Source organism: Rhodanobacter sp. FW101-FHT13A11 (genome assembly GCF_058790335.1).
On record NZ_JBYTCN010000007.1, the window covers coordinates 103259 to 159491 of the forward strand.

Below are 56233 nucleotides of genomic sequence, written 5' to 3' on the forward strand. Positions count from 1 at the left end.
GGTGACGTGCAGGCCCTGGTCATCGAAACGTTCGTAGCCGACCTTGCCCAGCATGGCCACCCGCTTGGCCTTGAGCGTGGCCCGGTGCACCCAGCCGGTGGTCTTGTTGAGACGTGCGCCGGGGCGACCCTCGCTGCGCTGGAGCAGCCAGACCTGCCGCGCCGGCGCTTCCGGCTGTGCCGGCTGCAGGCCGCTGCGTTGCCGCAGCTGCATGTCCACGCCCCATTCGCGGGTCCAGCGGGCAACGTCGGTGGTGGGCGAGGGAGCATGTTCGACCAGGAACTCGGCCACGTCGAAACCGATACCGCCGGCGCCGATGATCGCCACCCTGGCGCCCACCGGCCGTTGCCGGGCCAGCACGTCGAGATAGCCCAGCACGCGTGGATCGTCGCTGCCGGGGAAGCTCACCTGGCGCGGCGTGATGCCGGTGGCGATCACTACCTCGTCGTAGCCGCCGGCGCGCAGCGAGGCCGCGTCCGCCGCGTGGCCGAGCCGGACGTCGACGCCCGTATCCGCCAGCCGATGGCGGAAGTAGCGCAGCGTCTCGTGGAACTCTTCCTTGCCCGGGATCCGCTTGGCGTAGTTGAACTGGCCGCCGATCTCGCCGGCCTGGTCGATCAGGGTCACCGCATGGCCGCGCTCGCCCAGCGTGCTGGCACAGGCCATGCCGGCCGGCCCCGCGCCGACCACGGCGATCCGCTTGCGCACGCCGGCCGGTTCGACCTCCAGCTCGGTTTCGTGGCAGGCGCGCGGGTTGACCAGGCAGCTGGCGCGCTTGTTCTGGAACACGTGGTCGAGGCAGGCCTGGTTGCAGGCGATGCAGGTGTTGATGCGCTCGCTGCGCCCGGCCTTCGCCTTGTTGGCCCAGGCGGGATCGGCCAGCAGCGGACGCGCCATCGAGACCATGTCGGCTTCGCCGCCGGCGAGGATGCGTTCGGCCACGTCCGGCATGTTGATCCGGTTGGTCGCCACCAGCGGGATCGTTACCTCGCCCTTGAGCTTCTGCGTCACCCAGGCGAAGCCGGCGCGCGGCACGCTGGTGACGATGGTCGGTATGCGCGCCTCATGCCAGCCGATGCCGGTGTTGATGATGCTGGCGCCGGCCGCCTCGATCGCCCTGGCCAGGGTTGCGATCTCGTTCCAGTCCTGGCCGTCCTCGACCAGGTCGAGCATCGACAGCCGGTAGATGATGATGAAGTCGCGGCCCACCGCTTCGCGCGTGCGACGCACGATCTCGACCGGGAAACGCATGCGCCGGGCCGCGTCGCCGCCCCAGGCATCGCTGCGCCGGTTGGTGCGCGCGGCGATGAATTCGTTGATCAGGTAGCCTTCCGAACCCATCACCTCGATGCCGTCGTAACCGGCGTCCTGCGCCAGCCGCGCGCAACGCACGAAGTCGCCGATGGTGCGCTCCACGCCGCGCGCGGACAGCGCCCGCGGCGTGAACGGGGTGATCGGCGACTTGATCCTCGATGGCGCCACCGACAGCGGGTGATAGCCGTAGCGGCCGGCGTGCAGGATCTGCAGGCAGATGCGCCCGCCCTCGGCGTGCACGGCGCCGGTGAGCTTGCGGTGGCGCGGCTTGTGCCAGGGCATCGTGAGCCGGCCGCCGAATGGCTTCAGCCAGCCCTCGATACTGGGCGAAATGCCGCCGGTGACCATCAGGCCCACGCCGCCGCGGGCGCGTTCGGCGAAATAGGCGGCCAGCTTGTCGTAATCGCTGGCCTTGTCCTCCAGCCCGGTATGCATCGAGCCCATCAGGATGCGGTTGGGCAGGGTGACGTGACCGAGGTCCAGCGGGGCGAACAGGTTCGGGTAATTCATGCGATCCACGCGAGACTCAAACGATCGTATGAATGTGCCGGTGTTCAGTGTTTGAAAGCAAGCGCCGCGTGCGCACGCGGCCGGGATCAGGCCAGCAACTGGTGGACCAACGCGATGTAGCGGCGCATGGCTTCTTCCTCGGGTACGCCGCACAACTGCACCCAGGCCTCGTGCTTGGCCGTGCCGATGAAGTCGAAGAAGCCGGGCTGGGCGGCACGCTTGAGATCACCCTCCGAACCCTGCTTGTAGAGGGCGTAGAGCTTCAGCAGGGTGTCGTTGTCGGGGCGCTTGGACAGGCGCTGGATGTTCCCGGCGGCTTGTTCGAACTCGCGGCGGAGATCGGTCATAAGGCAGATCGGGCACGGCCGGATAACGGGAAGATCGGCTAGATAGCACGCGTTCCGGGTGGGGTCAACGCGTTAAACTGCCGTTTCTCCCAGCCAGTCCAGGACTCCGCCATGAGCCATGCTCCCGCCGTTCCCGTACTCACCATCGACGGGCCGTCGGGATCGGGCAAGGGCACCGTCAGTGCCTTGGTGGCCGAGCGGCTGGGCTGGCGGTTGCTGGATTCCGGTGCACTGTACCGTGCCGTGGGCTACGCCGCCGGCGCGGCCGGGCTGGATCTGTCGGACGTGGAGGCGGTGACCCGCTGCGCGCAGGGCACGAAGATTCATTTCCGCGCGGCCAGCGACGGTGGCACGCCCCGGGTGATCGTCAACGGGCATGACGCCACCGACGAGTTGCGCACCGAGACCGCCGGTGCGGCGGCCTCGGCGATCGCCTCGATGCCGCCGGTGCGCGAGGCCCTGGTGGCGCTGCAACTGGGTTTCCGCAAGGCACCTGGCCTGGTCGCCGACGGGCGCGACATGGGCACGGTGATCTTCCCGGATGCCGCACACAAGGTTTTCCTCACCGCGAGCGCCGCCGAGCGGGCGAAAAGGCGCTATAAGCAGTTGAAGGAAAAGGGGCTCAGCGTTACACTTGCCGGCCTTCAGCGAGAAATTGAGGCGCGTGACAGCCGCGATGCATCACGTGCGGTTGCGCCGCTCAAGCCTGCCGAAGATGCCGTGTTGGTGGACACCACCGGGATGGGCATCGACGAGGTCGTCGCGGAAGTACTTGCCGTCGTGCAGTCCTGAGCGGATGGCGCGGCGGTTTCTGTGCCCCTGCCGCGGCAGGGGTTTTGACCAATGGTGACGACGGCCGGTTCTGCGGAACCGCCTGAAGGCACCCTCAACCGGTGGACCGGGAAGTTCGTGCGCAACCACCAACCCAGCGCAACGGACCCAAGGTCTTTTCCCACTATGGAATCAACATGACTGAAAGTTTTGCCGAACTGTTTGAACAGAGCCAGCAGGCCATCTCCAAGCTGAAGCCCGGCGCCATCGTCACCGGCATCGTCGTGGAAATCCGCAACGACGTCGTCGTGATCAATGCCGGCCTGAAGAGCGAAGGCATCGTCCCGATCGAGCAGTTCAAGAGCGAGGACGGCGTGCTGGAGGTGCAGGTGGGCGACGAGGTGAAGGTTGCCCTCGAAGCCCTGGAAGACGGTTTCGGCGAGACCAAGCTGTCGCGCGAGAAGGCCAAGCGCTCGATGGTGTGGGACGACCTGGAGCAGGCGTTCGACAAGGAAGAAACGATCAAGGGCATGATCTCCGGCAAGGTCAAGGGCGGCTTCACCGTCGATATCAAGGACGTCCGCGCGTTCCTGCCGGGCTCGCTGGTCGACGTGCGCCCGGTGCGCGAGCCGACCTACCTCGAGGGCAAGGAACTCGAGTTCAAGATCATCAAGCTGGACCGCAAGCGCAACAACGTGGTGGTCAGCCGCCGCGCCGTCGTCGAGACCGAGTTCTCCGAGGAGCGCGAGAAGCTGCTGGAGCGCCTGACCGAGGGCGCGGTGGTCAAGGGCACGGTCAAGAACCTCACCGACTACGGCGCATTCGTGGACCTGGGCGGCATCGACGGCCTGCTGCACATTACCGACATGGCGTGGAAGCGCGTGCGCCATCCGTCCGAAGTGGTCAACGTCGGCGACGAGCTGGACGTGCGCGTGCTGAAGTACGACAAGGAGCGCAACCGCGTTTCGCTGGGCCTGAAGCAGCTGGGCGACGACCCGTGGGTCGCCATCGCCCGCCGCTACCCGGTCGGCAGCCGCCTGTTCGGCAAGGTCTCCAACGTCACCGATTACGGCTGCTTCGTCGAGATCGAGCCGGGCGTGGAAGGCCTAGTGCACGTGTCCGAGATGGACTGGACCAACAAGAACGTCAACCCGGCCAAGGTGGTGCAGGTCGGCGACGAGACCGAAGTGATGGTGCTTGACGTGGATGAAGAGCGTCGCCGCATCTCGCTGGGCATCAAGCAGACGCGTTCCAACCCGTGGGAAGCGTTCGCCGCCATGCACAAGAAGGGCGACAAGGTCTCCGGCCAGATCAAGTCGATCACCGACTTCGGCGTGTTCATCGGCCTGGACGGCGGCATCGACGGCCTGGTGCACCTGTCCGACATCTCCTGGCAGATGTCCGGCGAAGACCTCGTGCGCAACTTCAAGAAGGGCGACGAGATCGAGGCCGTGGTGCTGGCGGTGGATCCGGAGCGCGAGCGCATCAGCCTCGGCATCAAGCAGATGGAGCAGGATCCGTTCGGCCAGTTCATGGCGGCAAATCCGCGCGGCAGCATCGTCAACGGCACCGTCAAGGAAGTCGATGCGAAGGGCGCCGTGATCGACCTGGGTGAGGGCGTGGAGGGTTACCTGCGCGCCAACGACATCGCCAAGGAGCGCATCGACGACGCCACCCAGCACCTGAAGGTGGGCGACAAGGTCGAGGCCAAGTTCACCGGCATGGATCGCAAGGGGCGCCAGCTGGCGCTCTCGATCCGCGCCAAGGACGAGGAAGACGCTCCCGACACGTCGGCGGATTACTCGTCCGCGGCCAGCGGCACGACCAAGCTTGGCGCGCTGCTCAAGGAGCAGTTCAACAAGGCCGACTGATCGTCGATACCAGCCTGACGCGGGGCGGCGGCCCACCGCCGCCCCGTCGTTCCATGTCACGGACATTGGGGCCCATGACTAAATCCGAATTGATCGAAGCGCTCGCCAGGCGCCAGACCCATCTCGCGTTCGCCGATGTCGAGATGGCGGTCAAGAGTGTCATCGAGCAGATGAGCCATGCCCTGGCTCACGGCGAACGCATCGAGGTGCGCGGGTTCGGCAGCTTCGCGCTGCATTACCGGCCGCCGCGCATGGGGCGCAACCCCAAGACGGGCGAGGCCGTGGCGCTGCCCGGCAAGCATGTGCCGCACTTCAAGCCGGGCAAGGAACTGCGCGAACGGGTCAACCTGGATCTGGAGCAGGAGGTCGGCTGACCGACCGCTCAGGCCAGACCGAAGGCAGGCGATGCGAGTCGGTCCTGCCTTCTTTTTGCCCGGAATCCGCGGTCGCCTGCGGCGGCATGAATCATTGCCGCATGGACGGATTGCGCCGCCTGTGCCTGTCACCATCAATCGGGTAAAGTCGCGCCATGCGCCCGCTCGCCATCGTCATCCTCGTGATCTTCGTCGCCGCCGGCCTCGTGCTCGGGGCGCTCAATGCCGATCTCGTCGACTACGACCTCGCGTTCGCCCGGATGCAATTGCCCAAGGGGGCTGCCCTGCTGGGTGCCATGGTGATCGGCTGGCTGCTGGGCGGGCTTACCGCCTGGGTGGGCGTCAGCATGCGTCAACGCCGCCAGCGCCGGCAGCTGCGCGCAGACCAGAAGTCGCCGCTCGCGCCATGAATCACCTGTATGTCCTGGCCGCACTGATTCCGGTCGCGTTCGTCCTGGGTTGGTGGGCCTCCCGCCAGATCGGCGTGCGCCGCTCCGGCGCCGAAGTCAGCGAGCTGTCCTCGGACTATTTCCGCGGCCTGAACTACCTGCTCAACGAGGAGCAGGACAAGGCGATCGAGGTTTTCCTCAAGCTGGCCGAGTACAACCGCGACACCGTCGAGACGCACCTGGCGCTGGGCAACCTGTTCCGCCGCCGCGGCGAGGTGGACAGGGCGATCCGGCTGCACCAGCACCTGGTCTCGCGGCCGGGCCTGACCGACGCGATGAAGACGGTGGCCCTGCTGGAGCTGGGTGAGGATTACATGCGCGCCGGCTTGCTGGATCGCGCCGAGGCGCTGTTCTCCGACCTGGTGGCGATGGACGCGCATGCACCGTCGGCGCTGCGCCACCTGATCGCGATCTACCAGCACGAGCGTGACTGGCACAAGGCGATCGAGCACGCGCGCCGGCTCGAGGTGATGACCGGCGAGGACGAGGCGCCGATGATCGCCCAGTTCTACTGCGAGCTGGCCGACCGCTCGCGCCAGCATGGTGCGCGTGCCGAGGCCCGCGACTACCTGCGCCAGGCGTTCGAATGCCAGCCGGATTGCGTACGTGCGTTCATGCTGACCGGCCGCCTTCTGTCCGAAGACGGCCAGCATGCCGAGGCGGTGACCGCGTACGAAGCCGCGATCAATGCCGATATCGCGTTCACCCCGGACATCCTGCCGCCGCTGCTCAACAGCTACGCCCGGTCGCAGCAGATGGAGCGCGCCGAGGGTTTCCTGCGCGACATGCTCGGCCGCTACCACGGCGTCTCGCCGGTGCTGGCGTTGACCCATCTCTACCGGCAGCGCGACGGCGAGCGCGCGGCCGTCGATTTCCTCACCGCGCAGTTGCGGCTGCGGCCGTCGGTGCGCGGCCTGATGGCGTTGATCGACGCCACCATGGACAAGATCGAGGGCGAGGCGCGCGAGAATTTCCTGATCCTGCGCGACCTGACCCGCAAGCTGCTGGAGGGCCAGGCGATGTACCGCTGCAGCCGTTGCGGCTTCGGCGCCAAGGCGCATCACTGGCAATGCCCGAGCTGCAAGAACTGGAGCACGATCCGCCCGATCCACGGCGTCGCCAGCGAGTGACATGAGCATGTACACGACCATCGGATGGTTGCTGGCCGGCTTCTCGATCACCGTGCTGCTGGTGCGCGGCGCGGTCGTCTACGCGCGCCGGCGCGGCATGCTCGACCAGCCCGGACAGCGGCGCTCGCACCGCCTGCCGACTCCCCGCGGCGGCGGCATCGGCATCGTCGTGGCGATGCTGATCTGCCTGCCGGGCGTGCTGTGGAGTCTGCCGGCGGCGTGGCCGGGAAACGTGATCGCGGGCCTGTGCGGCGCACTTCTGCTGGTGGCGCTGGCCGGTTGGTGGGACGACCACCGCTCGCTGCCGGCGTTGCCGCGGCTGGCTGCCCAGTTGCTGGGCGTCGGCCTGTTTTCGTCGACCCTGCTGGCAACCGGCCTGACGTGGTGGTGGTTGCCGCTGCTGCTGCTCGGTGGCGCCTGGAGCGTCAACCTGCACAACTTCATGGACGGCATCGACGGCCTGCTGGCGCAGCAGGCGATCTTCGTCGGCGCCGGCCTTGGCCTGCTGGCATGGTCCGCGGCCCAGCCGGCGCTGGCGCTGGCGGCGGCGCTGCTGGCGGCTGCCGCGCTGGGCTTCTGGTGCTTCAACCGGCCGCCGGCGCGGATCTTCATGGGCGACGTCGGCAGCGGCAGCCTCGGCTTGCTGGTCTTCGCCTTCAGCGCGATGTTGTGGCGGGTGGAGCATGCCTTGCTGTGGCCGGCGCTGATCCTGTCCTCGGCCTTCGTGGCGGACGCCAGCCTGACCTTGCTGACACGCATCCGCCACGGGCGGCGCTGGTACACTGCACACCGCGAACACCTGTACCAGTGGCTGGTGCGTCGCGGGGGAACGCATGCCGGCGCAGGGACGGCCTATCTGGGCTGGAACCTGCTGATCGCCGCACCACTGGCGTGGTTGGCACGGAGTCATCTGCACATGGCGCTGCCGATTACCATAGCGGTCTATCTCGGCGCGACGGCCGCATGGCTGTCGCTGAAACGTCGCTGCCTGCGACGCCACCAGCCCAAGGGGCGTCATGTCGCTGCGTAGATTCGTCGGTTTCATCCATCCGCGCATCGCCGTCGTGTTGCACGACCTGGTGATGACGGCGCTTGCCTGGTGGATCGCCAAGATGCTGCGCTATGCGCTGAAGCCGGACGAGGTCGTCCACTTCAGCGCGCTCGGATTCCCCATCGTGTTGCTGGTGCAGGGCATGGTCTTCCGCTGGACCGGGCTGTACCGCAGCGTCTGGCGCTTCGCCAGCCTGCCGGACCTCTGGAACATCGTGCGTGCCGTGGCGATCGGTACGCTGCTCATCGGGGTGGCGTTGTTCCTGTACAACCGCCTCGAAGGCGTGCCGCGTTCGGTGCTGGTGCTTTATCCGGTGCTGCTCGCGACCCTGCTCGGTGTCCCCCGGCTGGCTTATCGCTATTGGAAGGACAGCCGCAACGACCTGCTGCACAACCAGTCCGCGAAGCGGGTGTTGATCGTGGGGGCGGATCGGGCCGGCGAAGTGCTTTCGCGCGACCTGCGCCGCGACAGCCGCTACGCCGTGGTCGGTTTCGTCGACGACGAGCCCGGGTTGCGTGGCGCCATCATCAATGGGCACCCGGTACTGGGACGTTTCGACCAGTTGCCCGAAGTGGCCCGCGAGGCCGCCGTCGACATGTTGCTGATCGCCTTGCCCGGGGCCACGACGGCCGAGATGCGCCGCGTGGTTGCGCTGTGCGATACCACCGATTTGCCGTACCGTACCGTGCCCCGGCTGGAGGACGTGGTTGCCGGCCGCGCCCAGTTCAACCAGATCAAGGAGGTGGCGATCGAGGACCTGCTCGGCCGCGACACGGTGGAACTGGACTGGACGGCGATCCGCGATACCCTGAGCGGGCGCCGCGTGCTGGTCACCGGCGGCGGCGGCTCGATCGGCTCGGAGCTGTGCCGCCAGGTTGCCCGCCTGGGCGCGCAATCGCTCGCTGTGGTGGAGCAGAGCGAATACAACCTGTACCGGATCGGCCAGGAACTGCGCGCGGATTTTCCCGAGATGGTCTTCGACGGCATCCTGGCCAACTGCGGCGACCAGACCGCGATGGAAAAGGCGTTCGCGGACGTGCGGCCGCAGGTGGTGTTCCATGCCGCCGCCTACAAGCACGTGCCGATGCTGCAGGGGCAACTGCGCGCGGCGTTCCGCAACAACGTGCTGGGCACTCGCACGGTGGCCGATGCGGCATGCGCGAGCGGGGTCGAATGCTTCGTGCTGATCTCCACCGACAAGGCGGTCAACCCGACCAGCGTGATGGGCGCTTGCAAGCGCGTTGCCGAGATCTATTGCCAGAATCTCGATGCACACACCGATACGCGCTTCATGACGGTACGTTTCGGCAACGTGCTGGATTCGGCCGGCTCGGTGGTGCCGCTGTTCCGCCGGCAGATCCGCGAGGGCGGCCCGGTCACCGTGACCCACCCGGAGATCTCGCGTTACTTCATGACGATCCCCGAGGCGTGCCAGCTGATCCTGCAGACCGCCAGCATCGGCAAGGGTGGCGAGATCTACGCGCTGGACATGGGCGAACCGGTGAAGATCCGCGACCTTGCCGAGCAGATGATCCGCCTCGCCGGCAAGAAGCCGGGCAGCGAGATCCCGATCGTCTACACCGGCCTGCGCTCCGGCGAGAAGCTGTTCGAGGAGCTGTTCCATCCGCTGGAAAACTACAGCGCCACCGTCCACGCCAAGATCTTCCTGGCGCAGCACCGCGAGGTGTCGTGGGAGCTGCTGCGGGCACTGCTGTCCAAGGCCGCCGAGGCGGTCGACGATTTCAACGAAGAAGAGCTTCGCCGCTGCGTGTCCAGTCTGCTGCCGTCGTTCCGCTGGAGCGAGTCGGCGCAACCGGACAACGTGGTGTCGATCCGCCGCGCCAATCCGGAGATCAATGAGTGAGCAAGCCCCTGCGCAAAGTGGTGTTTCCCGTGGCCGGGCTCGGCACGCGCTTCCTGCCGGCGACCAAGGTGGTCGCCAAGGAAATGCTGCCGGTCCTCGACAAGCCGCTGATCCAGTATGCCGTCGACGAGGCGGTCGATGCCGGTGCCGATACCCTGGTCTTCGTCACCAACCGCTACAAGCACGCGATCGCCGACTATTTCGACAAGGCCTACGAGCTGGAATCGAAGCTGCACGAGAAGGGCAAGGATGAACTGCTGGCGCTGGTGCAAGGCACCCTGCCGCGTCACGTGCGGGCGATCTTCGTGACCCAGCCGGAGGCGCTCGGCCTGGGCCATGCCGTGCTGTGCGCCAAGCCGGTGGTCGGCGACGAGCCGTTTGGCGTGGTGCTACCCGATGACCTGATCTGGAACGGCCAGATGGGAGCAGGTGCCGGCAAGGGCGCGCTGCGGCAGATGGCCGAACTGGCCGATGCGCAGCAGGCCGGCGTGATCGCCGTCGAGGAAGTGCCGCACAACGAGACCGACAAGTACGGCATCGTCGACGCCACGCCGGTCGACGACCGCAGCGCGCTGATCCGCAGCATGGTGGAAAAGCCCAGGCCGGCCGACGCACCGTCGAACCTGGCCGTGGTGGGCCGCTACGTGCTGCCGGGGCGCATCTTCCAGCTGCTGGAGCGGACCACGCCGGGCGCCGGCGGCGAGATCCAGCTCACCGATGCGATCGACGCGTTGCTGAAGGAACGGGGCAAGGTGCTGGCCTACCGCTTCGAAGGCATCCGTTTCGACTGTGGCAACAAGGCCGGCCTGGTGCGCGCCACCATGCACATGGCGCTGCAGGACCCGAAGCTCGCGCCCACCGTGCGCGCATTCCTCGGGCAGCTTTGAATCCGCCGCGGCTCATGCCGGCCCGCCGCATGAGCCGCGTGCCGCCGGCGTTCCCGTTCGAGGCCCGTGCCTGCCCGACCCGGGGCATCGAACTGGCCACCGTCGTCACATGAAACCGTCCATCTCCTACTACCGCGCCACGGCCACGCCATATGCCGCCTACGCCCCGCTGCAGGGCGACGCGCACGCACGCGTCGCGGTGATCGGCGGCGGCTTTGCCGGGTTGAACACGGCCCTGGGGCTGGCCGAGCGCGGCGTGCGCGAGGTGGTGCTGCTGGAGCGCGAACAGGTCGGCTTCGGTGCGTCCGGCCGCAACGGCGGCTTCGTCTTTGCCGGCTATTCGCTGGGCGAGCAGTCGTTGCTCGACCAGTTGGGCGAGGCACGCGCACGGGCATTGTTCAAGCTCACCACCGAGGCGGTCGGGCGGATCCGCCGGCGCATTGCCGATTACGCGATCGCCTGCGACATGGTCGACGAAGGCGTGATCTGGGCCAACTGGTTCCGCGACCCCGCCGTGCTGCGCCAGCGCCAGCAGTTGCTGGCCGAGCATTACGGCGCTTCCTGGCAGTGGCTGCCGGAGACCGAGCTGCGCGCACTCGTCCGCAGCGAGCGTTACCACGATGGCCTGTACGAACGCGACGCGCTGCACCTGCATCCGCTCAACTACGCGATCGGCCTGGCCGCGGCGGCGGCGGGGCAGGGCGTGCGCATCCATGAGCAAAGCGGCGTGCGCAGCCTCTCCCGCGAGGGCCTGCAGTGGCGCGTGCGCACCGCGCAGGGCGAACTGCTGGCCGACCAGGTGGTGCTGGCCTGCGGCGGCTACCTGGCCGGCCTGCGCAAGCCGGTCGACCGGGCGATCCTGCCGATCGCCACCTACGTGATGGTCACCGAGCCGCTCGGCCGGCGCCTGGACGAGTGCCTGCATACGCGCGCGGCGATCTACGACAGCCGCTTCGCGTTCGACTACTATCGCGCGCTGCCAGATACGCGACTGCTGTGGGGTGGGCGCATCTCGGTGCTCAACCGATCGCCGCGCGCGGTGCGGCAGCTGCTGATGAAGGACCTGCGGCGGGTGTTTCCGCAGCTGGCCGGCGTGCAGGTCGACCATGCCTGGTCAGGGCTGATGAGCTATGCGCGCCACCAGATGCCGCAGATCGGCGGCGACGGCAACGGCCTGTGGTGGGCCCAGGCCTTCGGCGGGCACGGCCTGGCGCCGACCTGCGCCGCCGGCGAGCTGCTGGCGGCCGCCATCGCGCAGGGCGATGACGGCTGGAAACAGTTTGCCGGTTACGGTCTGGACAATACCCACCGGCCTTTCGGTTATCTTGCCGCGCAGGCCACGTACTGGTGGCAGCAGGGTCGCGATTGTCTGAAGACGAGGCTGGAAGGATGAGCGAGGCGAACCACCCCGAGATCAGCTGGGCCGATTTCGAAAAGGTATGGATCGTCGCCGGCACGGTGACGAAGGTCGAGGCATTCCCCGAGGCGCGCAAGCCGGCCTGGAAGGTATGGGTGGACTTCGGCCCCTACGGCGAGAAGAAGACCAGCGCGCAGATCGCCGCGCTGTACCGCGCGGAGGATCTCGTCGGGCGGCAGATCGTGGGCGTGATCAATTTCCCGGAAAAGCAGATCGGCCCGTTCCGCTCGCAGTTCCTGCTCACCGGCTTTCCCACCGACGAGGGCGTGGTGGTCACCGCGATCGAGCGCCCGGTGCCGAACGGTACCCGGCTGGCCTGAGCCGGTCGCATGTTGCCCGCGGTTCGCCTGCAACGCGCCAGCGCGGATCCGCTTTCGCCGGCCACCATGCGGGCTTCGTCCCCGCCGTGGAGCCCCGCATGAACCTGACCGTCCGTACGCTGTGGATCGGCACCGGCCTGTTGCTGGCCGGTTGGGCGCACGCGCACGAGGCGAGCTGGAGCCGGCCGCGGCAGCCCTTCCGCATCTACGGCAACAGCTGGTACGTGGGCACGCAGGGATTGAGCGCGATCCTGATCACTTCGCCGCAAGGCCACGTGCTGATCGACGGCACGCTGGAAGGCAATGCGGCGCAGATCGAGGCGAACATCCGCGCGCTCGGTTTTCGCCTGCGCGACATCAAGTGGATTCTCAACTCGCATGCCCATGCCGACCATGCTGGAGCGATCGCCAGGCTGGCGCGCGACAGCGGCGCCACCGTGGCGGCGAGCGCGGCGGGGGCGAAGGCGCTGCGCCTGGGCGGCAACGACCCGGACGATCCGCAATTCGGCATGGCGCCGCGCTATCCGGCGGTCACGCCGGTCGAGGTGGTCGCCGACGACGCTGCCGTGCAGGTGGGGTCGATCGCGGTAGTGGCGCACTACACGCCCGGCCATACCCCGGGCAGCACCTCGTGGACCTGGCGCTCCTGCGAAGGAGGGCGTTGCCTGACGCTCGCCTACGTCGACAGCCTCACCGCGCTCGGCCGCGACGGCTTCCGTTACCGCGACGAGCCGGCCCGGGTCGCCGGCTTCCGCCAGTCCTTTGCAACGGTTGCCGGCTTGCCCTGCGACATCCTGATCACGCCGCATCCGGAAGCCAGCGGCTTCATGCAGAAGATCGCCACGCGCGATCGCGAGCGTGCGCCCGATGCCCTGATCGACGCCGGTGCCTGTCGTGCCTATGCCGCGGCGGCGGAGCCGCGCTTCGAGGAACGCCTGGCGAAGGAACTGCAGGGCGCGCGGCACGCCGGCAAGTGAGGCAGAACCGGCCCGCCTGGTGGATCAGCGGTCCAGCCACACCTCCAGCCCCTGCGCATTCAGCTCGATGTCCATGCCCAGCAGCTGGCGCAGCGCGTCGCGACCCTGGCGCCAGCCATGGGCTTCGGCGCGCGCGGCATAGAGATCGGTGAGCGACTCCATCAGCGTGACGTGCCGGTCCGGCTTGCCGTGGGCGGCGTGGGCCAGCACGACCATCGCGTCGATCTGCGCGTGCAGGTCGGCGGCCAGCCGTTCCACCTGCTCGACCCGGCCATAGTGGGTGAGGTACATCGCGGCGGGCTTCAGGGCGACCAGCCGCTCGATGGACGCATGCAACGCATCCGGATCGAACTGCACCGGTGACGTGGTCGGCAGGATGAACGGGCCGTTCGCGGTGTCGAAATCCCGATACGACAGGCCGAACACGTCGCCGGTGAAACACGCGTTGGCGCGTTCGTCGTACACGGTGAGGTGGTGCTTCGCGTGGCCAGGCGTATCGATACAGTGCAGCGGCCGGCCGGCCAGCTCCACCGCGTGCCCGTCCGGTGCCTCGACGACGCGGTCGGCGGGGATCGGGCGCAGCCGGCCGTAGGTCTGCTCCATCACCGCCTCGCCGTACACCGCGCTGGCGCCGGCCCACAGCACGGACGGATCGATCATGTGGCGCGCACCGCGCGGATGCACCACCAGCTTCGCGTTCGGCAACCGCGCGATCAGTTCGCCGGCACCGCCGGCGTGGTCCAGGTGCACGTGGGTGAGGATCAGCCAGTCCACCGCGGCGGCGGAAATTCCGGCTTCGTCCAGTGCCGCCAGCATGCGCGGCACGGCGAAGTTCGTGCCGCAGTCGATGAAGGCGCCGCGGCCGCTCTCGACCACCAGGTAGGCCGCGTCGAACTGCGGCCGCACGAAGCCAGTGTCGATGGTGTGGATGCCGTGGGTTGCCATGGTCAGCTTCTCGATCGGTTGATCCGTCGAGGTTAGCAAGCCGGTCCGACCGAGGCACTTGCACCTTGGTCGGGCGTCAGCCTTTCATCCTGGCGGCCTTCGGCGGCCGCGGCACGCGCCACAGGTACCAGGCGGCGGCGGTGCGATGCGGGCTCCAGGCGACGCCGATCGCCGCCAGCGCCTTCGGCGTGGGCGCCGTTTCCAGCGACTTCAGCAAGCGGTAGCCCTCGCGCACGCCGAAGTCGTCCACGGGCAGGATGTCGGGCCGGTCGAGGCTGTAGATCAGGAACATTTCCACGGTCCAGCGGCCGATGCCTTTCAATGCAACGAGCCGGGCGATCATTTCCTCATCGGGCAAGGTCAGGGCCGTGGCCAGGTCCGGTACCACGCCACCCAGCGTGGCTGTGGCGATGCCGCGGATCGTCTCGGTCTTGCGCGCCGAAAACCCGCATCCGCGCATCGCGTCGATCGCGGTATCGAGCAATTGCTCCGGTGAAGGAAACGCCTGCCGCGGGTACAGCGTCAGCAGCCGCGCCAGGATCGCGTCGCCGGCCTTCACGTGCAGCTGCTGGTAGGCCACCGCGCGTACCAGTGCCTCGTACGGCTCGCGTGCCGGTTTCGGTTCGTGCCCGCAGGGGCCGACCTGCGCGACCAGGCGCGCCCAGTCGGCGTCGATCGCGGCCAGGAAGGTGGATGCATCGACGCTGCGCTTCATCTAGCCGGCCCGGCGGAAGGTGAGGTTGATGCGGCAGTCGCCCAGCATGGCGTGATGGTTCGGCTTCAGCGGCAGCACGCCGTGGTAGCGCAGCCGCGCCGGGCCGCCCCATACCGCCACGTCGCCATGCGCCAGCGGCACGCGCTGCGGGCGATCGGAACGCTGCAAGCCGCCAAACAGGAACACCGCCGGAATGCCCAGCGAGACCGACACGATCGGCTGGCCCAGGTCGCGTTCGTCGCGATCCTGGTGCAGGCTCAGCCGGGTGCCCGCTTCGTAGCGGTTGACCAGGCAGGCATCCGGCACGAAGCCGGCGAAACCGGCGTGCGCCGCGGCAGTAGCCGCCAGGTGCAGGAAGACCCGTGGCATCGGTGGCCATGGTCTGCCGCTGTCCGGATCGATCGGGTCGTAGCGGTAACCGCGGCGGTCGCTGACCCAGCCCAGCGATCCCGCATTGGTCATCGCCACCGACATGCGGAAACCGCCGGGCGTGGCCAGGTGGCGGAACGGCGCCTGCGCCACGATCGCGTCGAGCGCCTGCAGCAACGCCGCCTCATCCGTCAGCGCAAACCCGCGCAGCACCATCGCGCCCTCGCCCAGGGGTTCATCCCGGCGGACAGGAGCGGCAGCGAACAGGTCGGTGGTGATCATGTGGCGTCGTGGAAGATGATGCCAAGCGTGTGGCGATGGCCGCTGCGCACGCGGCTGACGCCGTGGCGCATGGTCACCCGGTAGCTGCCGCGCGCGCCCTGCACCGGCCGCTGGTGCACCGCGAACACCGCTGCGTCGCCCTGGTGCAGCGGCACCACTTCGGCGCGCGACTGCATGCGCGGGCGCTGCTCGGTCAGCACGAATTCGCCGCCGCCGAAATCGCGTCCCGGCTCGGACAGCAGGATCGCCAACTGCAACGGAAACACGTGCTCGCCGTACAGGTCCTGGTGCAGGCAGTTGTAGTCGCCTGCGCCGTACTGCAGCAGCAACGGGGTAGGGCGCCGCTGGCCGGCGGCGTGACAGCGGTCGATGAATTCGGCGTGGGTGGTGGGGTAGCGCGCGGGCAGCCCCATCGACGCGTTCCAGCGGTTGGCGACGGGCGCCAGCCGCGGGTAGACCGCACTGCGCAGCGCGGCCACCAGCTCCGGCAGCGGATAGCTGAAATAGCGGTATTCGCCGCGGCCGAAGCCATGGCGGCTCATCACCACGCGGCTGCGGAAGCCCTTGTCGTCGGCGTACATGGCGGCCAGCGCCGCGCACTCCTGCGGCGACAGCAGGGCCTCCAGCACCGCGCAACCGTGTGCGTCGAGTTCATCGGCGATGCCGGCCCAGTCGTACACCGGCAGCCGTGCATCGGCTTCGGGGGCAGGGCGCAGCTGCGCATTCATGCTTGCGCCTCGCGGTCCAGCAGCGCGCGCTTGCGCTGCACGCCCCAGCGGTAGCCGGACAAACCGCCATCGTTGCGCACCACGCGGTGACAAGGGATCGCCACCGCCAGCAGGTTGCTGGCACAAGCCTGCGCCACCGCCCGCGTCGCCGTGGGCGAGCCGATGCGCCGCGCGATCTCGCTGTAGCTGGCGGTGCTGCCGGCCGGAATCTCGCGCAGCGCCTGCCACACGCGCTGCTGGAAGGCGGTGCCGCGTACGTCCAGCGGCAGGTCCAGGCCGATTGCGGGAGCCTCGATGAAACCGACCACCTGCGCCACCAACTGCTCGTAGTCGCGGTCGCCACCGATCAGCCTGGCCTTCGGGAAGCGATCCTGCAGCTCGCGAGCCAGCGCATCCGGGTCGTCGCCGAGCAGGATAGCGCACACGCCGCGTTCGCTCTGCGCGACCAGAATCGCGCCCAGCGAGCATTCGCCGATGGCGAAGCGGATCTCGCTGTCGGCGCCGCCGGCGCGATAGCTGGAGGGCGTCATGCCCAGCACCTGGTTGGCGGTTTCGTAGAAGCGGCTGCTGGCGTTGTAGCCGGCGTCGAAGATCGCTGCGGTCACCGAAGCGCCGCGCTCCAGCTCGTTGCGCACGCGACGGCTGCGATGCGCCGTAGCGTACTGCTTCGGGGTCACGCCGGTGACGGCCTTGAACACGCGGTGGAAGTGGAACGGGCTGAGCCCAGTCGGTCGTGCCAGCTGCTCCAGCGTGGGCGTCGTCTCGGCCTGCGCGATCGCGCGGCAGGCGGTGGTGACCAGCGCCGCATGCTGCTCCGCCAGCGACGGCTGGTCAGGCTTGCAGCGCTTGCACGGGCGAAAGCCGGCGCGTTCCGCCTCGGCGGCGGTGGCGTGGAACGCCACGTTCTCGGGCCGGGCCGGGCGCGCCACGCAGGATGGGCGGCAGTACACGCCGGTGGTTTTCACCGAATAGAAGAAGCTGCCGTCAGCACGCATGTCGCGCGCCTGCACCGCGGCCCAGCGCGGGTCGGCAACGGTGGTGGCAGCAAGCACGGTCTGTTTGTCGGAGGTTTTCATGACTGTTCCTTCCCGAAGATTATCTCGTGCAGCCAATCTACGGATCGGTCGGCCCCGCCACACCCCGGGTCTTGCGGTCGAATTCGAGCCGGCTCACCACGCCAGCACGAGCTTGCCGATATGCGCACTGCCCTCCATCAGCGCGTGCGCCCGTGCCGCTTCGGCCGCGGGAAAGACCTGATGGATCACCGGCCGCACCGTGCCTGCTTCGAGCAGTGGCCAGACCTTTTCATGCAGCTGGCGGGCCAGCGCCCCCTTGAACGCCACGTCGCGCGCACGCAAGGTGGAACCGGTGAGGGTGAGCCGGCGACGCATGATCGTGCCGGCGTCGATGGCCGCCTTGCTGCCGCCCAGCGTGGCGATGAAGACCAGCCGGCCGCCTTCGGCCAGCGCTTCGATCTCGCGCGGGATGTAGTCGCCTGCGACCATGTCCAGGATCACGTCCATGCCGCGCGCCCCCGTCGCCTGTTTCACCACGGCGACGAAATCCTCTCTGTGGTAGTCGATCGCGCGCTCTGCGCCCAGCCGCTCACACGCGGCGCATTTCTCCGCATTGCCGGCGGTGGCGAACACGCGATGGCCGAACGCGTGAGCGAGCTGGATCGCGGTGACCCCGATGCCGCTGGAACCGCCCTGTACCAGCAAGGTTTCCCCGGCGCCGCCTTCGCCGCGGCCAAGCTGGCCGCGCTCGAACACGTTGCTCCATACAGTGAAATGGTTCTCCGGCAGTGCCGCCGCCTCGACCATCGAGAATCCCGCCGGCACCGGCAGGCACTGCGGCAGCGGCGCCACCGCGTATTCGGCATAGCCGCCGCCGGCGAGCAGGGCGCACACCGCATCGCCCGGCTCGAAGCCGAACGGGTTGCCGCCGGTGAAGTCGCCTTCCACCAGGATGCCGGCCACCTCCAGCCCGGGCAGGTCGGAGGCGCCCGGCGGTGGCGCGTAGTTGCCCTGGCGCTGGAATACGTCCGGCCGGTTGACTCCGGCCGCGGCTACCTTGATCAGCACCTCGCCCGGGCCCGGCTGCGGGACCGGCCGTTCGGTCAGCCGCAACACCTGCGGGCCGCCCGGCCGGACGATCTCGACGGCTTGCATGGTGGGCATGGGCGCGCTCCGCGGCGGCGTGTCGATGCCGTCAACACTAGCGGCGATACGCGCGAAATCAAGCGTATCGGCTCAGCAGTCGCCGGCCTTCAGCCAGGCGAGGAAGTCGGCCTGCATCTCGGCGCTCAGGCCGTGGTCGATCGGGTAGATCCGGGTCTCGTGCGGCACCTGCAGCGCATCCAGCCATTGATCGGCGCGCTGTGCCCAGCTCACCGGCAGCTTGCTGTCGTGGGCGCCATGGGCGATGAAGGCGCGCAGGCCGGCCAGTTGCGTCCGGTCGGCCAGCTGCGGTTCCAGCTCGGGCAGGATGCGGCCGGACAGCACGGCGAACCCGGCCACGCTGTGCGGTGCGGTCAGCCCCACGCTGGCGCTGAGGATGCCGCCCTGGCTGAAGCCGGCGATCACCGTATGGCGCGGTTCGATGCGCCAGGCTGCCTGCAGTTGCCCGATCAGGCGGATCAGCGCGAGCCGGCTCTGCTCCGCTTCGGCGGCATCGATGCTGGGGCCGTCGGCGGTGAACGCCACGCGGAACCAGCCGTACTGTCCCGGCGCGAAAGCCAGCGGGCCGCGGGGCAGCACCACCAGCATATCGGGATCGGCCGCGTCGGCCAGCGGGGCGAGGTTGCCCTCGTTGCCGCCGACCCCGTGCAACAGCAGCAACAACGCCTTCGGGGCGGCCGGCCGCGGTTCGCGCAGGCGGAAGGAGAGGCCCGAGGCAGGATCGTCCTGCAGCGGGCCGAGCGGGGAGGGTGACGGAATGGACATGGCGAACTCTCGTGGCGTGGCTCGATGGAAGCGGCGGCCGACCGATCGCCGCCGGCCGGATCACGCTGCCGCGTCCACCAGCACCAGTTCGGCGTCTTCCAGCGCGGTCACTTTCAGCACCGACTCGTCGCGGATCGCGGCGCCGTCGCGGGCGTGCAGCTTCACGCCGTTGAGTTCCACCTTGCCGGTGGCCGGCACCAGATAGGCGTAACGGCCGGGGGCCAGCGCGTACTCGGTGCTTTCGCCGGCCTTGAGCGTGGCGCCCAGCACGCGCGCGTCGGTGCGCAGCGGCAGCGCCTCGGTATCGTCCTTGAAGCCGCTGGCCAGCGCCACGAAGCGGCCCGAACGATCCCCCTTGGGAAACGGCCGCGCGCCCCACGACGGCGCCCCGCCGTTCCGGTCGGGGATGATCCAGATCTGGAAGATGCGCGTGGTCACGTTCTCCAGGTTGTACTCGGCGTGGGTGATGCCGCTGCCCGCGCTCATCACCTGCACGTCGCCGGCCTCGGTGCGGCCCGCGTTGCCCAGGCTGTCCTTGTGGCTGATCGCGCCTTCGCGCACGTAGGTGATGATCTCCATGTCCGCGTGGGGATGCGGCGGGAAGCCGGTCTGCGGCGCGATGGTGTCGTCGTTCCACACGCGCAGCGCGCCCCAGCCCATGCGCTTCGCGTCGTGGTAGCCGGCGAAGGAGAAATGATGCTTGGCCTTGAGCCAGCCGTGGTCGGCTCCGCCCAGGCTGTCGAAGGGTCTGCGTTCAATCACGGCGATGCTCCTCATGTTCATCGCGCCAGGATGGCGCCCGGGTGCAACATAAGGCTACACAGCGCCGCCTGAAACGGGCGCGAAGGAAACGGATTGTCGCCGTTCCGGCGCCAGTGGCCGGCTTACCAGTCGGTGGGCCGGTAATCCTTCAGGAATTGGCCCCACACGTGCTCGCCGGTGTTGATGCCGTGGATGATCGGGTCGACGATGCGGGCGGCACCGTCGACGATGTCCAGCGGCGGGTGGAAGCGTTCCTCGCGCACCTTCTTTGCGGCCAGCTCGGCGGGGTCCTCGTCGGTCACCCAGCCGGTGTCGACGCTGTTCATGTGGATGCCGTCGTTGTGGTAGTCGGTGGCCGCGGTGCGCGTCATCATGTTCAGCGCGGCCTTGGCCATGTTGGTGTGCGGGTGGCGGGTGGTCTTGAAGCTGCGGTAGAACTGGCCCTCCATCGCCGACACGTTGACGATGTGCTTGTCGCGTTCGCCCGTGCGCAGCATCAGCGGCTTCAGCCGCGCGCTGATGATGAACGGCGCGATCGCGTTGACCAGCTGCACCTCCAGCAACTCCACCGACGGCACCTCGGCCATCAGCAGCCGCCACGAATTGCGCTGGCGCAGGTCGACCTGCTGCAGGTCCTGGTCCAGCCGGCCTTCGGGGAACAGGTGGCTCTGCGCCAGCAGTTCCTCCGGCAGCAGCGGCAGCTGCGACAGCTCGGCGGCGCGGGTCAGTCCGGCCAGTTCCGGCCCGCGCCCGGCCAGCGCGGTGCCGCCGGGCAGGATCTCCGCGCCGCGCAGGCCCTCGTAATGGCCGACCAGCCCGCGCACGTGCCCGGGCAGCTCGTGCAGCGCGGCGGTCTCGCCTTCCATCATGTGCGCGTAGAAATCCGGCGGGCGGCGCACGGTCTGGCAGGCGTTGTTGATGATGAAGTCCAGCCGCGGCCGCGTCGCCACCAGTTCCTGGCAGAACGCCTCGACGCTGGGCGTGTGGCGCAGGTCCAGGCCGTAGACCTGCAGGCGGTGGCCCCATGCGGCGAAGTCCGGCTCGGCCGCGTAGCGCGCCGCCGAGTCGCGCGGGAAGCGCGTGGTGACGATCAGCTCGGCGCCCGCGCGCAGCAGCTTCAGGCCGGCCTGGTAGCCGATCTTCACGCGGCCGCCGGTGAGCAGGGCCACGCGCCCGCGCAGGTCGGCCAGTTCGCCGCGCTTGGCGTAGTTGAACGCGGCGCACTCAGGGCACAACTGGTCGTAGAAGAAATGGATGGACGTGTACTTGCGCTTGCACACGTAGCAGTGCTTCGGCTCGACCGACTCGCGCGGTTGCACAGCATCGGCCTCGGGCGGGACGTCGTGCGGCAGGAAGCCTTCCGGCGCGAACACGTTGGGCGTGGTGAACACCGGCTTGCGGCGCAGCGTGCGGATGCCGGTCCGGTCCAGCACGGTTTCCTCGGCCTGTACCTTCGAGGCATGGCGTGCCTTCTCGGCCGCCTTCAGCTTGATCCGGCGCACCGCCGGGTCGGGGTGGTAGACCTGCGCCACCGCCTGGTGCAGCCGCTGGCGGTCCTCGGCCGGGAGCCGGTCCAGCAGTTGCCGGTCGGCCGCCACCGATTCCAGCAGTGTCGCCGCGGCGCGCAGGCGCTCCAGCAGGTTGGCGTCCGCGTCGTCGGGCAAGGGCAGGGGGCCGGGCTTGATGGTCAAGGAGGTCTTCCGTCGTGATGGGGCGAAGCGTCGCCAACCGCCTATTTTGCCTGCTTCGGGCCGGTTTTCGGGAATCGCTGTGACAGGCAGCGCCCGGCGTCGCCGGCCACCAAGCAGAATCGGATTTTTGAAATTGGGATATTGCGCACAGTTCGATGGCATGACTAATGCTGAACTGACACCGTAACCGCCCAGGCCGGGCGGCGTAGCAGTACCCGGGTGGAGTATGGCGCTGGCAGGATCGAGCGCGATGGCCGCCCACAGCGATGAAGGTTTCCGCGTGTCGACAGCAGCAAGTGCGCATGTACAAGAGGCCGCCGCGGCCCGGTCTGTCGCTGTGTTCCCTCCCATCGTTGATGCCTTGCTGGGCGACTTGCCCACGGCGCATCGTGCCTTGCCGATCGGCCACCGCGTGGCCGGGCAGGGCTGCCATGGCGCGAAAACGGGCCGCGGCCTGCATGCGGTGGTGCGCATCCGTTTCGTCTACTTCCCGTCGGTCGACGGGGATGATTGCCGGGCGCTCTCCCACCCGCACCTGACCCTTGCCGAAGTCCTGCTGGACCGCGTGCTGGCTGCCCGTGCCGCCGGCCTGCGGCCGATGGCTCCCACGCTCGACTACGCCGCCGAGGCGCGCGCCACGGTGCGGCCGCCGCGCAGCATGTTCCATCCGGCCACGCTGGAATACCGCCGCTGGTACCGCACGGACGGCAGTGCACGCACCCAGCCGCTGACCCGCGAAGCGCTCGCGCTGCGGCTGGCGGCTACCGACGAACTGCCGATGAAGGAGGCGCGGGCCCGCGTCGCACAGCGCTCGCATGCGCTGCCGGCAGCCGACCAGGCATGGCTGGTCGACCGCCGCCACACGCCGCTGGAGCGGCGCCCGCTCAACCAGACGGAGTTCCGGATGCTGGTGCGCGCCCTGGATGTCATCTGGGACGTCTCGGGCGGCAACTCGCACATGGATCGCGTGAACCGCCGTATCGCGCTGCGCGCGGTCGCCGTGCTGGGCAACCTGCTGGACGAGTACGTCGCCTCGCCGTTCCAGTCTGCCGCGTTGGCCGAAACCTTCAACGAGTACCACTTGGCGCACCTGCGCCGGACCATCGAGAACTCGCGGCAGGCCGAATCCGCCTCGTGCGTCCTGCTGGCCGGTCCCAAGGCCTGGTTCGCCGCCAAATCGGCGCGGATGCGCGCCGAACATCAGCTCGGCCTGGCCAAGTCGCCGATGGCAGCCACCACGATGCGCCTGTCGGAGCGTCCGGTCGTCGCCATGGTCGGCGGCCGCCTGCACACGTTCGTGGGCGGCCGACGCCCAGGCGCCCTCATGGCGCCGGCCGTGCCGACCTACGCCACGTTCGGCTGAGCCGCCAGCCGATCCATCGCTGATCCATCCGGTTGCCGATGCAACGGGCGGATGCGTGGCCGCATCTCCGCCATTGAACCGTGCGCCCGCATCCACCGGGCCAGAACCGCTCAGGCCGAACCAGGCCAAAGCCGCTTGCGGCAGCAGCGCCGCATCGTTGCTGCAGGGGCACCCCCTGTTGGCGCATTCATCCGGACTTAACCCGCAGCGCGTTTATGCTGCGCCGCGCATCCCGGCCGTAGTGGGTTGCCTCACGAACCGGCGGCCCTGACGACGCGAAAAGCGAGGAAACCATGAACACGACGGGGCCATCCAATGCCGTGCTGGCCAATCTTCGGCGGCTGCTGCCGGAGCTGGAGGGGCTGTATACCGACGTGCATGCGCATCCCGAACTGTCGATGCAGGAGGTTCGCACTGCGGGGCTGGCGGCCGAGTGGCTGCGCAAGGCGGGCTACGAGGTGAGCACGGGCATCGGCAAGACGGGCGTGGTCGGCGTGCTTCGCCATGGCGAAGGGCCGGTCGTGATGCTGCGCGCCGACATGGATGCGCTGCCCGTCGCGGAAGTCACCGGCGTGCCGTATGCCAGCAAGGTGACCGCCACCGATCCCGAGGGCCGCACGGTGCCGGTGATGCACGCCTGCGGCCACGACATGCACGTGACCTGGCTGGCCGGTGTGGCCACGCTGCTGGCGCAGGCGCGCGAGGCCTGGCACGGCACGATCCTGGCGGTGTTCCAGCCCGGTGAGGAAACCGCCCAGGGCGCGCAGGCAATGATCGACGACGGCTTGCTCAAGCGCTACCCGAAACCGGACGTGGTGCTCGGCCAGCACGTGATGGTCGGCCCGGCCGGTGCCGTCGCCGGGCGCACCGGCGTGATCACCTCGGCGGCAGACAGCTTCCAGATCCGCCTGTTCGGGCGGGGCGCGCACGGCTCGATGCCGCAGGCGAGCATCGACCCGGTGGTGATGGCGGCGTCCGTGGTGCTGCGGCTGCAGACCATCGTGTCGCGCGAGATCGCCGCGGCGGAGTCGGCAGTGGTCACCGTCGGTGCGCTGCAGGCGGGCACCAAGGAGAACGTGATCCCGGACGAAGCGATCATCAAGCTCAACGTGCGCACCTTCGACGAAGGCGTGCGCCAGCGCGTGCTGGCCGCGATCACGCGCATCGTGAACGCCGAGGCCGCGGCCTCGGGCGCGCCGCGGCCGCCGGAGATCACGCCGCTGGACCGCTACGACCTGGTGTCCAACGACCAGGCGGCCAGCGCGCGCGTGGTGGAGGCGTTCCGCCAGCACTTCCCGCCGGAAAGCGTGCGCCAGACCGGCCCGGCGCCGGCCAGCGAGGACTTCGGTTCGTTCGGCACGCAGTGGGGCGTGCCGTCGGTGTTCTGGTTCGTGGGCGGCACCGACCCGGCGGTCTATGCCAAGGCCAAGGAGGCCGGCAAGATCCAGGAACTTCCCACGAACCACAATCCGCGCTTCCTGCCCGTGCTGCATCCCACGCTGGAAACCGGCGTCGAGGCGATGGTGGTGGCGGCCATGGCCTGGCTGGGCACCGTGCCGGCGAGCGGGAGCCGATAGGGCATCGGATCGGCAGGTTGGCCAAGGGTTGCCTCGCCACCCCGACCGCGCATCCATGCTTCGATGCAAATGGAAACGGCGCCGTGTTGCCACGACGCCGTTTCTGTTTCAGCGGAAGTCGCCCGGCGCCTGCGCATGCCGGCGCGGCGAACGGACTCAGAGCGCCTCGAAAATCCCCGCCGCGCCCATGCCGGTGCCGATGCACATGGTCACCATGCCGTACTTCTGCTTGCGCCGGCGCATGCCGTGCACCAGCGTGGCGATGCGCACCGCGCCGGTGGCGCCGAGCGGGTGGCCCAACGCGATGGCGCCGCCGAGCGGATTGACCTTGGCCGGGTCGAGCTTGAGATCACCGATGACGGCAAGAGCCTGGGCGGCGAAGGCTTCATTGAGTTCGATCCAGTCGAGCTGATCCTGGCTGATGCCGGTCTGCCTGAGCGCCTTCGGGATCGCTTCCTTGGGGCCGATGCCCATGATCTCCGGGCGCACGCCGGCGACGGAGAAGCCGACGAAGCGGGCCAGCGGCTGCAAGTTGTACTGCTTGATCGCCTTTTCGCTGGCCAGCAGCACGGCGCCGGCGCCGTCGGACATCTGGCTGGAATTGCCGGCGGTGACGGTGCCGCCGAACTGGCCGTTGCGGAACACGGTCTTGAGCTTGGCCAGCACGTCGGCGGTGGTGCCGGCGCGTGGGCCTTCGTCGTTCTCGATCAGGCGGCTGTCAGTGACGATGCCGCGGGTGGCGAGATCGGGATAGTGGTCGGCGAGCTGGAACGGAGTGATCTCGTCCTTGAACTCGCCGGCGGCCTGGGCGGCGAGCGCGCGGCGGTGGCTTTCCACCGAGAACGCGTCCTGCTGCTCGCGGCTGACTTTCCACTGCTTGGCCACATTCTCGGCGGTGATGCCCATGCCGTAGGCGATGCCGATGTGCTCGTTGTCGAAGATGCCCGGGTTCATCGCCACCTTGTGGCCCATCATCGGCACCATGCTCATGCTCTCGGTACCGCCGGCGAGCATCAGGTCGTCCTCGCCGAGGCGGATGCGGTCGGCCGCCATCGCCACGGCCTGCAGGCCCGACGAGCAGAAGCGGTTGATGGTGACGCCGGGCACGGTATCGGGCAGGCCGGCCAGCAGTACGCCGATGCGCGCCACGTTCATGCCCTGCTCGGCCTCGGGCATGGCGCAGCCGATGATGGCGTCGCCGATCTGGTGTGGGTCGATGCCGGGCGCCTGCGCCATCACGGCGCGGATCACGTGGGCGAGCATGTCGTCCGGGCGGGTGTTGCGGAACACGCCGCGCGGCGCCTTGCCGACCGGGGTGCGGGTGGCGGCGACGATGTAGGCGTCTTGCACTTGCTTGGTCATTTCGTTCTCCGTTGCCCTCGCGCGTGGCGCGGATTCGGGCGAAGTTTTGTCGTGGCTTGCGGGGACAACCATCCCCACCCCAGCCCTCCCCTTGAAGGGGAGGGAGCAGGGCGCGCTCAGTTCCTGAGCGGTTTGCCGGTGGTCATGGTGTGGGCGATGCGGGCCTGGGTCTTCTCGGTCTTCGCCAGTTCCACGAAGTGCTTGCGCTCGAGCGCAAGCAGCCATTCCTCGTCCACCGTCGAACCGCGTTCGATCACGCCGCCGCACAAGGTATCGGCGATGCGCCTGGCGATTTCCACGTCGTGCTCGGAGGCGAAGTAGCCGGCCTGCAGGTTGGCGAGCGAGGCGCGGAAGGTGGCGGTGCCCACGTCGCCGGCGACCGGGATGGACCGCTGGTACAGCGGCGGGCGCCAGCCGCTCTCGGCCAGCGATACGGCCACCTGCTTGGCGACGTAGAGCAGCTCGTAGGCGTTGAACACCACCACGTCGCTGTCGCGCAGCAGGCCCATGGCCTTGGCTTCGGTCGCACTGGGCGAGACCTTGGCCATCGCCACGGTCTCGAACACCTTCTTCAGTTCCTCGAACGGGTCGGCCGGGTTCGCCTTGGCGGCGCGCACGGCCAGTTCATGCAGGCCGCCACCGGCCGGCAGCAGGCCCACGCCGGCCTCGACCAGGCCGATGTAGCTTTCCAGCGCCGCCACGGTGCGCGCCGAATGCATCTGGAATTCGCAGCCGCCGCCCAGCGCGAGGCCGCGTACGGCAGCCACCACCGGCACCAGCGAATGCTTGATGCGCATGCTGGTGCGCTGGAAGTTGGCGACCATCTTCTCGAAGTCGCCGAACTTGCCTTCCTTCAGCAGGCCTAGCGCGCCCTTGAGGTCGGCGCCGGCGGAGAACGGCTCGCCGGTCTGCCAGATCACCACGGCCTTGAGTTTTTCCTCGGCGATGCCGATGGCGTGCTGGATGCCGTCGAGCACGTGGTCGTTGACGGTGTGCATCTTGGTCTTGAACGAGAGGATGCCGATACCGTCGTCGCCCAGCGTCCACAGGCGCACGCCGTCGTTCTCCCACACGGTGTTGCCCTGGTCGAACTTCTCGCCCAGGATCGGATCGGGGAACAGCTGGCGCTTGTACACGGGGTGCTGCGAGCGCGGCTTGTCGACCTTGGCGCTGGCCGACCAGGAACCGGCCTTGCCGTGCACGCCGTTGCGGCCGTCGGTGACCCAGGCGGGCAAGGGTGCCTTGCTCATCGCCTTGCCGGCGGCGATGTCCTCGGCGATCCAGCCGGCCACCTGCTGCCAGCCGGCGGCCTGCCAGGTCTCGAAGGGCCCAAGCTTCCAGCCGTAGCCCCAGCGGATGGCGAAATCCACGTCGCGCGCGGTGTCGGCGATGTCGGCCAGATGGTAAGCGGTGTAATGGAACAGGTCGCGGAAGGTGGCCCACAGGAACTGCGCCTGCGGGTCGCTGGACGCGCGCAGCTTGGCGAACTTTTCAGCCGGATCCTTGATGGCGAGGATGGCGGCGACTTCGTCGGAAGCCTTCTGCTCGCTCGGACGATAATCCTGCTTGGCCACGTCGAGCACCACGATGTCCTTGCCGGCCTTCCGGTAAAAGCCTGCGCCGTTCTTCTGGCCCAGCGCGCCCTTCTCGATCAGGCCGCTCAGCCACGCCGGCGCCTTGAAGTAGGCGTGCCACGGATCGTCGGTCAGCGTGTCGGCCATGGTCTTGATGACATGGGCCATGGTGTCCAGGCCCACCACGTCGGCGGTGCGGTAGGTGGCGCTCTTGGGGCGGCCCACGGCCGGGCCGGTCAGCGCGTCGACGGTGTCGAAGCCGAGCTTGAACTGCTCGGTGTGGTGCATGGTGGCCAGCATCGAGAACACGCCGATGCGGTTGCCGATGAAGTTCGGGGTGTCCTTGGCGATCACCACGCCCTTGCCGACGGTGGTGACGAGGAAGGCTTCGAGGCCGTCCAGCACGTTCCTGTCGGTGAGCCGGGTCGGGATCAGCTCGACCAGGTGCATGTAGCGCGGCGGGTTGAAGAAGTGCACGCCGGAGAAGCGGTGGCGCATTTCCTCCGGCAGCGCCTCGGCCAGGGTGTTGATCGACAGGCCCGAGGTGTTGGAGGCGATGATCGCGGTCCTCGACAGGTGCGGGGCGATCTTCCGGTACAGGTCCAGCTTCCAGTCCATCCGCTCGGCGATCGCCTCGATCACCAGGTCGACGTCCTTGAGGTGTGCCATGTCCTCGTCATAGTTGGCCGGGATGATCGCGGCAGCGAGGTTCTTGTCGGCCAGCGGCGCCGGCGACAGCTTGGCCAGGTTGGCGATGGCCTTCAGCGCGATGCCGCTCTTCGGACCGTCCTTGGCGGGCAGGTCGAACAGCACGGTCTCGACGCCGGCGTTGGTCAGGTGCGCGGCGATCTGCGCGCCCATGACACCGGCGCCCAGCACGGCGGCCTTGCGGATGCGCAGCGCTGATGTAGGTGAGGATGCAGCGGTCATTGGCTTCTCCGATGGTGCAAGCAGGTTGGATCAGGTGATGAGGTCAGGGGTGGCTGAGTCCGGCGACGGCAAAGCGAACCAGGTGCTGGACGGTCTGCTCGCGATGCGCGTGCTCGCTGACGTCGCCCTTGCGCTGGATCATGCCGAAGCCGGACATCGCGTGGGTCAGCGCGCCGGTGACGAGGTCGATGCGCCAGTACAGCTCCGGTTTGCTCAGCTGCGGCAGCAGGCGGGCGAATTCGGCGGTGAACTGGCGCATCACGTGGCCGTAGTTGGTGGACAGGAACTGGCGCAGGCTGTCGTCGTGCTCGGCGAACGCGCGCGCCAGCACGCGCATGAACAGCGCGCCGCTGTTGTCATGGGACAGTTCGAGGGCCGGGCGGATGTAGGCTTCCAGCACGTCCTCGAGCGTGGTGTCCGGGGCGCCGGCGACCTTGGCCAGGGCAACCAGCCGGCTCTCGTTCAGCGCGTCCAGGCGGCGGCGGAACACCTCCTCGACCAGCTTTTCCTTGGAGCCGAAGTGGTAGTTGACCGCCGCCAGGTTCACCCCGGCTGCGGCGGTGAGCTGGCGCAGCGAGGCACCGTCGAAGCCGCGCTGGGCGAACAGGAGTTCGGCGGCGCCGAGTATCCGTTCCTTGGTCGAGCCGGAGCTGTTCACGGGGAAACCATCCATCGGCCACGGGCCGGTTCAAACGATCGTTTGAGCATACGCGGACAGTTCCGCGGTCGTCAAACGGTCGTTTGTTGCAAATTCCCGGCGACTTGCGTATGAGTTAGAATCTGTCAAACTTTCGTGAGTTAAATCCGCAATCTCTGTCGGATTTGACTGAATTCCCGCCGGCCGGGGGCCGGCGACGACCCCACTTCCATTCATCCGTTTTCCCGGAGCAGACCCGCATGGCGCTGGAGCGCACCCTTTCCATCATCAAGCCCGATGCCGTTGCCAAGAACGTCATCGGCGAAATCTACGCTCGTTTCGAAAAGGCCGGTCTCAAGATCGTCGCCGGCCGGATGAAGCAACTGTCGCGCAAGGAAGCCGAGGGCTTCTATGCCGTGCATCGCGAACGGCCGTTCTTCAAGGCGCTGGTCGAGTTCATGATCTCCGGTCCGGTGATGATCCAGGTGCTGGAAGGCGAGAACGCCGTGCTGGCCCACCGCGACCTGATGGGTGCCACCAACCCGAAGGAAGCCGCACCGGGCACGATTCGCGCCGACTTCGCCGACTCCATCGACGCGAATGCCGTGCACGGCTCCGATGCGGTCGAAACCGCCAAGGTGGAGATTGCTTATTTCTTCGCTGCGACGGACGTGTTGTCGCGTTAATTTGTGCGTTCATCCTTGAACGCGAAGGTCAAATGAGCGGCCATCCATCCGTGGTCGCACTCTTCAAAAACATGAATCAGGTAGTTGCCACTCCATCCGACCCGAAGACCGCCAAGGTCAACCTGCTCGATTTCGATCGTCAGGGCCTGCGTGATTTCTTTGCGCAGCTCGGCGAGAAGCCGTATCGCGCCGAGCAGGTGATGAAGTGGATCTACCATGATCTGGAAGACCGCTTCGAAAACATGACCGACGTGGGCAAGGCGTTGCGCGCCAAGCTCACCGAGGCGTGCTACATCGGCGCGCCGAACACCCTGCTGGACAAGGCTGCCACCGACGGCACGCACAAGTGGCTGCTTGGCATGGACAAGGGCAACGCGGTCGAGACCGTGTACATCCCCGAGCCGACCCGCGGCACCTTGTGCGTCTCCTCGCAGATCGGCTGCGCGCTGAATTGCCAGTTCTGCTCGACCGGCGCACAGGGCTTCAACCGCAACCTGTCCACCGCCGAGATCATCGGCCAGGTGTGGGTGGCGGCGAAGTACCTGGGCAATGTCACCCACCAGAACCGCCGCATCACCAACGTGGTGATGATGGGCATGGGCGAGCCGCTGGCCAATTTCGAGAACGTGGTGCGGGCGATGAAGCTGATGCGCGACGACCTCGGTTTCGGGCTGGCATCGAAGCGAGTCACGTTGTCCACCGCCGGCATGGTGCCGTTGATCGACGAATTGTCCGATGCCATCGACGTGTCGCTGGCGGTGTCGCTGCACGCGGCCAACGACGAGCTGCGCACCGAGCTGGTGCCGCTCAACAAGCGCTACCCGATCGCCGAACTGCTCGCCGCCTGCCAGCGCTGGATCGCGCGCAAGCCGCGCACCTCGATCACCTTCGAATACACCCTGATGAAGGGCGTCAACGACCAGCCCGAGCACGCCCGCCAGCTGATCAAGCTGATGCGCAAGCTGCCGACCTGCAAGGTCAACCTGATTCCGTTCAACCCCTTCCCGGGCACCCGTTTCGAGCGCTCGGACGCGGGCACAATCCGCGAGTTCCAGACGCAGCTGCTCAACGCCGGCGTGCTGACCATGCTGCGGCGCACCCGCGGCGACGATATCGATGCGGCCTGCGGCCAGTTGGCCGGGCAGGTGACGGATCGCACCCGGCGCAGCGCCGGTCTGCGCAAACGGCAGGACGAGGGGACATTGCATGCGATTTGACCGGGCATTGCTGATCTGCCTGTCGCTGCTGCTGGCCGGCTGCATCACCACGCGCACCGACAGCAGCTCGCTGGGCAAGAACATGCCGCAGGCCAGCAAGGCCGACCAGGCGCAGGATGCTGCCAGGATCCACACCGAACTGGGCCAGCGCTACCTAGCCTCCGGTGATCTGCAGACCGCCCTGGAAAAACTGACCAAGGCCCTGCAGTTCGACCCCAATTACGCGCCGGCGCACACCGTGATCGCGGTGCTGTACGAACGCATCAACAACCTGCCCGAAGCCGAGCAGCATTACCGCAAGGCGGTAGCGCTGGAACCGGCCAAGGGTGCGCCGAACAACAATCTGGGCGTGTTCCTCTGCCATATCGGAAAGATCGCCGAGGCGAACGGCTATTTCCAGAAAGCCGTCGCCGATCCCTTCTACCAGACCCCGGACGTGGCGCTGACCAATGCCGGCGTATGCCAGCTGCGCGCGAACGACGTCACCGGGGCCGAAGCGAATTTTCGTGACGCCATCGTGCGAAATCCGAAAAACGCAGAGGCACTCTTCCAGCTTGCCAACACGCTTTATCGGAACGGGGATGCGTTTCGCGCCAGGGCCTTCATCCAGCGATTCGACGCGCTGGAGCAGCCTACTGCCGCGTCGCTCAAGCTCGGCCACGACATCGAATCCAGCCTGGGCAACAAGGATGGTGCCCACAACTACCGCAAGCGATTGCTCAGCCAGTTCCCGGACTCGGAACAGGCGCACGCCCTTGACACCACCGCCAGCCAATGACCTCCATGCAGCCCCATCCGACCGCGCAGGGTTCGAGTGAGCCCGAGCTGTTTGGCATCAATTTGTCCAACATGGATGTGTCGTCGACAAACCCTCACACGGTAAGTTTCGGCAACCGCCTGCATGCGGCGCGTGAAGCCCGCGGCCTGGACCTGGAGGCCTGCGCGCATCAGTTGAAACTGCCCGCCCGCGTACTGCGCCGACTCGAGCGCGACCAGTACGACGGCATCGATTCGAAGATCTACCTCGCCAGCTACATCGGCAAGTACGCACGGCATCTCGGCCTCGACGAGGCGTCGGTCCAGGCTGAACTCGATCGCATCAAGCAGGTCGAGCCGCTGTTGGTGGCCACCGGCGGCATCTCGCATTCGCGCTTCCTGCTGGATCGCTATGCCACAGCGGCTACCTATGTCGTGCTGACGGCGGTGATCGTGGTGCCGATGATCTGGCTGGGCGTGCGCGGCACGCTGGATCGCGACCTCAGCCATTTTGCGCCGCTGGATGCCGCCCCGGTGGCACAGATGGATGCGCCGGCACCGCCTGCTGCTGCCGTCGACCGTGCCAGCAAACCGCTACCGGCGTCGCCGCCGAAGGTGACGCCGCCGGCGGAGCAGGATCAGCCGCTGCTGGCTTCGATGGCACCGTTCCCGAGCCTGGAAAACACCAATCTGTCGTCGGCCAGGCCCAGCACGCCGTCCGCGCCGGCCGTCGAGGCCGGCACCGGCAGCCACAGTCTGAGCCTGAGCCTGTCCGACGCCAGCTGGGTCGAAGTGGTCCAGGCCGATGGTTCGCGCCTGGAATACGGGCTGCTGCCGGCCGGCAGCAGCAAGACCTACCGCAGCGACCAGCCGTTGGACGTGCGCATCGGCAATGCCAGTGGCGCGCAAGTAAGCATCGACGGTGCATCGGTGGGCCTGGACGAATTCCGGCGCGCCAACGTGGCCCGTTTCCGCATGCAGATGCAGGACGGCAAGGCCTCCGCGGCCAGTCTCTGATCGCCACCAGCGGCCGCTGCGGGCGGCCCATTTCGGTTATGCTTGCCCACTTGGTTCGCCCGGCAACGGGCGGGCACGACGGGCATTTCCTTTTTCTGTCCACCGCGCCGGCACGTGCACGCGTCCTCGGGTGCGCGGCCTCTTGAATGGTGATCGCATGGCATTTGAAGAATACGACAAGTACGAACAGAGCGAACTGGTTCAGAAGTGGCTGCGCGAAAATGGCATGTCGATCGTCGTGGGCATCGCGATTGGCCTGGTCGGCATCTTCGGTTGGCAGCAGTGGCGCAACCACCAGGCACGGCAGGAGGGCGAGGCCGCTCAGCTCTATCAGCAGGCGCAGATTGCGTTCGCCTCCGGCAAGCCGGACACCGCCGCGCAGCTGACCGACCGGCTGATGAAGGATTACGCCAAGTCGCCGTTTGCCGTATTTGCCGCCAGCGATCGCGCCAGGCAGCAGGTGCAGGCCGGTCAGCTCGACAAGGCCGAGGCGTCGCTGGAGTGGGCCGAGAGCCACGCCGCGGCTCCGGAACTGAAATCGCTGACGCTGCTGCGCATCGCCCAGGTGGAGCTGGCGCGCGACAACGGCAAGCAGGCGCTGGCCACGCTCGACCGCATCCCGGCCGGCAGCTATCAGGGCCTGGTGCAGGAACTCCGCGGTGATGTGCTGGTCAAGCTTGGACGCTCCGACGAAGCGCGCAAGGCCTATCAGGCAGCCTTGTCGGTGTTGGGCGAGGAAGCGCCGCAACGCGGCGCCTTGCAGATGAAACTCGATGATTTGGCCGTGGACGGGAAGCAGGGCGCATGAAACGATTTTTGCTGATCACGCTGGCCTCGTTGGTAAGCCTTGCCGGGTGTCATTCGTTCAAGAAGGAAAACGTCCAGCCGCCGACCCCGTTGGCGAAGGATTTCAAGCCTACCGTGCAGGTCACCCGCCTGTGGCGCAACAGCGTCGGCCATGGCGCCGGCACCAGCGGCGCGCGCCTGCGTCCGACCGTGGTGGATGGCGTGCTCTACGCCGACAGCACGGACGGCAAGCTGGCGGCGTTCGACGCCAGCAGCGGCAAGACCCTGTGGTCGAAGAGTTCGAGCACCCATGGCTGGTTCGGCTGGGGCGACAAGAAGCGCAAGGACGCGATGTACGCCGGCGGTCCCGCGGTCAACGGCGACCTGCTCGCCGTCGGCACGCTGGACGGCCACGTCTACGGCATCAATGCGAAGGACGGCAGCCCGCGCTGGGAAGCCGAGGTGAATTCCGAGGTGCTGGCGTCGCCGGTGATCGTGGACAATCTCGTGGTGGTGCGCACCAGCGACGGCCGCGTCTACGCACTGGATGCCGCCAGCGGCGAGCGTCGCTGGGTGTACGACCAGGGCACCGTGCCGCTGCTCAGCCTGCGCGGCAATGGCGCGCTGCGAGCCGCCAACGGCGTGCTGTTCTTCGGCAGCGACGACGGCAAGCTGATCGCGCTGCGCCAGGACAACGGCACCAAGCTGTGGGAACAGAGGCTTGCCAGCGGCGAAGGCCGCACCGAGATCGACCGCCTCAGCGACGCCGACGGCGCGATCCTGCTGGATGGCAGCACGCTCTACGGGGCCGCCTACCACGGCAACCTGATGGCGGTGGACGGCCCCAGCGGCCGCCCGCTGTGGTCGCACCCGTTCTCCAGCTTCGGTTCGCTCGCGGTCAGCGGGAATGCCGTGTTCGGCGCCAACGACGAGTCGGTGCTGTGGGCGTTCGACAAGAGCGGCGGTTCCGATCTCTGGAAGAACGACGCGCTGAAGCATCGCTGGGTCACCGGCCCGGCCGTGCAGGGCAACTATGTCGTGGTCGGCGACATGGAAGGCTACGTGCACTGGTTGCAGACCGGCGACGGCGCGCTGGCCGCGCGCGAGCGACTGTCGAAGAAGGCGATCCGCGCCCAGCCGCTGGTGGTGGGCGATGTCGTCTATGTCGAGGACGTCGAGGGCCGCATCGGCGCCTACCGTCTGTCCTCGCCCTGATTTTGCCTTAACGTAGTCCACGTCATGCTGCCTGTCGTTGCACTGGTCGGTCGTCCGAACGTCGGTAAATCGACCCTTTTCAATGTGCTGACGCGCAGCCGTGACGCCCTGGTGGCCGACATGCCGGGCGTGACCCGCGATCGCCATTACGGCATATGCCGCACCGGCGGGCGGCCGTTCGTGGTGGTCGACACCGGCGGCCTGTCCGGTGCCGAAGACGCCATGGACGTGCTGACCGCGAAACAGGTGCGGCTGGCGATCGAGGAAGCGAACGTGCTGGTGTTCGTGGTCGACGCCCGCGATGGCCTGCTGCCGCAGGACTACGTGATCCTCGGCGAGCTGCGCCGCAGCGGCAAGCCGATCGTGGCGGTGGTCAACAAGACCGACGGCCTCGACGTGCAGGTCGTGATGGCCGAGTTCTCCGCATTCGGCATCGGCAACACCCTGCCGCTGTCGGCGGCGCACAACCGCGGCACCGACGAGCTGATCCACGTCCTGCTGCCGCTGCTGCCGGCCGATGAGGAAGGTGCGGCCGCCGAAGAGGGCGAGGACGGCAGCATCCGCGTCGCCATCGTCGGCCGCCCGAACGCCGGCAAGTCGACCCTGATCAACCGCCTGCTGGGCGAGGAGCGGCTGATCGTCTCCGACGTGGCCGGCACCACGCGCGACCCGATCCGGGTGCCGCTGGAGCGCGACGGCAAGCGCTATACCCTGATCGACACCGCCGGCATTCGGCGCAAGTCGCGGGTCGAGGAAGCGGTGGAGAAGTTCAGCGTCATCAAGACGCTGCAGTCGATCGCCGCCGCCCAGGTCGTGGTGGTGATGATCGACGCCCGCGAGAACCTCGCCGACCAGGATCTCACCCTGATCGGCTACGCGATGGACGAGGGCAGGGCGCTGGTCATCGCGATCAACAAATGGGACGACATGGATTCGTACCAGCGCGACGAGTGCCGCCGCGCGCTGGATCGCCGGCTGGTGTTCGTCGACTGGGCCAAGCAGGTGCAGATTTCCGCGCTGCACGGCTCGGGCCTGCGCGAGCTGATGCGCGCGGTGGTGCGTGCGCACGCGTCGGCGACCAAGGTGCTGGTGTCTTCCGATCTCACCAAGACGCTGGAAAAGGCCTACGAGAGCTACCAGCCGCCGCTGGTGAACGGCCACTCGCCGAAGCTGCGCTTCGCCCATCCGGGCGGCACCAATCCGCCGACCATCGTGATCCATGGCACCCGCACCAAGCACATCGCGCCGGCCTACCAGCGCTACCTGGAAAACTTCTTCCGCAAGCGCTACAAGCTGGAAGGCACGCCGGTCCGCATCGTGTTCCGCGAGGGAGAGAACCCGTATGCCGGGCGCAAGAAAGTGCTGACCAAAGAACAGCAGCACAAGGCGCGGCGCCGGCTCAGCGAGCTGATCAAGCGCACGCGCTGAGCCGTGCGCCGTGCCGCAAGCCGGCGGGTAAACTGGTGCGATGAGCGAATCACTGAACCGCGAAACCTGGCTGGGCGCGTTGCGCGGGCGTATCGCCGAGATCGCGCCGGCCCAGGCGCTGGCCCGCCAGGCGCAGGGCGGCCTGCTGATCGACGTACGCGAGGACGCCGAACGCGCCGCCGGCATGCCGGCCAATGCGCTGGGCCTGTCGCGCGGTTTCCTCGAACTGCGCATCGAACAAGTGGAGGCGAGCCGCGACCGTCCGTTGCTGCTCCTGTGCGGCAGTGGTCAGCGCTCGCTGCTGGCGGCCGAGGCCCTGCAGCGCCTCGGCTATCGCGACGTCAGCTCGGTGGCCGGTGGTTTCGAGCGTTGGAAGGCCGAGGGCCTGCCGGTTTCCGCCGGCACGCTCGATGCGGATGCCGCCGAACGCTACGCCCGGCAACTGCGCCTGCCGCAGGTGGGCGAGGCAGGGCAGGCGCGCCTGGCCGCCGCGAAAGTCGTCCTGCTCGGCGCGGGCGGCCTCGGCGCGCCGGCCGCGTTGTACCTGGCCGCCGCCGGGGTCGGCCAGCTCACCCTGATCGACGACGACAGGGTCGAGCGTTCCAACCTGCATCGCCAGGTGATCCACGCCGATGCCCGCGTCGGCATGGCCAAGACCGAGTCGGCGCGGATCGCGCTGCAGGCGCTCAACCCGCGCATCCGCGTCGAGGTGCGCAATGAGCGCCTGCAGGCGGACAACGTGGAACGGTTGCTGGCCGGCCACGACCTGCTGATCGACGGCGCCGACAATTTTCCCGCGCGCTACCTGCTGGCTGCCGCCTCGCAGCGCCTGAAGCTGCCGATGATCTACGGCGCGGTGGAACGCTTCAGCGGCCAGCTCAGCGTGTTCGATCCGCGCCGCGCCGACTCGCCGTGCTATCGCTGCCTGTTCCCCGAACCGCCGGCCGCCGCCGATGCGCCGAATTGCAGCGAGGCCGGCGTGCTCGGCGTGCTGCCCGGCATCGTGGGACTGCTGCAGGCCACCGAGGCGCTGAAGTTGATCCTCGACCTGGGCGAGCCGCTGGTCGGCCGCCTGCTGGGCTTCGATGCGCTCGGCATGTGCTTTCGCGAAACCCGCCTGCCGCGCGATCCGGATTGCCCGGGTTGCGGCGCGGGTGCGGTATTCGGCGGCTACGCGGAGGTCGCCAGGCTCTGCGGCTAGCCCAGGTCCGTCGGGATCAAGCCGTAGACGCGCGCGTCCCGCGCCTGTCCGCCCATCCACAACCGTTGCCGCGCCAGCGCCTCGAACCGCGCGCCGACCCTTTCGGCGGTGTGCTGGCTGGCGCGGTTGTCGGGCAGCGTGACGATCTCGATCCGCACCAGCCCCAGTTGTTCGAAACCGAACCGCGCCACCAGGGCCGCGGCCGCCGCCGCCAGTCCCTTTCCCTGGCGCGACTGGCGCACCCAGTAGCCGAGATTGGCGCTGCGGTGAAGCGGATTGTGCTGGTTGAGGCCGATGCCGCCCAGCAACCGGCCGGAGTTCGCCTCGAACATCGCGAACGCCTGGATCTCGCCGGAGTGCCAGCCGGCCCGGCAGTGCGCTATCCACGCAGCGGCGTCATCCGCGCCGTAGCCTGCATGGCACCAGGGCAGCCAGCGGCCGACCGTCGCCACCGACTCGCGTGCAGCCTCGACGAGGGCATCGGTGTCGCGCTCCCGCCAGGGAGACAGGCTCAATCGGCCATCGGTCAGTTCCAACGTGGTGGGCAAGGTGAGGTCGGTGCTCATGCATGCCGTTTGTGCGCTTCGGGCCAAGCCCGGATAATGACGAACTTTACACGCAGGCACCGACATGAGCGCACGCATCCTCGACGGCAAACGCATCGCACAGGAACTGCTCGAGCGCATTGGCCTGCGCGTGGCCCAACGCGTTGAGCAGGGCCTGCCCGTGCCGGGACTGGCGGTGGTGCTGGTGGGCAGCGACGCGGCGTCGTCGGTCTACGTGCGCAACAAGCGCAAGGCCTGCCACCAGGTCGGCTTCCGCTCGTTCGATTACGACCTGCCGTCGACAACCAGCCAGGGCGAATTGTTTGCCCTGATCGATCGGCTCAACGCCGACCCGGAGGTGCACGGCATCCTGGTGCAGTCGCCGCTGCCGGAACACATCGACGAGGATGCGCTGGTCGACCGGATCGACCCCGCCAAGGACGTCGACGGCTTCCAGGCGATCAACGTGGGCCGGCTGGCCTTGCGCCGTTTCGGCCTGCGCCCGTGCACGCCGAAGGGCGTGATGACCCTGCTCGGGCACACCGACCGCCCGGTGCGCGGACAGCATGCGGTGGTGGTCGGCGTGTCCAACCACGTGGGCCGCCCGCTGGTGCTGGAGCTGATGATCGCCGGCTGCACCACCACCAGTTGCCACCGCTTCACCCGCGACCTGGAAACCTTCGTGCGCCAGGCCGATATCGTGATCGTCGCCGTAGGCAAGGCCGGGCTGGTGAAGGGCGAGTGGATCAAGCCCGGCGCCGTGGTGATCGACGTGGGCATCAACCGGCTCGACGACGGTCGCCTGGTCGGCGACGTGGAATTCGCGCCGGCCGCCGAACGCGCCAGCTGGATCACCCCGGTGCCCGGCGGCGTCGGCCCGATGACGGTGGCCACGTTGATGGAGAACACGCTGGAGGCCGCCGAGGCTCGCACGGCGCCGCGCAGGGTCGCCTGATCTGGCCATCGGTTGCCACCGCATTCAGCCGCACGTCTGGCGAGCATGCCGGCGGGGCGCGTATAATCTCCTCTTTGCAGCGGGACTTTTCGCATGCGCATCCTCGCCGAGGCCCTGACCTACGACGACGTCTACCTCGTTCCAGGCCATTCCGTCGTGCTTCCCCGCGACGTCGATACCTCCACCCGCTTCACCCGCAACCTGCGCCTGAACATCCCGATCGTGTCCGCCGCGATGGATACGGTCACCGAGGCGCGGCTCGCCATCACCATGGCGCAGAACGGCGGCATCGGCATCATCCACAAGAACATGACCGCCGAGCAGCAGGCCGCGGAAGTGCGCCTGGTGAAGAAGTTCGAGGCCGGCGTGATCCGCAGCCCGATCACGGTGGGCCCGGACACTTCGATCCGCGAGGTGCTGCGGCTGACCCACGCGCACAACATCTCCGGCGTGCCGGTGGTCGAGGGCAGCAAGCTGGTCGGCATCGTCACCAGCCGCGACATGCGTTTCGAGCGCAAGCCCGAGGATCCGGTGCGCAACATCATGACCCGCCAGGACAAGCTGGTCACGGTAAAGGAAGGCGCCAGCCAGGACGAGGTGCTGCAGCTGCTGCACCGGCACCGCATCGAGAAGGTGCTGGTGGTCAACGACGACTTCCAGCTGCGCGGGCTGATCACCGTGAAGGACATCCAGAAGGCGCGCGACAACCCGTATGCCGCCAAGGACAGCCACGAGGCGCTGCTGGTCGGCGCCGCGGTCGGCGTGGGCGGCGACACCGAGCAGCGCGTGGCCGCGCTGGTCGACGCCGGCGTCGACGTGCTGGTGGTGGACACCGCGCACGGCCATTCGCAGGGCGTGATCGAACGCGCCGGCTGGGTCAAGAAGCACTACCCGCAGGTGCAGGTGATCGCCGGCAACATCGTCACCGGCGAAGCGGCGCGCGCGCTGCTCGACGTGGGCGTGGACGCGGTCAAGGTGGGCGTTGGCCCCGGCTCGATTTGCACCACCCGCGTGGTGGCCGGCGTCGGCGTGCCGCAGATCACCGCGATCGACCTGGTCGCCACCGCGCTGAAGGACGAGATCCCGCTGATCGCCGACGGCGGCATCCGCTATTCCGGCGACATTCCCAAGGCGCTGGCCGCCGGTGCGTCCACCGTGATGCTCGGCTCGATGTTCGCCGGCACCGAGGAATCGCCGGGTGAGGTGGAACTGTTCCAGGGCCGCTCGTACAAGAGCTACCGCGGCATGGGCTCGATCGGCGCGATGCAGCTCGGCTCCAAGGACCGCTACTTCCAGGACGAAGCCGACGCCGACAAGCTGGTGCCCGAAGGCATCGAGGGCCGCGTGCCGTATCGCGGCCCGCTGCGCAACATCATCCACCAGCTGATCGGCGGCCTGCGCGCCTCGATGGGTTACCTGGGGGCGGCCACCGTCGAGGACGTGCGCCACAAGGCACAGTTCGTCAAGGTGACTTCAGCCGGCGTCACCGAGGCGCACCCGCATGACATCCAGATCACCAAGGAAGCGCCGAACTACCGGTTGAATTCCTGAATGCCGGGATTCGGGACACGGGATTCGGGATTGGGCAAAGCAGGGTGCCGAATCCCCTCCGCGTCTCGTGTTCACCGCCATCCACATCGCCCATCACACAGCCACGTTGCCGCCGGCATGTCCGAATCCCGAATCCCGAATCCCCAATCCCGGCTCCACGACGACAAGATCCTGATCCTCGACTTCGGCGCGCAGTACACGCAGCTGATCGCGCGGCGCGTGCGCGAACTGGGCGTGTACTGCGAGATCTGGGCGTGGGACCACGACCCGGCCGAGATCGCCGCGTTCGGCGCGAAGGGCATCATCCTGTCCGGCGGCCCGGAATCCACCACGCTGGCGGGCGCGCCGAAGGCCCCGCAGCAGGTGTTCGACAGCGGCCTGCCGATCCTCGGCATCTGCTACGGCATGCAGACCCTGGCCGCCCAGTTGGGCGGCGCCACGGAAGCGGCCGATGCGCGCGAGTTCGGCCACGCCAGCGTGGACGTCGTGGCCCCGAGCCGCCTGTTCGATGGCCTTAGCGATCATCCGGGCGAGCACAAGCTCGACGTGTGGATGAGCCACGGCGACCACGTGTCGAAAGCGCCGCCGGGTTTCGTCGTTACCGGCACCACGGACCGCATCCCGGTGGCGGTGATGGAGAACGACAGCAAACGCTGGTACGGCGTGCAGTTCCACCCCGAGGTGACGCACACCAAGCAGGGCGGGGCGCTGCTGAAGCGCTTCATCACCGAGATCTGCGGCTGCGCGACGCTGTGGACCGCCGCCAACATCATCGACGACCAGATCGCCCGCGTGCGTGCCCAGGTCGGCGACGATCACGTGCTGCTGGGCCTGTCCGGCGGCGTCGACTCCTCGGTGGTCGCCGCGCTGCTGCACAAGGCGATCGGCGACCGGCTGACCTGCGTGTTCGTCGACACCGGGCTGCTGCGCTGGCAGGAAGGCGACCAGGTGATGGCCACCATGGCCGCCGCTTCCGATGAGCACGGAATGGGCGTCAAGGTGATCCGCGTCAACGCCGCCGACCGCTACTTCAAGGCGCTCGAAGGCGTGGCCGACCCGGAAGCCAAGCGCAAGATCATCGGCGGCCTGTTCGTGGAGATCTTCGACGAGGAGTCGGAGAAGCTCATTGCCGTCGGCGGCAACGTGAAGTGGCTGGCGCAGGGCACGATCTACCCCGACGTGATCGAGTCGGCCGGCAGCAAGACCGGCAAGGCCCACGTCATCAAGAGCCATCACAACGTCGGTGGCCTGCCGGCCCACATGAAGCTGAAGCTGGTCGAGCCGCTGCGCGAGCTGTTCAAGGACGAGGTACGCCGGATCGGCGTGGAACTCGGTCTGCCGCGCGCCATGGTCTACCGTCACCCGTTCCCGGGCCCCGGCCTCGGCGTGCGCATCCTGGGCGAAGTGAAGCGCGAATACGCCGAACTGCTGGCCCAGGCCGATGCGATCTTCATCGACGAGCTGCGCAAGGCCGACCTGTACGACAAGACCAGCCAGGCGTTCGCGGTGTTCCTGCCGGTGAAGTCGGTGGGCGTGGTGGGCGACGCGCGCGCCTACGAGTGGGTGATCGCGCTGCGCGCGGTGGAAACCATCGACTTCATGACGGCGCACTGGGCGCACCTGCCCTACGAGTTTCTCGGCAAGGTTTCCAACAGGATAATCAATGAATTGCGAGGTGTTTCTCGCGTTGTTTATGATATAAGTGGCAAACCACCGGCCACGATCGAGTGGGAATAGCAAAATCAACCACTTGCACGTACCAGGGAAGGCCGGCGATTTGCCGGCTTTCTCATGTAATGAATGCAATAGATTGAAATGAAAGAAGAAACCAGCAACACCTCAAGTGAATTCTCGGCAGCCGACGAGCAGTACATGCGGCACGCGCTGCAGTTGGCGGCGCACGCCCGCGACGCCGAGAATGAGGTGCCGGTGGGCGCGGTGCTGGTGCAGGGCGGGGAGATCGTCGGGCTGGGCTGGAACCGCAACATCACCCTGCACGACCCGACCGCCCACGCCGAGATCATGGCCATGCGCGCCGCCGGCGAGAAAGTGGCCAACCACCGGCTGTCCGGCGCCACGCTGTACGTCACGCTGGAGCCGTGCGCGATGTGCGCGATGGCGATGATCCATGCCCGTCTCGGCCGCGTGGTCTATGCCGCCGTCGATCCCAAGACCGGCGCCGCCGGCAGCGTGTTCGACACCCTGGTGGACGCGCGCCACAACCATCGCATCGAAGTGGCTGGCGGCCTGCTCGCCGAAGAATCCGCCGGCATGCTGCGCGAGTTCTTCCGCGCCCGCCGTTGAGCCTCAGTCGCTGCCGGACGGGATATCGGCCGTAGCCAGCGTGCCGTCGGAGGAACCGTCCACCTTGCTGCCCAGCAGTTGCAGGTGCAGCCCCCAGGGCGATACGAAATCCAGCGCCAGGCGGCCGGCCAGCGGGCCGGAGGTCAACCGGCGCGGCGCACCGCTCACGTCGACGCCTTCGTGGCGCAGCCACTGGTCGGCGTGCGCCACGTCATCCGTCACGAACCGCAACGTGCGGCTGGCCCGCTCCTGCGACGACCGTGCAGGGGAAGGGGAGGCGCCCCGTTCATCGAACAGTTCGACGATCGAACCCTCGTCACAGGCCAGAAGACTGGATTGCCGCGGGCTACCGACCCCGCCCGCAGCCGGGTCGATCGGGCGACAGTCCAGCACGTCCCGGAAAAATGCCACGGCTTGCGCCAGGTCCGGCACGCCGATCCTGGCGTAATCGCCGCCGTACAACGTGGCTGCACCGGCACTCGGCAGCGTGGCGATCACCATGCCGAGCACAAGAAACAGCCGCGAGAGTAATGATTTGCCCATGATCCGGCACCCGAATGCGCTTGTGGCCAGCAATATGGGCGCCGGCCGTTTCCGGCAAAACCCTACGGGGGTGATCGGCGAGTTTCCGTGGGCGAACGATCCGGTGGAGCGGGATCGTTCCGGGACGGAAACGGTGCGATCCCGCCAGGGCCGTTGATCCACGGTCTGGCAACCCGGATCTTCCCGGTGCATCCACACGGACCGGCACGGCACGGGTCGAGCCGGTCACCCGCATCGCGAGGAATCACGGGAATGAAGAACAACCTCAGCCACTTGCCGCAACGTTCGCAGCGCCGGTTCGGCAGCCAGAACGCCGCAGGCCGCGCCACGGTCTCCGGAAATACCGCAGCCGGTACCGGCTTGCGTCCCGAGGACGGTTACGACTGGTTGCGCCGGATCAAACCGGTCCGGGCGGATCAGCGGGCAGGGCAGTAGCGGGCATCGCCACGGCCCATTTCACGGCCTGGACCGTGCGGCGGCTGTTCGTGCGTCACGCTCAAAAGAACTCGTACTCGACCTGGGCCAGCACGGTGCGCCGCGGAGCGGCGGGATTGATACCCAAAAGCAGTCCGATGCGGTATTCGACATTCCCATGCGTGCCCGGCACGTGCCATTCGCCGGTGGCCACGGGGCCGGCCTGGTAGGCGTTGTCGTCCGGGCGGCCGTACGCTTCGATACCGGGCCGGAATGACGACGTCAAGGCATAGGTGCCCGCGTAGCTGTAGCGAAATTCCGTGCCATGCGATGCGCCACTGCCGATGTGGCGTTCCCAGATCAGGTTGACGCGATGATCGAAGCGGCCTGCCGTCTTCTCGATCAACGGGCCGAGCTCGAGCTCACCGGGGCCGCGGCCCCTGGGATGACCGTAGGAGGCGAGCAGGCCCACGTCGGCCCAGTAGCGCCCCGGCTCGGTGAACTGGAACGTATTCTCGAACTCGTAACCCACCAGCTTTCCCTGTCCTCCGGGCTCTTTCTTGTATTCGGCCACGTAGAGTTCGGGCTTCCACCAACCGGTGACTGCGTGCGCGACCGAAAGCTCGGCCGCCCGCTCGCCGTTGATGTCCGCACGGCCGTCGCTGAAGCCGTAGCCGCGCAGTTCGATCTCGGTCTGGGTGGCAATCACGTGCGGCGAGTAGACGATGAAATCGTCTGCGTGCACGAGGCCGACGCATCCCAGCATGGCAAGGCCGAGAGCCACCTGTAAAAAACGTCGGGAGTGGAGGGGAAATGGGCGGTTCGCGTGCATGGAAAGTCCTTGGGGAGAATCGGGTCACGCAGCCGCCTGCGCCGCGAAACCGGGCGCGGCGGCGTTACGGGACTGATGAAGGCGGGCAGGAGGCGGATCAGCGCCATGGCGTGTCGGCGGCGACGAGCAGACCGGTCCGATGACTGGCGCCTATTCCACGATCAGGCGGCCCTGGGCCGTATCCTGGTGGAAGTCGCCGAAGAAACCGTAGGTGCCGGCGCGCAGGGGACCGACGTAAACTGTGGCGCTGCCATTGGGCAGCACCAGCTTCTCGCGGTTGAAATCCGTGCTCTCGAATTCCTCGGGCGTCGGATCCTGGTTGTTCACCACGATGCGCACCTTGGTATTGGCAGGCATCTTGAGCTCACTCGGCTGGTAGCGATGGTCCTTGATGACCAGCGTGTATTCCGGCACGTCACTGGCCGCGGCGGTTCCGGCTGCCAGCAGGGCGGCTCCGGCCAACATCAATAGGCGCTTCATTCGTGGATTCCCTTGAGGTTTCGCAAATGCTACTCATTCCTATTTGACGCGTCAAGGAATTGAGTCCGTGGGAAAGGGAATGACGAGCGCCTTTGACAGGCACGATGGAGCGCGACCGGCAGCCGGACGTGGGATCGTCGGCTTCTGACAGGCAATCAGCGCTGCGTCGGTGGTGTCGTGGTCGTGGTTGACGGGACGGCGTATACGCAGCTGGGCATGGGGGCGACCCGGTGCGCCGTAGCGGGCGCTACACGGATCGCCCGATCCGCTAGAACAGGACCAGTTGCCGGCGGCTGACTTCTTGTGCTGCCCAGCCGTGCGTCTGGATTTCGTGCGCCAGGACGTGCTGCGCGATGCGGCCGCGCTTGACCGTGCCACCCGGTGGTATCAGCCATTGTTGCCGCACCCGCCAACCTGACCATTTCCCGGTCAGGTCGGCCGAACCTTCGATGAGGTCTTGCCGCCACTGCACGATGTGGCGAAGCGGTAGCCGGTGTCCGTTCGGCATCAATAGGGCGTCGCCGTCCAGACGCCAGTGCTTGTTACTCCAGAATCCGCGCATTGTCTTTCAAGTCCTTGAATTTCCGCGCGGCACACGCCGCGAGGACAAGGATAACGATCATTTCTAATTTCGCATAATGTATATTATGTAAAATTAAGGAGACCAGAAATGAAATCGCACAAACGCGGTCACGCGCGCCTCTGGTACGTCTCCCCCACGGATTTCCTTGAGTACGCCGCAGTTGCACCTTGGGGTCCAGCCGAGATACGTGTAAAATGGGACACTTCGTCTGAAAAGGAACGCTCTTTCAGAAGCTTGGCTAGAAATTTAGGTTGAAAGCTCAGCTCAGCGGCTGCCTGTCGGGCCGAACGACATTCCGGCTATTCCAGCATGAGTTCCACCACAAAGGGATCGGGAACAGCCTCGATATCGATCAGGTAGTCACCGAAACGCTTGATGTGACCGGTCATGTACGGACTCATGGTGGTGACGTCCTCTCGTTTCGGCTTCCACCCCTCGGTCGCCAGTTCGCGAAGGATGCGTGTGAGGTCCACCGCATTGCTGAAGATGATCGCGTTGGTGACCAGATCGTTGTACTTGACCGTCTTCTCCTGCTCTTCCGGGTCGTTGTCGGCGATCACCCCTTCCCCGCCGAAGAAGTTCCACTTGGCGAAGCCATTGTAGGCTTCGACCTTGTTGGTTGAGGCCGTGATTTTTTCGCGCAAGTTCAAGTCGGAGATGTAGCGCAAAAGGAAGTTGGTGCGTACCACACGGCCCAGCTCGCGGAATGCCTGATAGAGCCGATTCTTACGGCTGTTATTGCCCAGTTTGCGCAACAGTGTCACGGATGAAATCTTGCCGGCGGTGATCGAGAGCACCACCCGCATCAAATCCTTCCAGTGGGTTTCGATGAGCACCCAGTCGATGGTGTCCTTGAACAGCGTGTCGATGTGTTCGTAGCGGGTCTCGACGGAAGGCCGAAAGAACTTCAGGTCCTGCCAATTACGAATTCGCGGCATCAGTTTGATGCCAAGCAAGTGCGACAGTGCGAACACCGGCGCAGACTGTCCCTGGGTATCGGCATGCACCGTGTCGGGCTGGATATCGGACTTGTTCTTCAACAAACCTTCGATGATGTAAATCGCTTCCCACACGCCGGACGGGATGAAGTGGGAAAACAGCGCCACATAGGTATCGGAGACATGGTGGTAGGCGATGCCGCCGTAGCCGCCATAACGGATGTGGTACTCGGCCATCAGGTTCTGATCGCGCATGTCGTACTTCGTACCGTCGGCGGCCGCGCTTTTCCCGTCGCCCCACACCTTGGGCAGGTGCAGTGTGTTGTAGGCGTTGACGATGTCCTTGATCGCCAGGTCCAATTTCTTGCCGTTGACATGCCGGCGATTGACGAAAGAAAGCATGTGCGGCGTCACAGCGCCCCGGAAGTGCCGTGCCGCCTGCACGGGTCCCAGATTGCTGCCATAGGTGAACGTGGTCAGGACGTAGCGTTCGGTGGCGCGTTCGAGCTTGGGATCGGAGCCGGAGAGCGGACCGAAATGTCGGGGGAAATTCACCCAATGGGCGACGTTGCATAGGATGTCGAGGATGTTGCGTTCGGGCATACGTTGAAGAATGGCGGTCTCCAGCGCCTTGGCCGATTCGGTGGGTTCCTTGGCAACAACGCGCTTGAGAACGGGAACCCCACGCTCGTCGATCACGATCTGATTGTTGTCCGGATACGCGGCATCGATCTCTTCCGCCGTGCGGGTAAGTTCCTCCCGTAGTTGCGCAACAAACAACGCGCCATCGGTGGGCAAGCCCAACTGACCGCAGTAGTCGGCCAGCCGGCTTTCGCATTCGTCCCAGGTCAAAAGCTGGCCACGATAGTCGGCATATTCCTCGGAGCCGCCGATCGCCATGTCGCCGGTCTTCAGCTCGTTGGCCAGACAGGAAAAGACGCACACCTCCAGATGCCGGCGGTGCAGACGAACGGTGCCGTCCTCGGCCCGATGGGACACGACACGCCGCCATCGCTCGTTGGCAAATGCCAGATCTACGGGCTCGTCGACCCAGTCGCTGCGACGGGATTCGTGTTCCAGCACCAGAGCTAAGGCCTCCACCAGCGAACGATCTTCGCTGGTCGTGGACAGATCAAGGAGCCGGATCATGCGATAGATCGTGGGCCGGTGGCTCTTGAAGAATTTCCACAGCAAGGGATAGTAGTTGTCGCCGCTGTACGCATTGATCGCAGCGCAATCTTCCTGCAGCGCCTCGATACCACCTCGTTTGCTCAAGAGCTGCCGGATTTCCCGTCCCGCCTCGGTGTCGCTCGGGTGCGTATCCAACACCTGGATGACGTCGGTGAGAGTGGCGACGATGGTCTCGGTCTTCTCGCGATGGCGCACACGCAGCCGGTCCAACTCATCCTTGCCACGGCGATGCAAATTGTTCATCCGCTTGATGTACATCGCGGCCAAGTCGTCTCGGGCCTGAATGCGAGCCCGGTGAATGAGGCTGAGGAGCAGCAGGTGTCGTTTGGGGGCACCGAAATCCCGCAGTTCAGCGGCATCCAACGCCTTCGCTTCTGCCGCAAAATGCTTGATCTTGGTCTCGGGTACTCCGGCCAGGAGGTGGGCTTCACCGACCAGATTCGAGAGCCGGGCAATATGCTCAATCAGTCGCTGGAAATGTTGCAGCGAGGAGCGCTTGGGTAATTGCTTGATCAGCTGAAGCGGACTCTGGCGACGGCCGGACTCGACATCGAGCAACGCGTCCAGCTGGCTGATGTCGGACGGCGACAGGCGTTGTTGGACCAGGTTGAACAACCGCTGGTTGACCAAGGCGCGGATCCGCCTCGCCATCCGATCCAGCGTACTGAAGGCGGGCAATTCGACCTTGTCCTTAACGAGTTGCTCGATCGACGCATTGATCAGATCCGCCGGATGATCCATCACCTGTGCGGCCGCTCCCATGGCGCGGGCGGCGACGTGCATGCCGCGGTCGCGGAAGGCTGTCACGCCCAACCATCGGCGGATGGCAGCGTGGTACCGATAGAGCGTGCGCGATTCCAGAGCGGCCGGACGTGCATGGCCGCTCAGACGCAAGGCATCGCGAACGCATCGCATGATCGCCAAGGGCATGTCATCGACGACGGGAAAGTAACCCAGTCGCTGAAATCCCTTCAATAGGAGCAAGAAGCTCAGGCGGCGAGCGGGCTCGCGAACTTGCTTGATGGCTAGCGAGAGTTCGTCATCGGTGGGGGTATAGACCTGTTCGAGTTCATCGGTCGAAGGATGACGTTTGAAGCGCGGGTATGCAGTCCGTTCGATCGATGCCATGGTGACCTAGCCGATAGCGGCGCTCAGGCGCCGGTTCCATCACACTTTCAGGTAGTCGTCGCATTCCACGATAAGTTGCTGGATGCCCGGCTGATCCGCGTCTGGCCTTGACAGCAAAATGGCACGCAGATCACCGATCTGTTCATTGTTCGATATCAGCTCCGATGGACTTTCCCACATCCAGTCGATCACGATCGGAGCCAGCGCGGCGGCCTCAAGCGTGGCCACTTCGCGCCGGGTGGGCACATACATGCCGGCCCGGATGACCGGGCTATCCCGTCCATGGCTATCCAACGCTGCCTCGAACGCACTGGTGGGCATACCAAAACGGTCATCGTCTGATGGAGGCATGGGGTTTCTCCGGTGCTCAGGGACTGGGAGCTTTTCACAGGCCCAGATAATCCTCAATGCTGTTGCGATCGCTACCCAACTGAACCACGAGTGCCCGGAGCTCTTCTTCGGTGATCTTGTACAGACGCGTCCAATAGCGGATCTCATAGGGATCGTCCAGTTCGACGCGATACAAACATTTGGGCAGGTGATAATCCGTGTCCTGCGCGGGATCAGGTGGCTTCGGCGTCTGGTCAGGCATGGATCGCGGCCTCGACCAGGGATTGATCGCGGGTCGATGCGAAGCGAATTTGCGGCCAGCGCTCCTGCGTCATCTGCAGGTTGACCCGCGACGTGGCCAGATACACGAGGGCATCGGCCGCATCCCGCGCCAACTGGTGGGCGTTCTTGTGGCGGAAATCTTCCAGCACATCGCTATCGTCACAGTGGATCCAGCGGGCCGTGATCGCGTTCGTCGGTTCGAACAGCGCGTGCACGCCGTATTCCTGCGCCAGGCGGTAGGCTGCGACCTCAAACTGCAGGACACCCACGGCGCCGAGCAACAGGTCGTTGCTGGCGATCGATCGGAAGAACTGTGTGGCGCCTTCCTCACTGAGCTGCTGCAAGCCTTTGTGCAACTGCTTCAGGCGCAGCGGATCTTTCAAGCGCACCCGCCGAAACAGTTCAGGGGCGAAGTGTGGAATGCCGGTGAACTGAAGGATCTCGCCTTCACTGAACGTGTCGCCGATCGCAATCGTGCCGTGGTTGTGGAGGCCGATGACGTCGCCGGGCCACGCCTCCTCGATGAGGCCGCGTTCGGAGGTCATGAAGGACAGCGCATCACTGACGCGCACGTCCTTGCCGGTGCGCACATGCCGCAGTCTGGTGCCTGGGTGATAACACCCCGAACACAGCCGCATGAAGGCGATGCGGTCACGATGCAGCGGGTCCATGTTGGCCTGGATTTTGAAAACAAACCCGGTGACGGGATTTTCCGTGGGTGCGACCCAGCGCGGTATCGCTTCATGCGGCTGCGGCCCCGGGGCGTGGGCTACGAAGAAATCCAGCAGCAGCTGCACACCAAAATTGTTGACCGCCGAGCCGAAGAACACGGGGGTTTGCCGGCCGGCCAGATAGGCAGCGGGATCGAATGGATGGGAGGCCCCTTTGACCAGTTCCAGCTCACCCCGCAGTTCGCGCAGCGTGTCCGTCCCGACGCGCTCCTCCAATGCCGGATGCTCCAATCCTTGGAAGATCATCGAGTCCTGCCGAGTGAAGTTCTTGCCCGGCTCGAACACGTGCACCTCGTCCAGCAGCAGGTGGTACACGCCCTTCAGCCGCTTGCCCATGCCGATCGGCCAGGTCACCGGCGCACATGCGATGCCCAGCACCGATTCCACTTCGTCCAGCAGTTCGATCGGCGAACGGCCCTCGCGGTCGAGCTTGTTGATGAAGGTCATGATCGGCGTATCGCGCAGCCGGCACACTTCCATCAGCTTGATCGTGCGTTCCTCCACGCCCTTGGCGCAGTCGATCACCATCAACGCCGAGTCCACGGCGGTCAGCACGCGATAGGTGTCTTCGGAGAAGTCCGCATGTCCCGGCGTATCGAGCAGGTTGACGATCTTGCCCTCGTACGGGAACTGCATCACCGACGAGGTCACCGAGATGCCGCGCTCCTTCTCCAGCGCCATCCAGTCGGAGGTGGCATGGCGGTTGGTCTTGCGCGATTTGACGCTACCGGCCTGACGGATGGCGCCGCCGAACAGCAGCAGCTTTTCGGTCAACGTGGTCTTGCCGGCATCCGGGTGGCTGATGATAGCGAAGGTTTTCCGTGGCGCGGGATGAGTGCGTCCTGAGCTATGAGACGGTGTAGGCATGAATCGCTCGGTGATCTGGAGTGAAGAACGAAGGTGGGATCAGGCAACGGCTCAAGCTCACGGCCGGTCCGCTGCGTTCTGGTCGGCCACCTCTTGCTGGCATTCCATACAGAACGGTGTGGCCGGATCGATCGTTAATCGATCGGCACTGATCACCACCTTGCAGCGACAACAGATGCCGTACCGACCCTGCTCGAAGCGCGCGAGCGCGGCCTCGATACGCTGTAGCTCGATCATCAGGCGGCTGTGCCCGGCCTTGGCCATCTCTTGCTGGGACATGGCGTCCATGCGGCTCAATCGCCCCAGCCGGGTCTGATCCAGTTCCACCGGCTGGCTGGACAACTTCATGTGCTCGGCGAGTTCCGTGACGTCGAGGCGCTTTTGCAAAAGCGTGTTCGCCATGTCGTGACAGAATTGATCGCGGTTTGGCTTTTGGGACAGTGGACGTGTCATGACCGTGTGGCTGTCTCGACCAGCGCCTTCATAGACAGCGGATCGAGTGCCAAACTCAGGAAGTGCTTGATGAGGGAGAGCTGCGCTTCGCAGTCCCGAATGCTCTGCTGCTGGTTCATGTCACACCCCGAAAACGGTTGCGATGCATGCATCACACGCATCGCCCAAGACCACCGGTCACCACAAACGGTGAACGGAAAGGAGGTTGGGTTTAGGGGAGCTACTTAGATTGGACGGGCCTGGCCGACCAAGGCCGTGACACCGCAGAACGCGGCACGGCGGAACAGAAGAGAGGCGTTGTTGCTATTCATCACATTTACCGACAAGGATTCGCCATAGGCACCTGACGGAGTCACTGTCACCATTGACAGTGAAGCCTTGAGCTTGCGCGTCGTTTAATCGTTCTGAGGTTACACCCGCGACCGGTGGGTGCCAACTGGCGCTCTGGAGGCCTTCCTTTCTGCTATGCTCAGCGGATGCTTTCGATCCCTTGCATTGCCGCACTCGCCGCGCCTCGCGCTGGCCGCATGACGCCACCGTAGGCGTCGCTTCCCTCTGCACGTTTCTCGCTCCTGCTTTCGCAGTTGAGCGCTATCCCTGCCAAGAACCCACCAGCACCGCACTCGCGCGTGCTGCCCGTTTCTATTTGGATTTTGAATTTATGACATTGAGAAACCTCCGTCAGGAGTGGTTTTCCAACATTCGCGGCGACGTGCTTGCCGGCATCGTGGTGGCGCTCGCGCTGATTCCCGAAGCGATTGCCTTTTCGATCATAGCCGGGGTTGATCCCAAGGTAGGGCTCTACGCGGCGTTCTGCATTGCGACGACTGTGGCCTTCGTGGGCGGCCGGCCGGGCATGATCTCGGGCGCTACCGGCGCCATGGCACTGTTGATGGTGACCTTGGTCAAGGACCACGGTCTGCAGTATTTGTTGGCCGCCACAATGCTCACCGGCGTGCTGCAGATCCTGGCTGGCGTGTTCAAGTTGGGAATACTGATGCGCTTTGTCTCGCGCTCGGTGATCACAGGCTTCGTCAATGCATTGGCGATCCTGATCTTCATGGCCCAGCTCCCGGAGCTGGCCGGCGGCGACTGGCGGGTTTATGCGTTGGTGGTGGCTGGTTTGATCATCATCTATGGCGTGCCGCGCTTCACCAAGGTGATCCCGTCGCCCCTGATCTGCATCATCGTACTGACCCTTTTCACGGTGCTGGCCGGTGTGCATGTACGCACCGTGGCCGATATGGGGACACTCCCGACCAGCCTGCCGACGTTCCTGTCGCCGCAGGTGCCGTTCAACTGGCACACGTTGATGGTGGTACTTCCCTATTCGGCAACGATGGCATTGGTGGGCTTGCTCGAATCGATGATGACCGCTTCGATCGTCGATGAGTTCACCGACACCTCCAGCAACAAGAGCCGCGAGTGCATTGGCCAGGGTACGGCCAACATCGTATCCAGCCTGTTCGGCGGCATGGCCGGCTGCGCGATGATCGGCCAGTCGGTGATTAACGTGAAATCCGGCGGCCGCGGACGGCTGTCGACGTTATGCGCCGGCGTGTTCCTGTTGATCATGGTGGTCTTCGCCAGCAAGTGGGTCGGCCAGATTCCCATGGCGGCACTGGTGGCGGTGATGATCATGGTCTCGATCGGCACCTTCAGCTGGTCCTCGATCAAGAACCTCAAACTGCACCCGAAGTCCTCCAGCGTGGTGATGATTGCGACGGTGGTGGTCGTGGTGGCCACGCATGATCTGTCCAAGGGCGTGATCGTGGGCGTGCTGCTCAGCGCCTTGTTCTTTGCGCGCAAGGTGGGCCGCGTGCTGCATGTGGCATCGGCACTCAACGCCGACGAGCGCGTGCGCGAGTACCGGGTCACCGGCCAGGTGTTCTTTGCCTCGGCCGAGACGTTCATTGCGGCGTTCGATTTCCGCGAGGCGGTCGATCAAGTACGCATAGATGTCAGTCGCGCGCACTTCTGGGATCTCACCGCCGTCGGCGCACTGGATAAGGTAGTGCTCAAATTCCGCCGCGAGGGCACCGAGGTCGATATTCACGGCCTCAACGAAGCCAGCGCCACGATCGTCGATCGCCTCGCCATTCACGACAAGCCCGACGCCGTCGAAAGCCTGATGGGCCATTGAGGAGAAACGCCATGAAAACCTTACTCGCCTGCCTCGACGATTCGATCTACACGCAAAGCGTGATCGACCACGGGGCTTGGGCCGCCAGACGGCTCGATGCCCAACTGGAGTTGATGCACACGCTGGAGCGCCATCCCGAACGCGCGCAGACCTCCAATCTCAGCGGTAGCATCGGGCTGGGTGCCAAAGGCGATCTGTTGACCGAACTGGCCGCGCTGGACGAACAGCGCAGCAAGCTGTCGTTGCAGCACGGTCATGCCTTGCTCGCCAACGCCGCAGAACGGGCGCGCCAGCGGGGCGCGACCAAGGTGCACGAACGATTGCGCCATGGTGACCTGATCGATGCCCTGGTGGAATTCGAGCCCACCTACGACCTGCTGGTCATGGGTAAACGCGGCGCCTCGGCGGACATGGCCAAGCTGCATCTGGGCAGCAGCCTGGAACGAGCGGTGCGCGCCATCCATCGGCCGATCCTGGTCGCCTCACGTGCCTTCAAGCCGATCGAGCGCTTGCTGATTGCGTTTGACGGCAGCGCCAGTGCACGCAAGGCGGTGGAACTGGCGGCCAGCAGCCCGTTGCTGACCGGGCTGGAATGCCATCTGGTAATGGCGGGCGCCGAATCCTCTACTGCTGTTGCGCAGATGACCTGGGCCCGCGAATTGCTCGATGCTCGCGGCATCAGCGCGCATACCGAGATGATTCCGGGCCACGCGGACGCGGTGATCGCGGACTATGTGCGCACGTACGGCATCGAGCTATTGGTCATGGGCGCTTACGGCCACTCTCGCATCCGTCAGCTCATTGTCGGCAGCACCACGACCACGATGATCCGCAGTTGCCTGGTACCGATCCTGCTGGTGCGATGAAGGATGATCATTACACCGCGCCCCGAACGTGCTTTGACGCCACCCTAGCGCTTCGCTCCCTTCTTCTTCCGGAAAACTTCATGCAATGAGACGAAAGCCTCGAAGAGGCGTTACCAAGAAATAACCATGTTCGACGAGTCCACCATTGAGTCCTCCGAGTCCATCCATGTCCGTGATGCTGAAGCGTCCAGCGCGCACCGGTTAATGGTGGACTTGATTCACAAGGCGAATATCCAGGTCGATGGCTCACAACCCTGGGATATGCAACTGCATGCTGATGGCGTTCCCGAGCGAGCGTTGGCCCAAGGCAACCTGGGGCTGGGGGAGGCCTATATGGAAGGGGCTTGGGATGCTGCAGAACTGGATCAATTCTTTTTCCACCTTCTGCGGGCAAAGCTGGATGACCAGGTGCAGCCAGCTCGCCTACTGATGCACGCACTGCGTGTGCGTCTCTTTAACCGGCAAAACGCGCGCCGGGCTTGGGAAGTGGGCAAGGTGCACTACGACTTGAGCAACGCATTTTACGAGGCGATGCTCGACCCGCGCATGACCTATACCTGCGGTTATTGGAAAGACGCCACCACGCTGGCCGAGGCCCAAGAAGCTAAACTTGATCTGATCTGCCGCAAGCTGCATCTGGAGCCCGGTATGCGTGTGCTGGACATCGGCTGCGGATGGGGCAGCTTCATGGCCTATGCCACCGAACACTATGGCGTGAAGTGCGTGGGCGTGACCATCTCCAAGGAACAGGTGGCCTGGGCGGAGAAGCGCTACGCCGGTATGCCGCTGGAGTTTCGCCTGCAGGACTATCGCGAGATGAACGAGCCGTTCGATCGCATCGTCAGCGTCGGCATGTTCGAGCATGTAGGTCGCAAGAACCATCGCGCCTTCATGCAAGTGGTCGCACGCTGCCTCGCGGACAATGGCCTTTTTTTGCTGCACACCATCGGCAAGAACAAGCGCCGAAGCACACCCGATCCGTGGATCGACAAGCACATCTTCCCCAACGGAGACCTTCCCTCGATTGGCCAGATCGGCGATGCCATGGATGGCCTTTTCGTGGCCGAAGATCTGCATAACTTCGGCGCCGACTACGACAAGACCCTGATGGCGTGGCACGCTAACTTCGAAGCCGCATGGTTGCAATTTGCCGATGCGTTGGGCGAGGTTTTCCACCGCAAATGGCGTTATTACCTGCTCTCGTGCGCGGGCGCTTTCCGCGCCAGGGACATCCAGCTATGGCAGTGGGTGCTGTCCAAGAACGGAGTGCTTGGAGGTTACAAGTCTTGTCGCTGAGTGCCCATCGCACTGGTCATTGTGCTGGCCCAAACCGATGGCGGTAGCCTTGCGGGTGTCTATCAGTGGGCATTCGCCGCCATGGCCATGCTGTCCCTGGTGACACTATTTTCCGCCGCGCTGCTGCGCCGGCACCCCGCTTAGCGGGTGGCCAGATACTCGCGAACCATGAAGAGCCCGGCGAGCGACCGCGCCTCGGAGCAGTCTTCGCGCAGCATCAAGTCACCCAGTTGGTCCAGGCGCCATGGTACGACTTCCAGCTCCTCAGGCTCATCGCCCGGCAGGCGTTCCTCGTAGAGGTCCTCGGCCAGAACCAGATGGGTTCGGTTGCTC

At 66.3% G+C, this 56233-nt stretch carries 55 protein-coding genes (2 of these 55 cut by a window edge); 29 read left to right on the forward strand and 26 right to left on the reverse strand.

Annotated features, from left to right (window positions below):
• Positions 1-1824, reverse strand: partial view of an oxidoreductase gene (locus AC3WRN_RS09770; protein WP_492622819.1) — the 5' portion only. 195 nt of this gene lie to the left of the window's left edge; 1824 of the gene's 2019 nt are visible here — the first part of the coding sequence; the start codon lies at positions 1822-1824; its stop codon lies beyond the left edge, outside the window.
• A gap of 86 nt (positions 1825-1910) precedes the next feature.
• The gene (locus AC3WRN_RS09775) at positions 1911-2171 is read right to left on the reverse strand and encodes an acyl-CoA-binding protein (RefSeq protein ID WP_492622820.1); all 261 of its coding nucleotides are present in this window, start codon (positions 2169-2171) and stop codon (positions 1911-1913) included.
• Between the two features lie 111 nt (positions 2172-2282).
• Between AC3WRN_RS09775 and cmk the strand changes: the two genes are divergently transcribed.
• From cmk to bla, 11 genes are all read left to right on the forward strand, one after another.
• The gene (gene cmk, locus AC3WRN_RS09780; RefSeq protein WP_492622821.1) at positions 2283-2963 is read left to right on the forward strand and encodes a (d)CMP kinase; all 681 of its coding nucleotides are present in this window, start codon (positions 2283-2285) and stop codon (positions 2961-2963) included.
• A gap of 176 nt (positions 2964-3139) precedes the next feature.
• Complete coding sequence (gene rpsA, locus AC3WRN_RS09785; protein WP_068090371.1) at positions 3140-4813, forward strand: 30S ribosomal protein S1; 1674 nt, start codon at positions 3140-3142, stop codon at positions 4811-4813.
• A 74-nt stretch (positions 4814-4887) separates the two neighbouring features.
• Positions 4888-5187 (forward strand): integration host factor subunit beta, encoded by a 300-nt coding sequence (locus AC3WRN_RS09790; protein WP_068090368.1) that lies wholly within the window; start codon positions 4888-4890, stop codon positions 5185-5187.
• Positions 5188-5342: 155 nt separating this feature from the next.
• Positions 5343-5597 carry a lipopolysaccharide assembly protein LapA domain-containing protein gene (locus AC3WRN_RS09795; RefSeq protein WP_068090366.1) on the forward strand — a complete coding sequence of 85 codons (255 nt, stop codon included), beginning with the start codon at positions 5343-5345 and terminating at the stop codon, positions 5595-5597.
• The gene (gene lapB, locus AC3WRN_RS09800) at positions 5594-6766 is read left to right on the forward strand and encodes a lipopolysaccharide assembly protein LapB (RefSeq protein ID WP_068090364.1); all 1173 of its coding nucleotides are present in this window, start codon (positions 5594-5596) and stop codon (positions 6764-6766) included. Before AC3WRN_RS09795 ends, lapB begins: the two co-directional genes overlap by 4 nt.
• Before the next feature lie 7 nt (positions 6767-6773).
• Complete coding sequence (locus AC3WRN_RS09805) at positions 6774-7796, forward strand: MraY family glycosyltransferase (RefSeq protein ID WP_492622867.1); 1023 nt, start codon at positions 6774-6776, stop codon at positions 7794-7796.
• Positions 7783-9681 (forward strand): polysaccharide biosynthesis protein, encoded by a 1899-nt coding sequence (locus AC3WRN_RS09810; protein WP_492622822.1) that lies wholly within the window; start codon positions 7783-7785, stop codon positions 9679-9681. The genes AC3WRN_RS09805 and AC3WRN_RS09810 overlap by 14 nt, the downstream gene beginning before the upstream one ends.
• Entirely contained in the window at positions 9678-10568 is an 891-nt protein-coding gene (gene galU, locus AC3WRN_RS09815; protein WP_492622823.1) for a UTP--glucose-1-phosphate uridylyltransferase GalU, read from the forward strand. The genes AC3WRN_RS09810 and galU overlap by 4 nt, the downstream gene beginning before the upstream one ends.
• 109 nt (positions 10569-10677) lie before the next feature.
• Positions 10678-11961 (forward strand): NAD(P)/FAD-dependent oxidoreductase, encoded by a 1284-nt coding sequence (locus AC3WRN_RS09820; protein ID WP_492622824.1) that lies wholly within the window; start codon positions 10678-10680, stop codon positions 11959-11961.
• Positions 11958-12305 (forward strand): tRNA-binding protein, encoded by a 348-nt coding sequence (locus tag AC3WRN_RS09825; protein WP_068090357.1) that lies wholly within the window; start codon positions 11958-11960, stop codon positions 12303-12305. The genes AC3WRN_RS09820 and AC3WRN_RS09825 overlap by 4 nt, the downstream gene beginning before the upstream one ends.
• A 98-nt stretch (positions 12306-12403) precedes the next feature.
• Positions 12404-13282, forward strand: coding sequence for a subclass B3 metallo-beta-lactamase (gene bla, locus AC3WRN_RS09830; RefSeq protein WP_492622825.1), 879 nt, complete (start codon positions 12404-12406; stop codon positions 13280-13282).
• 24 nt (positions 13283-13306) lie between these two features.
• On the opposite strand, the gene AC3WRN_RS09835 is transcribed toward bla, so the two are convergent.
• From AC3WRN_RS09835 to AC3WRN_RS09875, 9 genes are all read right to left on the reverse strand, one after another.
• The gene (locus tag AC3WRN_RS09835; protein ID WP_492622826.1) at positions 13307-14227 is read right to left on the reverse strand and encodes an MBL fold metallo-hydrolase; all 921 of its coding nucleotides are present in this window, start codon (positions 14225-14227) and stop codon (positions 13307-13309) included.
• Positions 14228-14303: 76 nt separating this feature from the next.
• Complete coding sequence (locus AC3WRN_RS09840; RefSeq protein WP_492622827.1) at positions 14304-14942, reverse strand: DNA-3-methyladenine glycosylase family protein; 639 nt, start codon at positions 14940-14942, stop codon at positions 14304-14306.
• The gene (gene alkB / locus AC3WRN_RS09845; protein ID WP_492622828.1) at positions 14943-15593 is read right to left on the reverse strand and encodes a DNA oxidative demethylase AlkB; all 651 of its coding nucleotides are present in this window, start codon (positions 15591-15593) and stop codon (positions 14943-14945) included.
• On the reverse strand, positions 15590-16321 hold the full coding sequence (locus tag AC3WRN_RS09850; protein ID WP_492622829.1) for a 2OG-Fe(II) oxygenase: 732 nt from the start codon (positions 16319-16321) through the stop codon (positions 15590-15592). The genes alkB and AC3WRN_RS09850 overlap by 4 nt, the downstream gene beginning before the upstream one ends.
• Positions 16318-17397: a bifunctional DNA-binding transcriptional regulator/O6-methylguanine-DNA methyltransferase Ada gene (ada, locus tag AC3WRN_RS09855; RefSeq protein ID WP_492622830.1), complete on the reverse strand. Its 1080-nt coding sequence runs from the start codon at positions 17395-17397 to the stop codon at positions 16318-16320. The genes AC3WRN_RS09850 and ada overlap by 4 nt, the downstream gene beginning before the upstream one ends.
• Positions 17398-17490: 93 nt before the next feature.
• Complete coding sequence (locus AC3WRN_RS09860) at positions 17491-18492, reverse strand: NAD(P)H-quinone oxidoreductase (RefSeq protein WP_492622868.1); 1002 nt, start codon at positions 18490-18492, stop codon at positions 17491-17493.
• Positions 18493-18573: 81 nt separating this feature from the next.
• Entirely contained in the window at positions 18574-19266 is a 693-nt protein-coding gene (locus tag AC3WRN_RS09865; protein ID WP_492622831.1) for an alpha/beta hydrolase, read from the reverse strand.
• A 60-nt stretch (positions 19267-19326) separates the two neighbouring features.
• Positions 19327-20028, reverse strand: coding sequence for a pirin family protein (locus tag AC3WRN_RS09870; protein ID WP_068090453.1), 702 nt, complete (start codon positions 20026-20028; stop codon positions 19327-19329).
• Between the two features lie 122 nt (positions 20029-20150).
• On the reverse strand, positions 20151-21719 hold the full coding sequence (locus AC3WRN_RS09875) for an SDR family NAD(P)-dependent oxidoreductase (RefSeq protein WP_492622832.1): 1569 nt from the start codon (positions 21717-21719) through the stop codon (positions 20151-20153).
• 337 nt (positions 21720-22056) lie between these two features.
• Here AC3WRN_RS09875 and AC3WRN_RS09880 point away from each other — a divergent pair, with 337 nt between their 5' ends.
• Entirely contained in the window at positions 22057-23082 is a 1026-nt protein-coding gene (locus AC3WRN_RS09880) for a hypothetical protein (protein WP_492622833.1), read from the forward strand.
• 293 nt (positions 23083-23375) lie between these two features.
• Complete coding sequence (locus AC3WRN_RS09885) at positions 23376-24659, forward strand: M20 family metallopeptidase (protein WP_492622834.1); 1284 nt, start codon at positions 23376-23378, stop codon at positions 24657-24659.
• Positions 24660-24815: 156 nt separating this feature from the next.
• Here AC3WRN_RS09885 and AC3WRN_RS09890 read toward each other — a convergent pair whose 3' ends face one another.
• The 3 genes from AC3WRN_RS09890 to AC3WRN_RS09900 all read right to left on the reverse strand — a co-directional run bounded on the left by AC3WRN_RS09890 (position 24816) and on the right by AC3WRN_RS09900 (position 29183).
• Positions 24816-26021, reverse strand: a complete 1206-nt coding sequence (locus AC3WRN_RS09890; RefSeq protein WP_492622835.1) for an acetyl-CoA C-acyltransferase — start codon at positions 26019-26021, stop codon at positions 24816-24818.
• Positions 26022-26137: 116 nt separating this feature from the next.
• Entirely contained in the window at positions 26138-28525 is a 2388-nt protein-coding gene (locus tag AC3WRN_RS09895; protein ID WP_492622836.1) for a 3-hydroxyacyl-CoA dehydrogenase/enoyl-CoA hydratase family protein, read from the reverse strand.
• A 43-nt stretch (positions 28526-28568) separates the two neighbouring features.
• Positions 28569-29183: a TetR/AcrR family transcriptional regulator gene (locus AC3WRN_RS09900; RefSeq protein ID WP_153021630.1), complete on the reverse strand. Its 615-nt coding sequence runs from the start codon at positions 29181-29183 to the stop codon at positions 28569-28571.
• Between the two features lie 239 nt (positions 29184-29422).
• On the opposite strand from AC3WRN_RS09900, the gene ndk reads away from it, so the two are divergent.
• From ndk to moeB, 8 genes are all read left to right on the forward strand, one after another.
• Positions 29423-29848 carry a nucleoside-diphosphate kinase gene (gene ndk, locus AC3WRN_RS09905; RefSeq protein WP_068090325.1) on the forward strand — a complete coding sequence of 142 codons (426 nt, stop codon included), beginning with the start codon at positions 29423-29425 and terminating at the stop codon, positions 29846-29848.
• A gap of 71 nt (positions 29849-29919) precedes the next feature.
• Positions 29920-31065 carry a dual-specificity RNA methyltransferase RlmN gene (rlmN, locus tag AC3WRN_RS09910; RefSeq protein WP_492622837.1) on the forward strand — a complete coding sequence of 382 codons (1146 nt, stop codon included), beginning with the start codon at positions 29920-29922 and terminating at the stop codon, positions 31063-31065.
• The gene (gene pilW, locus AC3WRN_RS09915; protein WP_492622838.1) at positions 31055-31843 is read left to right on the forward strand and encodes a type IV pilus biogenesis/stability protein PilW; all 789 of its coding nucleotides are present in this window, start codon (positions 31055-31057) and stop codon (positions 31841-31843) included. Before rlmN ends, pilW begins: the two co-directional genes overlap by 11 nt.
• Positions 31840-32838: a RodZ domain-containing protein gene (locus tag AC3WRN_RS09920; RefSeq protein WP_492622839.1), complete on the forward strand. Its 999-nt coding sequence runs from the start codon at positions 31840-31842 to the stop codon at positions 32836-32838. Before pilW ends, AC3WRN_RS09920 begins: the two co-directional genes overlap by 4 nt.
• A gap of 157 nt (positions 32839-32995) precedes the next feature.
• Positions 32996-33646 (forward strand): YfgM family protein, encoded by a 651-nt coding sequence (locus AC3WRN_RS09925; protein ID WP_492622869.1) that lies wholly within the window; start codon positions 32996-32998, stop codon positions 33644-33646.
• Positions 33643-34839: an outer membrane protein assembly factor BamB gene (gene bamB, locus AC3WRN_RS09930; protein WP_068090316.1), complete on the forward strand. Its 1197-nt coding sequence runs from the start codon at positions 33643-33645 to the stop codon at positions 34837-34839. The genes AC3WRN_RS09925 and bamB overlap by 4 nt, the downstream gene beginning before the upstream one ends.
• Before the next feature lie 24 nt (positions 34840-34863).
• Positions 34864-36267 (forward strand): ribosome biogenesis GTPase Der, encoded by a 1404-nt coding sequence (gene der, locus AC3WRN_RS09935; RefSeq protein ID WP_492622840.1) that lies wholly within the window; start codon positions 34864-34866, stop codon positions 36265-36267.
• Positions 36268-36307: 40 nt separating this feature from the next.
• Positions 36308-37468 (forward strand): molybdopterin-synthase adenylyltransferase MoeB, encoded by a 1161-nt coding sequence (gene moeB / locus AC3WRN_RS09940; protein ID WP_492622841.1) that lies wholly within the window; start codon positions 36308-36310, stop codon positions 37466-37468.
• On the opposite strand, the gene AC3WRN_RS09945 is transcribed toward moeB, so the two are convergent.
• A complete protein-coding gene (locus AC3WRN_RS09945) occupies positions 37465-38034 on the reverse strand; it encodes a GNAT family N-acetyltransferase (RefSeq protein WP_492622842.1) in 570 nt (189 codons plus the stop codon). The genes moeB and AC3WRN_RS09945 overlap by 4 nt on opposite strands.
• A gap of 64 nt (positions 38035-38098) precedes the next feature.
• On the opposite strand from AC3WRN_RS09945, the gene folD reads away from it, so the two are divergent.
• The 4 genes from folD (at position 38099) to tadA (ending at position 42823) form a co-directional block, all read left to right on the forward strand.
• On the forward strand, positions 38099-38968 hold the full coding sequence (gene folD, locus AC3WRN_RS09950; RefSeq protein WP_492622843.1) for a bifunctional methylenetetrahydrofolate dehydrogenase/methenyltetrahydrofolate cyclohydrolase FolD: 870 nt from the start codon (positions 38099-38101) through the stop codon (positions 38966-38968).
• Positions 38969-39061: 93 nt separating this feature from the next.
• The gene (gene guaB / locus AC3WRN_RS09955; protein ID WP_492622844.1) at positions 39062-40519 is read left to right on the forward strand and encodes an IMP dehydrogenase; all 1458 of its coding nucleotides are present in this window, start codon (positions 39062-39064) and stop codon (positions 40517-40519) included.
• A gap of 117 nt (positions 40520-40636) precedes the next feature.
• Positions 40637-42256, forward strand: coding sequence for a glutamine-hydrolyzing GMP synthase (gene guaA, locus AC3WRN_RS09960; protein ID WP_492622845.1), 1620 nt, complete (start codon positions 40637-40639; stop codon positions 42254-42256).
• A gap of 78 nt (positions 42257-42334) precedes the next feature.
• A complete protein-coding gene (gene tadA, locus AC3WRN_RS09965) occupies positions 42335-42823 on the forward strand; it encodes a tRNA adenosine(34) deaminase TadA (protein ID WP_492622846.1) in 489 nt (162 codons plus the stop codon).
• A gap of 3 nt (positions 42824-42826) precedes the next feature.
• Here tadA and AC3WRN_RS09970 read toward each other — a convergent pair whose 3' ends face one another.
• On the reverse strand, positions 42827-43366 hold the full coding sequence (locus AC3WRN_RS09970; protein ID WP_492622847.1) for a VOC family protein: 540 nt from the start codon (positions 43364-43366) through the stop codon (positions 42827-42829).
• Between the two features lie 252 nt (positions 43367-43618).
• On the opposite strand from AC3WRN_RS09970, the gene AC3WRN_RS09975 reads away from it, so the two are divergent.
• Positions 43619-43801 carry a hypothetical protein gene (locus AC3WRN_RS09975; RefSeq protein WP_492622848.1) on the forward strand — a complete coding sequence of 61 codons (183 nt, stop codon included), beginning with the start codon at positions 43619-43621 and terminating at the stop codon, positions 43799-43801.
• Between the two features lie 61 nt (positions 43802-43862).
• Here the strand turns inward: AC3WRN_RS09975 and AC3WRN_RS09980 are convergent, their stop codons facing one another.
• From AC3WRN_RS09980 to AC3WRN_RS10020, 9 genes are all read right to left on the reverse strand, one after another.
• Positions 43863-44612, reverse strand: coding sequence for a hypothetical protein (locus AC3WRN_RS09980; protein ID WP_068090293.1), 750 nt, complete (start codon positions 44610-44612; stop codon positions 43863-43865).
• A gap of 150 nt (positions 44613-44762) precedes the next feature.
• Positions 44763-45092 carry a cupredoxin domain-containing protein gene (locus AC3WRN_RS09985; RefSeq protein WP_068090291.1) on the reverse strand — a complete coding sequence of 110 codons (330 nt, stop codon included), beginning with the start codon at positions 45090-45092 and terminating at the stop codon, positions 44763-44765.
• A gap of 268 nt (positions 45093-45360) precedes the next feature.
• Entirely contained in the window at positions 45361-45654 is a 294-nt protein-coding gene (locus tag AC3WRN_RS09990; protein ID WP_153021629.1) for a hypothetical protein, read from the reverse strand.
• A 320-nt stretch (positions 45655-45974) separates the two neighbouring features.
• A complete protein-coding gene (locus AC3WRN_RS09995) occupies positions 45975-48932 on the reverse strand; it encodes a Tn3 family transposase (protein WP_492622849.1) in 2958 nt (985 codons plus the stop codon).
• 39 nt (positions 48933-48971) lie between these two features.
• Entirely contained in the window at positions 48972-49283 is a 312-nt protein-coding gene (locus AC3WRN_RS10000; RefSeq protein ID WP_492622850.1) for a hypothetical protein, read from the reverse strand.
• A 34-nt stretch (positions 49284-49317) separates the two neighbouring features.
• Positions 49318-49524 (reverse strand): DUF3606 domain-containing protein, encoded by a 207-nt coding sequence (locus AC3WRN_RS10005; protein ID WP_492622851.1) that lies wholly within the window; start codon positions 49522-49524, stop codon positions 49318-49320.
• On the reverse strand, positions 49517-51142 hold the full coding sequence (locus AC3WRN_RS10010) for a peptide chain release factor 3 (protein WP_492622852.1): 1626 nt from the start codon (positions 51140-51142) through the stop codon (positions 49517-49519). The genes AC3WRN_RS10005 and AC3WRN_RS10010 overlap by 8 nt, the downstream gene beginning before the upstream one ends.
• Before the next feature lie 57 nt (positions 51143-51199).
• Positions 51200-51595, reverse strand: a complete 396-nt coding sequence (locus tag AC3WRN_RS10015) for a TraR/DksA family transcriptional regulator (RefSeq protein WP_492622853.1) — start codon at positions 51593-51595, stop codon at positions 51200-51202.
• Entirely contained in the window at positions 51592-51714 is a 123-nt protein-coding gene (locus tag AC3WRN_RS10020) for a hypothetical protein (protein ID WP_492622854.1), read from the reverse strand. The genes AC3WRN_RS10015 and AC3WRN_RS10020 overlap by 4 nt, the downstream gene beginning before the upstream one ends.
• Before the next feature lie 542 nt (positions 51715-52256).
• Here AC3WRN_RS10020 and AC3WRN_RS10025 point away from each other — a divergent pair.
• The 3 genes from AC3WRN_RS10025 (at position 52257) to cfa (ending at position 55900) form a co-directional block, all read left to right on the forward strand.
• Entirely contained in the window at positions 52257-53738 is a 1482-nt protein-coding gene (locus AC3WRN_RS10025; RefSeq protein ID WP_492622855.1) for a SulP family inorganic anion transporter, read from the forward strand.
• A gap of 11 nt (positions 53739-53749) precedes the next feature.
• Positions 53750-54604: a universal stress protein gene (locus AC3WRN_RS10030; protein ID WP_492622856.1), complete on the forward strand. Its 855-nt coding sequence runs from the start codon at positions 53750-53752 to the stop codon at positions 54602-54604.
• 126 nt (positions 54605-54730) lie between these two features.
• The gene (cfa, locus tag AC3WRN_RS10035; protein ID WP_492622857.1) at positions 54731-55900 is read left to right on the forward strand and encodes a cyclopropane fatty acyl phospholipid synthase; all 1170 of its coding nucleotides are present in this window, start codon (positions 54731-54733) and stop codon (positions 55898-55900) included.
• 140 nt (positions 55901-56040) lie between these two features.
• Here cfa and nudE read toward each other — a convergent pair whose 3' ends face one another.
• Positions 56041-56233, reverse strand: partial view of an ADP compounds hydrolase NudE gene (gene nudE / locus AC3WRN_RS10040; protein ID WP_492622858.1) — the 3' portion only. Its footprint extends 434 nt past the window's final position; 193 of the gene's 627 nt are visible here — the last part of the coding sequence; its start codon lies off the right edge, out of view; it ends in the stop codon at positions 56041-56043.

Coding starts and splice junctions, on each gene's coding strand:
- AC3WRN_RS09805 (WP_492622867.1), top strand. CDS start 6,774: ATGTACACGACCATCGGATGGTTGCTGGCCGGCTTCTCGATCACCGTG.
- AC3WRN_RS09920 (WP_492622839.1), top strand. CDS start 31,840: ATGACCTCCATGCAGCCCCATCCGACCGCGCAGGGTTCGAGTGAGCCC.
- AC3WRN_RS09890 (WP_492622835.1), bottom strand. CDS start 26,021: ATGACCAAGCAAGTGCAAGACGCCTACATCGTCGCCGCCACCCGCACC.
- pilW (WP_492622838.1), top strand. CDS start 31,055: ATGCGATTTGACCGGGCATTGCTGATCTGCCTGTCGCTGCTGCTGGCC.
- AC3WRN_RS09850 (WP_492622829.1), bottom strand. CDS start 16,321: ATGAATGCGCAGCTGCGCCCTGCCCCCGAAGCCGATGCACGGCTGCCG.
- AC3WRN_RS10000 (WP_492622850.1), bottom strand. CDS start 49,283: ATGCCTCCATCAGACGATGACCGTTTTGGTATGCCCACCAGTGCGTTC.
- AC3WRN_RS09885 (WP_492622834.1), top strand. CDS start 23,376: ATGAACACGACGGGGCCATCCAATGCCGTGCTGGCCAATCTTCGGCGG.
- AC3WRN_RS10030 (WP_492622856.1), top strand. CDS start 53,750: ATGAAAACCTTACTCGCCTGCCTCGACGATTCGATCTACACGCAAAGC.
- cfa (WP_492622857.1), top strand. CDS start 54,731: ATGTTCGACGAGTCCACCATTGAGTCCTCCGAGTCCATCCATGTCCGT.
- guaB (WP_492622844.1), top strand. CDS start 39,062: ATGCGCATCCTCGCCGAGGCCCTGACCTACGACGACGTCTACCTCGTT.
- AC3WRN_RS09865 (WP_492622831.1), bottom strand. CDS start 19,266: ATGTCCATTCCGTCACCCTCCCCGCTCGGCCCGCTGCAGGACGATCCT.
- AC3WRN_RS10010 (WP_492622852.1), bottom strand. CDS start 51,142: ATGCCTACACCGTCTCATAGCTCAGGACGCACTCATCCCGCGCCACGG.
- folD (WP_492622843.1), top strand. CDS start 38,099: ATGAGCGCACGCATCCTCGACGGCAAACGCATCGCACAGGAACTGCTC.
- moeB (WP_492622841.1), top strand. CDS start 36,308: ATGAGCGAATCACTGAACCGCGAAACCTGGCTGGGCGCGTTGCGCGGG.
- AC3WRN_RS09795 (WP_068090366.1), top strand. CDS start 5,343: ATGCGCCCGCTCGCCATCGTCATCCTCGTGATCTTCGTCGCCGCCGGC.
- der (WP_492622840.1), top strand. CDS start 34,864: ATGCTGCCTGTCGTTGCACTGGTCGGTCGTCCGAACGTCGGTAAATCG.
- AC3WRN_RS10005 (WP_492622851.1), bottom strand. CDS start 49,524: ATGCCTGACCAGACGCCGAAGCCACCTGATCCCGCGCAGGACACGGAT.
- bamB (WP_068090316.1), top strand. CDS start 33,643: ATGAAACGATTTTTGCTGATCACGCTGGCCTCGTTGGTAAGCCTTGCC.
- AC3WRN_RS09980 (WP_068090293.1), bottom strand. CDS start 44,612: ATGCACGCGAACCGCCCATTTCCCCTCCACTCCCGACGTTTTTTACAG.
- bla (WP_492622825.1), top strand. CDS start 12,404: ATGAACCTGACCGTCCGTACGCTGTGGATCGGCACCGGCCTGTTGCTG.
- cmk (WP_492622821.1), top strand. CDS start 2,283: ATGAGCCATGCTCCCGCCGTTCCCGTACTCACCATCGACGGGCCGTCG.
- lapB (WP_068090364.1), top strand. CDS start 5,594: ATGAATCACCTGTATGTCCTGGCCGCACTGATTCCGGTCGCGTTCGTC.
- AC3WRN_RS10025 (WP_492622855.1), top strand. CDS start 52,257: ATGACATTGAGAAACCTCCGTCAGGAGTGGTTTTCCAACATTCGCGGC.
- ada (WP_492622830.1), bottom strand. CDS start 17,397: ATGAAAACCTCCGACAAACAGACCGTGCTTGCTGCCACCACCGTTGCC.
- AC3WRN_RS09810 (WP_492622822.1), top strand. CDS start 7,783: ATGTCGCTGCGTAGATTCGTCGGTTTCATCCATCCGCGCATCGCCGTC.
- AC3WRN_RS09840 (WP_492622827.1), bottom strand. CDS start 14,942: ATGAAGCGCAGCGTCGATGCATCCACCTTCCTGGCCGCGATCGACGCC.
- AC3WRN_RS09825 (WP_068090357.1), top strand. CDS start 11,958: ATGAGCGAGGCGAACCACCCCGAGATCAGCTGGGCCGATTTCGAAAAG.
- AC3WRN_RS09990 (WP_153021629.1), bottom strand. CDS start 45,654: ATGCGCGGATTCTGGAGTAACAAGCACTGGCGTCTGGACGGCGACGCC.
- rpsA (WP_068090371.1), top strand. CDS start 3,140: ATGACTGAAAGTTTTGCCGAACTGTTTGAACAGAGCCAGCAGGCCATC.
- rlmN (WP_492622837.1), top strand. CDS start 29,920: ATGAATCAGGTAGTTGCCACTCCATCCGACCCGAAGACCGCCAAGGTC.
- AC3WRN_RS09790 (WP_068090368.1), top strand. CDS start 4,888: ATGACTAAATCCGAATTGATCGAAGCGCTCGCCAGGCGCCAGACCCAT.
- alkB (WP_492622828.1), bottom strand. CDS start 15,593: ATGATCACCACCGACCTGTTCGCTGCCGCTCCTGTCCGCCGGGATGAA.
- AC3WRN_RS09995 (WP_492622849.1), bottom strand. CDS start 48,932: ATGGCATCGATCGAACGGACTGCATACCCGCGCTTCAAACGTCATCCT.
- guaA (WP_492622845.1), top strand. CDS start 40,637: ATGTCCGAATCCCGAATCCCGAATCCCCAATCCCGGCTCCACGACGAC.
- tadA (WP_492622846.1), top strand. CDS start 42,335: ATGAAAGAAGAAACCAGCAACACCTCAAGTGAATTCTCGGCAGCCGAC.
- AC3WRN_RS09775 (WP_492622820.1), bottom strand. CDS start 2,171: ATGACCGATCTCCGCCGCGAGTTCGAACAAGCCGCCGGGAACATCCAG.
- AC3WRN_RS09975 (WP_492622848.1), top strand. CDS start 43,619: ATGAAGAACAACCTCAGCCACTTGCCGCAACGTTCGCAGCGCCGGTTC.
- AC3WRN_RS09895 (WP_492622836.1), bottom strand. CDS start 28,525: ATGACCGCTGCATCCTCACCTACATCAGCGCTGCGCATCCGCAAGGCC.
- AC3WRN_RS09945 (WP_492622842.1), bottom strand. CDS start 38,034: ATGAGCACCGACCTCACCTTGCCCACCACGTTGGAACTGACCGATGGC.
- AC3WRN_RS09925 (WP_492622869.1), top strand. CDS start 32,996: ATGGCATTTGAAGAATACGACAAGTACGAACAGAGCGAACTGGTTCAG.
- AC3WRN_RS10020 (WP_492622854.1), bottom strand. CDS start 51,714: ATGAACCAGCAGCAGAGCATTCGGGACTGCGAAGCGCAGCTCTCCCTC.
- AC3WRN_RS09835 (WP_492622826.1), bottom strand. CDS start 14,227: ATGGCAACCCACGGCATCCACACCATCGACACTGGCTTCGTGCGGCCG.
- AC3WRN_RS09820 (WP_492622824.1), top strand. CDS start 10,678: ATGAAACCGTCCATCTCCTACTACCGCGCCACGGCCACGCCATATGCC.
- AC3WRN_RS09860 (WP_492622868.1), bottom strand. CDS start 18,492: ATGCAAGCCGTCGAGATCGTCCGGCCGGGCGGCCCGCAGGTGTTGCGG.
- AC3WRN_RS09985 (WP_068090291.1), bottom strand. CDS start 45,092: ATGAAGCGCCTATTGATGTTGGCCGGAGCCGCCCTGCTGGCAGCCGGA.
- AC3WRN_RS10015 (WP_492622853.1), bottom strand. CDS start 51,595: ATGACACGTCCACTGTCCCAAAAGCCAAACCGCGATCAATTCTGTCAC.
- AC3WRN_RS09970 (WP_492622847.1), bottom strand. CDS start 43,366: ATGGGCAAATCATTACTCTCGCGGCTGTTTCTTGTGCTCGGCATGGTG.
- ndk (WP_068090325.1), top strand. CDS start 29,423: ATGGCGCTGGAGCGCACCCTTTCCATCATCAAGCCCGATGCCGTTGCC.